General features: G+C 67.3%; 56 protein-coding genes (1 of these 56 cut by a window edge). 28 read left to right on the plus strand and 28 right to left on the minus strand.

Annotation, left to right across the window (positions count from 1 at the left end; genetic code table 11):
* From CXY91_RS21600 to olsB, 3 genes are all read left to right on the plus strand, one after another.
* Positions 1-294: magnesium chelatase subunit ChlI family protein (locus CXY91_RS21600; protein WP_465246884.1), on the plus strand; the 294-nt coding region annotated here is incomplete at its 5' end.
* A gap of 109 nt (positions 295-403) precedes the next feature.
* Positions 404-2,500: a response regulator gene (locus CXY91_RS21605; RefSeq protein WP_100963248.1), complete on the plus strand. Its 2,097-nt coding sequence runs from the start codon at positions 404-406 to the stop codon at positions 2,498-2,500.
* A gap of 125 nt (positions 2,501-2,625) precedes the next feature.
* The gene (gene olsB, locus CXY91_RS21610) at positions 2,626-3,582 is read left to right on the plus strand and encodes a l-ornithine N(alpha)-acyltransferase (protein WP_100963249.1); all 957 of its coding nucleotides are present in this window, start codon (positions 2,626-2,628) and stop codon (positions 3,580-3,582) included.
* A gap of 6 nt (positions 3,583-3,588) precedes the next feature.
* On the opposite strand, the gene CXY91_RS21615 is transcribed toward olsB, so the two are convergent.
* The 3 genes from CXY91_RS21615 to CXY91_RS21625 are packed head-to-tail and all read right to left on the minus strand — an operon-like array spanning position 3,589 to position 6,280.
* The gene (locus tag CXY91_RS21615; protein WP_100963251.1) at positions 3,589-4,455 is read right to left on the minus strand and encodes an SDR family oxidoreductase; all 867 of its coding nucleotides are present in this window, start codon (positions 4,453-4,455) and stop codon (positions 3,589-3,591) included.
* Complete coding sequence (queG, locus tag CXY91_RS21620; protein ID WP_100963253.1) at positions 4,452-5,690, minus strand: tRNA epoxyqueuosine(34) reductase QueG; 1,239 nt, start codon at positions 5,688-5,690, stop codon at positions 4,452-4,454. The genes CXY91_RS21615 and queG overlap by 4 nt, the downstream gene beginning before the upstream one ends.
* The gene (locus tag CXY91_RS21625; protein ID WP_091833413.1) at positions 5,588-6,280 is read right to left on the minus strand and encodes a glutathione S-transferase family protein; all 693 of its coding nucleotides are present in this window, start codon (positions 6,278-6,280) and stop codon (positions 5,588-5,590) included. The genes queG and CXY91_RS21625 overlap by 103 nt, the downstream gene beginning before the upstream one ends.
* 238 nt (positions 6,281-6,518) lie before the next feature.
* On the opposite strand from CXY91_RS21625, the gene CXY91_RS21630 reads away from it, so the two are divergent.
* Complete coding sequence (locus CXY91_RS21630; protein ID WP_100963255.1) at positions 6,519-7,316, plus strand: undecaprenyl-diphosphate phosphatase; 798 nt, start codon at positions 6,519-6,521, stop codon at positions 7,314-7,316.
* Between the two features lie 2 nt (positions 7,317-7,318).
* Here CXY91_RS21630 and CXY91_RS21635 read toward each other — a convergent pair whose 3' ends face one another.
* On the minus strand, positions 7,319-8,233 hold the full coding sequence (locus tag CXY91_RS21635; RefSeq protein WP_100963257.1) for a LysR family transcriptional regulator: 915 nt from the start codon (positions 8,231-8,233) through the stop codon (positions 7,319-7,321).
* A gap of 86 nt (positions 8,234-8,319) precedes the next feature.
* Between CXY91_RS21635 and CXY91_RS21640 the strand changes: the two genes are divergently transcribed.
* Together CXY91_RS21640 and CXY91_RS21645 are read left to right on the plus strand one after the other, a co-directional pair.
* Positions 8,320-9,522, plus strand: a complete 1,203-nt coding sequence (locus CXY91_RS21640) for a 4-oxalomesaconate tautomerase (RefSeq protein WP_282569392.1) — start codon at positions 8,320-8,322, stop codon at positions 9,520-9,522.
* Entirely contained in the window at positions 9,455-10,441 is a 987-nt protein-coding gene (locus tag CXY91_RS21645) for a Bug family tripartite tricarboxylate transporter substrate binding protein (protein ID WP_100963259.1), read from the plus strand. The genes CXY91_RS21640 and CXY91_RS21645 overlap by 68 nt, the downstream gene beginning before the upstream one ends.
* Before the next feature lie 3 nt (positions 10,442-10,444).
* On the opposite strand, the gene nth is transcribed toward CXY91_RS21645, so the two are convergent.
* Positions 10,445-11,146, minus strand: a complete 702-nt coding sequence (gene nth, locus CXY91_RS21650; RefSeq protein ID WP_091833426.1) for an endonuclease III — start codon at positions 11,144-11,146, stop codon at positions 10,445-10,447.
* Positions 11,147-11,166: 20 nt separating this feature from the next.
* On the opposite strand from nth, the gene CXY91_RS21655 reads away from it, so the two are divergent.
* Both CXY91_RS21655 and CXY91_RS21660 read left to right on the plus strand, forming a co-directional pair.
* Complete coding sequence (locus CXY91_RS21655; RefSeq protein ID WP_091833429.1) at positions 11,167-11,700, plus strand: DUF2244 domain-containing protein; 534 nt, start codon at positions 11,167-11,169, stop codon at positions 11,698-11,700.
* On the plus strand, positions 11,697-12,200 hold the full coding sequence (locus tag CXY91_RS21660; RefSeq protein ID WP_100963262.1) for a hypothetical protein: 504 nt from the start codon (positions 11,697-11,699) through the stop codon (positions 12,198-12,200). The genes CXY91_RS21655 and CXY91_RS21660 overlap by 4 nt, the downstream gene beginning before the upstream one ends.
* Before the next feature lie 8 nt (positions 12,201-12,208).
* Here CXY91_RS21660 and CXY91_RS21665 read toward each other — a convergent pair whose 3' ends face one another.
* On the minus strand, positions 12,209-12,814 hold the full coding sequence (locus CXY91_RS21665) for a class I SAM-dependent DNA methyltransferase (protein ID WP_100963264.1): 606 nt from the start codon (positions 12,812-12,814) through the stop codon (positions 12,209-12,211).
* Positions 12,815-12,962: 148 nt separating this feature from the next.
* Between CXY91_RS21665 and CXY91_RS21670 the strand changes: the two genes are divergently transcribed.
* Positions 12,963-13,919: a methylated-DNA--[protein]-cysteine S-methyltransferase gene (locus CXY91_RS21670; RefSeq protein WP_091834345.1), complete on the plus strand. Its 957-nt coding sequence runs from the start codon at positions 12,963-12,965 to the stop codon at positions 13,917-13,919.
* Positions 13,920-13,928: 9 nt separating this feature from the next.
* Here the strand turns inward: CXY91_RS21670 and CXY91_RS21675 are convergent, their stop codons facing one another.
* Complete coding sequence (locus CXY91_RS21675; RefSeq protein WP_091833438.1) at positions 13,929-14,834, minus strand: hypothetical protein; 906 nt, start codon at positions 14,832-14,834, stop codon at positions 13,929-13,931.
* A gap of 462 nt (positions 14,835-15,296) precedes the next feature.
* Between CXY91_RS21675 and dnaK the strand changes: the two genes are divergently transcribed.
* Positions 15,297-17,219 carry a molecular chaperone DnaK gene (gene dnaK / locus CXY91_RS21680; RefSeq protein WP_091833442.1) on the plus strand — a complete coding sequence of 641 codons (1,923 nt, stop codon included), beginning with the start codon at positions 15,297-15,299 and terminating at the stop codon, positions 17,217-17,219.
* A gap of 139 nt (positions 17,220-17,358) precedes the next feature.
* The gene (gene dnaJ / locus CXY91_RS21685; RefSeq protein ID WP_100963266.1) at positions 17,359-18,495 is read left to right on the plus strand and encodes a molecular chaperone DnaJ; all 1,137 of its coding nucleotides are present in this window, start codon (positions 17,359-17,361) and stop codon (positions 18,493-18,495) included.
* 59 nt (positions 18,496-18,554) lie between these two features.
* On the opposite strand, the gene CXY91_RS21690 is transcribed toward dnaJ, so the two are convergent.
* Together CXY91_RS21690 and CXY91_RS21695 are read right to left on the minus strand one after the other, a co-directional pair.
* On the minus strand, positions 18,555-18,746 hold the full coding sequence (locus CXY91_RS21690; protein ID WP_091833448.1) for a CsbD family protein: 192 nt from the start codon (positions 18,744-18,746) through the stop codon (positions 18,555-18,557).
* Between the two features lie 89 nt (positions 18,747-18,835).
* Positions 18,836-19,657 (minus strand): helix-turn-helix domain-containing protein, encoded by an 822-nt coding sequence (locus tag CXY91_RS21695; RefSeq protein WP_100963268.1) that lies wholly within the window; start codon positions 19,655-19,657, stop codon positions 18,836-18,838.
* A 134-nt stretch (positions 19,658-19,791) separates the two neighbouring features.
* Here CXY91_RS21695 and CXY91_RS21700 point away from each other — a divergent pair, with 134 nt between their 5' ends.
* The 3 genes from CXY91_RS21700 (at position 19,792) to CXY91_RS21710 (ending at position 24,620) form a co-directional block, all read left to right on the plus strand.
* Complete coding sequence (locus tag CXY91_RS21700; RefSeq protein ID WP_100963270.1) at positions 19,792-20,214, plus strand: hypothetical protein; 423 nt, start codon at positions 19,792-19,794, stop codon at positions 20,212-20,214.
* Between the two features lie 137 nt (positions 20,215-20,351).
* Positions 20,352-22,553, plus strand: coding sequence for an esterase-like activity of phytase family protein (locus CXY91_RS21705; protein ID WP_100963272.1), 2,202 nt, complete (start codon positions 20,352-20,354; stop codon positions 22,551-22,553).
* A gap of 144 nt (positions 22,554-22,697) precedes the next feature.
* Positions 22,698-24,620, plus strand: a complete 1,923-nt coding sequence (locus tag CXY91_RS21710; RefSeq protein WP_100963274.1) for a potassium transporter Kup — start codon at positions 22,698-22,700, stop codon at positions 24,618-24,620.
* Between the two features lie 198 nt (positions 24,621-24,818).
* Here CXY91_RS21710 and CXY91_RS21715 read toward each other — a convergent pair whose 3' ends face one another.
* Complete coding sequence (locus CXY91_RS21715; protein WP_091833464.1) at positions 24,819-26,051, minus strand: argininosuccinate synthase; 1,233 nt, start codon at positions 26,049-26,051, stop codon at positions 24,819-24,821.
* 205 nt (positions 26,052-26,256) lie between these two features.
* On the opposite strand from CXY91_RS21715, the gene CXY91_RS21720 reads away from it, so the two are divergent.
* Positions 26,257-26,865 carry a 2-hydroxychromene-2-carboxylate isomerase gene (locus CXY91_RS21720; RefSeq protein WP_091833467.1) on the plus strand — a complete coding sequence of 203 codons (609 nt, stop codon included), beginning with the start codon at positions 26,257-26,259 and terminating at the stop codon, positions 26,863-26,865.
* Here the strand turns inward: CXY91_RS21720 and CXY91_RS21725 are convergent.
* The 5 genes from CXY91_RS21725 to CXY91_RS21745 all read right to left on the minus strand — a co-directional run bounded on the left by CXY91_RS21725 (position 26,862) and on the right by CXY91_RS21745 (position 32,488).
* Positions 26,862-27,935, minus strand: coding sequence for a M48 family metallopeptidase (locus CXY91_RS21725; protein ID WP_091833470.1), 1,074 nt, complete (start codon positions 27,933-27,935; stop codon positions 26,862-26,864). The two genes, CXY91_RS21720 and CXY91_RS21725, sit on opposite strands and share 4 nt — an antisense overlap.
* Before the next feature lie 34 nt (positions 27,936-27,969).
* The gene (locus CXY91_RS21730; RefSeq protein ID WP_091833473.1) at positions 27,970-28,527 is read right to left on the minus strand and encodes a LemA family protein; all 558 of its coding nucleotides are present in this window, start codon (positions 28,525-28,527) and stop codon (positions 27,970-27,972) included.
* 114 nt (positions 28,528-28,641) lie between these two features.
* Positions 28,642-29,883, minus strand: coding sequence for an MFS transporter (locus CXY91_RS21735; RefSeq protein ID WP_100963276.1), 1,242 nt, complete (start codon positions 29,881-29,883; stop codon positions 28,642-28,644).
* Positions 29,880-30,251 (minus strand): hypothetical protein, encoded by a 372-nt coding sequence (locus CXY91_RS21740; protein ID WP_100963278.1) that lies wholly within the window; start codon positions 30,249-30,251, stop codon positions 29,880-29,882. The genes CXY91_RS21735 and CXY91_RS21740 overlap by 4 nt, the downstream gene beginning before the upstream one ends.
* 2 nt (positions 30,252-30,253) lie before the next feature.
* Positions 30,254-32,488, minus strand: coding sequence for a TonB-dependent receptor (locus CXY91_RS21745; protein ID WP_100963280.1), 2,235 nt, complete (start codon positions 32,486-32,488; stop codon positions 30,254-30,256).
* A gap of 244 nt (positions 32,489-32,732) precedes the next feature.
* On the opposite strand from CXY91_RS21745, the gene CXY91_RS21750 reads away from it, so the two are divergent.
* Positions 32,733-33,743 (plus strand): helix-turn-helix transcriptional regulator, encoded by a 1,011-nt coding sequence (locus CXY91_RS21750; RefSeq protein WP_158673540.1) that lies wholly within the window; start codon positions 32,733-32,735, stop codon positions 33,741-33,743.
* Positions 33,744-33,751: 8 nt separating this feature from the next.
* Here the strand turns inward: CXY91_RS21750 and CXY91_RS21755 are convergent, their stop codons facing one another.
* The gene (locus CXY91_RS21755; protein ID WP_100963284.1) at positions 33,752-35,464 is read right to left on the minus strand and encodes a cytochrome c biogenesis protein DipZ; all 1,713 of its coding nucleotides are present in this window, start codon (positions 35,462-35,464) and stop codon (positions 33,752-33,754) included.
* Positions 35,465-35,492: 28 nt separating this feature from the next.
* Positions 35,493-35,705 (minus strand): hypothetical protein, encoded by a 213-nt coding sequence (locus CXY91_RS21760; RefSeq protein WP_100963286.1) that lies wholly within the window; start codon positions 35,703-35,705, stop codon positions 35,493-35,495.
* Positions 35,706-35,840: 135 nt separating this feature from the next.
* On the opposite strand from CXY91_RS21760, the gene CXY91_RS21765 reads away from it, so the two are divergent.
* Positions 35,841-36,326, plus strand: a complete 486-nt coding sequence (locus CXY91_RS21765; protein WP_100963289.1) for a MarR family winged helix-turn-helix transcriptional regulator — start codon at positions 35,841-35,843, stop codon at positions 36,324-36,326.
* A 12-nt stretch (positions 36,327-36,338) separates the two neighbouring features.
* Here the strand turns inward: CXY91_RS21765 and CXY91_RS21770 are convergent, their stop codons facing one another.
* Positions 36,339-37,346 (minus strand): LLM class flavin-dependent oxidoreductase, encoded by a 1,008-nt coding sequence (locus CXY91_RS21770; RefSeq protein ID WP_100963291.1) that lies wholly within the window; start codon positions 37,344-37,346, stop codon positions 36,339-36,341.
* 395 nt (positions 37,347-37,741) lie between these two features.
* Between CXY91_RS21770 and rpsA the strand changes: the two genes are divergently transcribed.
* Positions 37,742-39,448, plus strand: coding sequence for a 30S ribosomal protein S1 (gene rpsA, locus CXY91_RS21775; protein WP_091833499.1), 1,707 nt, complete (start codon positions 37,742-37,744; stop codon positions 39,446-39,448).
* Between the two features lie 89 nt (positions 39,449-39,537).
* Positions 39,538-40,827 carry an Hsp70 family protein gene (locus tag CXY91_RS21780; RefSeq protein ID WP_100963327.1) on the plus strand — a complete coding sequence of 430 codons (1,290 nt, stop codon included), beginning with the start codon at positions 39,538-39,540 and terminating at the stop codon, positions 40,825-40,827.
* A 7-nt stretch (positions 40,828-40,834) separates the two neighbouring features.
* Here CXY91_RS21780 and CXY91_RS21785 read toward each other — a convergent pair whose 3' ends face one another.
* Positions 40,835-41,209 (minus strand): cupin domain-containing protein, encoded by a 375-nt coding sequence (locus CXY91_RS21785; RefSeq protein WP_100963293.1) that lies wholly within the window; start codon positions 41,207-41,209, stop codon positions 40,835-40,837.
* 164 nt (positions 41,210-41,373) lie between these two features.
* Here CXY91_RS21785 and sppA point away from each other — a divergent pair, with 164 nt between their 5' ends.
* Genes sppA through lhpI form a run of 4 tightly spaced genes read left to right on the plus strand, consistent with a single transcriptional unit; the run spans position 41,374 to position 43,966 of the window.
* Positions 41,374-42,342, plus strand: coding sequence for a signal peptide peptidase SppA (sppA, locus tag CXY91_RS21790; RefSeq protein WP_100963295.1), 969 nt, complete (start codon positions 41,374-41,376; stop codon positions 42,340-42,342).
* 28 nt (positions 42,343-42,370) lie between these two features.
* Complete coding sequence (gene ihfB, locus CXY91_RS21795; RefSeq protein ID WP_091833512.1) at positions 42,371-42,655, plus strand: integration host factor subunit beta; 285 nt, start codon at positions 42,371-42,373, stop codon at positions 42,653-42,655.
* Positions 42,656-42,675: 20 nt separating this feature from the next.
* Positions 42,676-43,011, plus strand: a complete 336-nt coding sequence (locus CXY91_RS21800) for a LapA family protein (protein WP_091833515.1) — start codon at positions 42,676-42,678, stop codon at positions 43,009-43,011.
* A gap of 10 nt (positions 43,012-43,021) precedes the next feature.
* A complete protein-coding gene (gene lhpI, locus CXY91_RS21805; RefSeq protein ID WP_100963297.1) occupies positions 43,022-43,966 on the plus strand; it encodes a bifunctional Delta(1)-pyrroline-2-carboxylate/Delta(1)-piperideine-2-carboxylate reductase in 945 nt (314 codons plus the stop codon).
* A gap of 33 nt (positions 43,967-43,999) precedes the next feature.
* Here the strand turns inward: lhpI and CXY91_RS21810 are convergent, their stop codons facing one another.
* Positions 44,000-44,173: a DUF3309 family protein gene (locus CXY91_RS21810; RefSeq protein ID WP_100963299.1), complete on the minus strand. Its 174-nt coding sequence runs from the start codon at positions 44,171-44,173 to the stop codon at positions 44,000-44,002.
* A gap of 91 nt (positions 44,174-44,264) precedes the next feature.
* Positions 44,265-45,248: a tripartite tricarboxylate transporter substrate binding protein gene (locus CXY91_RS21815; RefSeq protein ID WP_100963301.1), complete on the minus strand. Its 984-nt coding sequence runs from the start codon at positions 45,246-45,248 to the stop codon at positions 44,265-44,267.
* 197 nt (positions 45,249-45,445) lie between these two features.
* Here CXY91_RS21815 and mepA point away from each other — a divergent pair, with 197 nt between their 5' ends.
* Entirely contained in the window at positions 45,446-46,339 is an 894-nt protein-coding gene (gene mepA, locus CXY91_RS21820) for a penicillin-insensitive murein endopeptidase (RefSeq protein ID WP_100963303.1), read from the plus strand.
* A 119-nt stretch (positions 46,340-46,458) separates the two neighbouring features.
* Here the strand turns inward: mepA and CXY91_RS30620 are convergent, their stop codons facing one another.
* From CXY91_RS30620 to CXY91_RS31170, 3 genes are all read right to left on the minus strand, one after another.
* Entirely contained in the window at positions 46,459-47,604 is a 1,146-nt protein-coding gene (locus CXY91_RS30620; RefSeq protein WP_199777530.1) for an extensin-like domain-containing protein, read from the minus strand.
* Between the two features lie 118 nt (positions 47,605-47,722).
* Positions 47,723-47,971, minus strand: a complete 249-nt coding sequence (locus tag CXY91_RS31030; RefSeq protein ID WP_248307591.1) for a DUF2306 domain-containing protein — start codon at positions 47,969-47,971, stop codon at positions 47,723-47,725.
* Between the two features lie 5 nt (positions 47,972-47,976).
* Positions 47,977-48,111: a DUF2306 domain-containing protein gene (locus CXY91_RS31170; protein WP_282569393.1), complete on the minus strand. Its 135-nt coding sequence runs from the start codon at positions 48,109-48,111 to the stop codon at positions 47,977-47,979.
* A 218-nt stretch (positions 48,112-48,329) separates the two neighbouring features.
* On the opposite strand from CXY91_RS31170, the gene CXY91_RS21835 reads away from it, so the two are divergent.
* Positions 48,330-49,037: a glutathione S-transferase N-terminal domain-containing protein gene (locus tag CXY91_RS21835; protein ID WP_100963305.1), complete on the plus strand. Its 708-nt coding sequence runs from the start codon at positions 48,330-48,332 to the stop codon at positions 49,035-49,037.
* A gap of 123 nt (positions 49,038-49,160) precedes the next feature.
* Here CXY91_RS21835 and CXY91_RS21840 read toward each other — a convergent pair whose 3' ends face one another.
* Genes CXY91_RS21840 through CXY91_RS21855 form a run of 4 tightly spaced genes read right to left on the minus strand, consistent with a single transcriptional unit; the run spans position 49,161 to position 52,638 of the window.
* Positions 49,161-49,943: an ABC transporter ATP-binding protein gene (locus tag CXY91_RS21840; RefSeq protein ID WP_248307592.1), complete on the minus strand. Its 783-nt coding sequence runs from the start codon at positions 49,941-49,943 to the stop codon at positions 49,161-49,163.
* The gene (locus CXY91_RS21845; protein WP_091833541.1) at positions 49,940-50,932 is read right to left on the minus strand and encodes an ABC transporter substrate-binding protein; all 993 of its coding nucleotides are present in this window, start codon (positions 50,930-50,932) and stop codon (positions 49,940-49,942) included. The genes CXY91_RS21840 and CXY91_RS21845 overlap by 4 nt, the downstream gene beginning before the upstream one ends.
* Positions 50,933-50,986: 54 nt before the next feature.
* Positions 50,987-51,793 carry an ABC transporter permease gene (locus CXY91_RS21850; RefSeq protein WP_100963307.1) on the minus strand — a complete coding sequence of 269 codons (807 nt, stop codon included), beginning with the start codon at positions 51,791-51,793 and terminating at the stop codon, positions 50,987-50,989.
* A complete protein-coding gene (locus CXY91_RS21855) occupies positions 51,790-52,638 on the minus strand; it encodes an IclR family transcriptional regulator (protein WP_100963309.1) in 849 nt (282 codons plus the stop codon). Before CXY91_RS21855 ends, CXY91_RS21850 begins: the two co-directional genes overlap by 4 nt.
* A 122-nt stretch (positions 52,639-52,760) precedes the next feature.
* On the opposite strand from CXY91_RS21855, the gene CXY91_RS21860 reads away from it, so the two are divergent.
* The 3 genes from CXY91_RS21860 to CXY91_RS21870 all read left to right on the plus strand — a co-directional run.
* Entirely contained in the window at positions 52,761-53,459 is a 699-nt protein-coding gene (locus tag CXY91_RS21860) for a hypothetical protein (RefSeq protein WP_100963311.1), read from the plus strand.
* The gene (locus CXY91_RS21865) at positions 53,459-54,238 is read left to right on the plus strand and encodes an SDR family NAD(P)-dependent oxidoreductase (protein ID WP_100963313.1); all 780 of its coding nucleotides are present in this window, start codon (positions 53,459-53,461) and stop codon (positions 54,236-54,238) included. Before CXY91_RS21860 ends, CXY91_RS21865 begins: the two co-directional genes overlap by 1 nt.
* Positions 54,239-54,369: 131 nt before the next feature.
* On the plus strand, positions 54,370-54,564 hold the beginning of the coding sequence (locus tag CXY91_RS21870) for an amidase (RefSeq protein WP_091833556.1). It continues 1,050 nt past the right edge of the window; the window shows 195 of its 1,245 coding nt (coding positions 1-195); it begins with the start codon at positions 54,370-54,372; its stop codon lies beyond the right edge, outside the window.

Below are 54,564 nucleotides of genomic sequence, written 5' to 3' on the forward strand. Positions count from 1 at the left end.
GCCCGGGCCCGCCAGTCGGCTCGCTACGCTGCGCTCGGGCTGGCGGGCGGTATGACCAATGCCCGCTGCCCGGCCGCGCTGCTGGACGAGGCGGCACGACCGGATGCGGCCGGGCTCGCGCTGCTGCGCAGCGCCGCCGATGCGATGCGGCTTACGGCGCGCGGCTACCACCGCGTGCTCAGGGTCGCGCGGACGCTCGCCGATCTCGACGGGGATAGCGGGGTCGGGCGCATCCATCTCGCCGAGGCGCTGTCCTATCGCTCGCGCATCGACCAGGCGGCACAGGCTGCCTGATCAGGGATTGCCGCCTGCTGAAAGGTTAATGAAGCCGTTCAAACCAACCGGGCATCCTCGCGGATAGGGCGAACCCTTTCTCAAGAGGGGCCGTGATAGATGGTCGGGCATGATCGAGCTGCCGTCTCTCCTCATTCTGTTGACCGGCGCCGCCATTGCCTTGGCGATCGCCTGTGCCATCGTTGCGATCCGGCTGCTGCGGGAGCGCCGCCAGGTGACCCGGCAGGCGAGGGCGCTGACGGCCGATGTCGAGAAGCTGAGCGACCGGCTCTGGGTGCTTGCCGACAGCGAGGAACGCTATCGCAGCCTGATCGAGGCGCAAGGCGATCTGATCGTGCGCCGCAGCGAGGGCCGGATCATCTACGCCAACGCCGCCTATGCGGCGCTGATCGGCAAGAGCGAAACCGAGGCCGTCGGCAGCGTCGAACAGCCGCGCGTGCGCAGCGCCCGGCCGGCGCAGATGCTGCCGGGCGGAGCCCGCGTCGTCGACGAATGCATCGAGACGCAAGAGGGCGAACGCTGGCTCTCCTGGGTCGAGACGGTCGTCCCGGTCGCAGCCGGCCAGACCGTGCTGCAGCGGGTCGGCCGCGAGATCAGCGGGCGTATCGCAGCTGAAACGGCGCTCGAGGAAGCGCGCAGCCGGGCCGAGGAGGCGAGCGCCGCCAAGTCGCGCTTCCTGGCGACCGTGAGCCATGAATTCCGCACTCCGCTCAACGGCATCCTCGGGATGGCCGACCTGCTCGGCGATACCAGGCTCGACCCGGAGCAGGCGACCTATGTCAAGGCGCTCAGAAGCTCGGGCGAGGCGCTGCTCGGGCTCGTCGACGACATCCTCGACTTCGCCAAGGTCGAGGCCGGCAAGCTCGAACTTGCCGACGCGCCGTTCGATCCAGCAGCGCTGATCGAGGACGTCACCGAGCTGATGGCGCCGCGCGCCCAGGCCAAGGGCATCGAGATCTCCACTTTGCTCGGGCCCGCCCTGTCGGGACAACTCGTCGGCGACGCGGAGCGCCTGCGCCAGATTCTGCTCAATCTCGTCGGCAATGCCGTGAAGTTCACGCAAGCGGGCGGCGTCGGCATCGAGGCGGATGCTGTCGCCGGTCAGTTCGTCGTCGCCATCGCCGATACGGGGCCGGGGATTCCGGCCGAGCGCCTCGCGACGATCTTCGAGGAGTTCGAGCAGGGCGGCATGACCGGCCATCGCGACCAGGCCGGTACCGGTCTCGGCCTCGCCATTGCCCGCCGGCTCGCCCGCGCCATGGGCGGTGAGATCGAAGCCGGGAATCGCGCGGAGGGCGGCGCATTGTTCCGTCTGGTTCTGCCGTTACGAGCCGGCACAGCCCAAATCGCGTCTCCGGCCTCCCCGAACTGGCAGGTGCGACGCATCCTGGTCGCATCCTCGGCGCCGTTCAGCGCGGCCCATATCGCCGCCTGCCTCGAACGAACGGGCGCGCAGGTTCTGCGGGCCGGCGATCATGCACGGGCCCTCGCGGCGCTTGCCGGCGATTCGGCCCTGTCCGCGGTGCTGATCGACCGCAATCTTCCGGGCGGCGAGGTCGAGGCGGTGGCGGCCGCGGCGCGACGCGCCGGCGTAGCCGATATCGTGATTATCTTGGCGCCGGCCGAGCGCCGCAGCTTCGGCTCCCCCTATGCCGCCGGCTTCAGCGGCTTCCTCGTCAAGCCGGTCCGGGCGCGCTCGCTGCAGGCGCGGCTCGACCCGGTCGAGCGGCTGCAGCACGCAGTCGCGACGGCGCCGGCCGGCGACGCCTCGGCGGAGCAGCCTGTCGCAGGCTTGCGGGTCCTCGTCGCCGAGGACAATGAGATCAACGCGCTTCTGTTGACTCGCACGCTGGAGCGGCTTGGCTGCCTTACGGTCTGGGCGCGTGATGGCGGCGAGGCTGTCCGCCTGGCCGAAGAGGCCCGCGCCGGCCGGTCGCTAGGGTTCGATCTCGCCTTGCTCGATGTCCGCATGCCGGTGCTGGACGGGCTCGCCGTCGCCCGGAACATCCGTGCGGCCGAGAAGGCGCAGGGCCTCGCCCGGCTGCCGATCGTCGCCGTCAGCGCCAACACGGCGGAGGATGACAGGCGCGAGGCGCTCGCCGCCGGCATGGATGATTGTCTGGCTAAGCCCCTGTCACGCGATCAGCTGCGTGGCTGGATCGAGCGGCTTTCGCAGCTGCGAACGGGCGAGATGCTGTCGGCCTGAGCCTCGGTTTGCTCCCCAGGCGGTTGGCTTCGTCATCACAGTGACGTAGTTTTGTCGCGATCCCGTAAGACGGTCGGCGCAGAGCTATCATGCGCCGATCCTAGATCGCAGGGGCCAGACCGTCTATGACGCACGACGTTTTTCAGGGTGCCCGTCAGCCGGCAAAGCAGAAGCTGGCCGGCCAGGCCCTGTTGCAGCGTTTCTCCCCCTCGAGCCTGCTGGCTGCCGGCAAGCAGCTCGGCGGCTTCGCCTTCCCCGGCGCTGACGCCCTGTCCGGCACGCTCGGCCGCTCCGGCGCGCTCGAGGTCCGGTTGGCGCGTGGCCCGCGCGAGATCTGGCGGGCGCAGCGCCTGCGCTACCGTGTGTTCTATCAGGAGATGTCGGCCAAGCCCGATGTCGTCTCGCGCATGTTCCGCCGCGACGCCGATCGATTCGACGCAGTCTGCGATCATCTTCTCGTCATTGACCATGCCGCGCGTGGTCGCTTCGGCGGGATCAAGCCCAAGGTCGTCGGCACCTACCGGCTGATGCGCGAGCAGGCCGTGGCCAGGCTCGGCGGTTTCTACACCCAGTCCGAATTCGACATCGCGCCACTGCTGGCGCGCCATCCCGAGATGCGCTTCCTAGAGCTCGGCCGCTCCTGCGTGCTGAAGCCCTATCGCACCAAGAAGACGGTCGAGCTGCTCTGGCATGGCATCTGGGCCTATTGCCGCCATCACCGCATCGACGCGATGTTCGGCTGCGCCAGCCTGGACGGCACCGACCCCGACATGCTGGCGCTGCCGCTGAGCTTCATCCACCATCACGCCACCGCCCAGGGCGACTGGCGCGTCGTGGCCCAGCCCGGTCGGCATGTGGCGATGGATCGCCTCCCGGCCGGCATGATCGACGCCAAGCTCGCGCTGAAATGCTTGCCGCCGCTGGTTAAGGGCTATCTGCGCCTCGGTGCCCGCTTCGGCGCGGGTGCTGTAGTCGACAAGCAGTTCGGCACCACCGACGTGCTGGTCATCCTGCCGGTCGCTGCGATCGACCGGCGCTATATCGAGTATCTCGACGGTGACGCCGGGCGCTACGCTGCGTGAGCGCGATCACTCGCCGGATGCGGCGAGGTCGCGCAGCGCCTGCCGGTACTCCGGATAGCGGAAGGCATAGCCGAGTTCGCGCTTCACCAGCGCGTTCGAGACGCGCTTGTTCTCGCCATAGAAGCTCGCGGCCATCGGCGACAGCTTCGCGGGGTCGAATGGGGTTTCCGGCGGCAGGGCGAGCCCGGCGACCTCGGCAGCGAAGCTGACGACATCCTGCGGCGGTGCCGGCTCGTCATCGGTGACGTTGTAGATCGCTCCGGCGCGCGGCGCCTCGATCGATGCCATCAGTATGCCGGCAATGTCGTCGACATGGATGCGGTTGAAGACCTGACCGGGCTTGACCAGGCGGTTGGCGGTGCCGGCCCGCAATTTGGTGATCGGGCTGCGGCCCGGGCCGTAAATGCCCGAAAGGCGGAAGATCTGCACCGGCTTGCCGCTGCGCTCGCCGAAGGTGAGCCAGTCCTGCTCGATCTCCAGCCGCTGGCGTGAGCGCCGGCTGGTGGGTCGGCATTCGGCTGTCTCGTCGATCCAGGCGCCGCCATGGTCGCCATAGACCCCGATGGTCGAGAGATAGCCGATCCAGCGCAGCTTCTCGGCCGCGGCCAGCTTGTCGGCGAGCGCGCCGAGCACCGGATCGCCGCTCTCGTCGGGCTGGGCCGAGACCAGCACCGCGTCTGCATCCGCAACGAGCTTTGCCAGGGGTGTCGAGACCGCAAAACCGCCGAAGACCAGAGTGTGCAGGCCTTGCCTGCTGAGTTCGCCGGCCTTTTCGGCCGAGCGCACCGTTCCGGTGACCTCCCAGCCCTTCGCCAAAGCGGCGCGCGCGAAGAACCCGGCGGAATAGCCGAGGCCGAAGATGACGAGCTTCATGCGGGTTCCAGTTGGTTCGGAAAAGGCTGAGCCCATTCGGCCCTGACCTCGGGGTCGGTTTCCCGCGCGAGGCGGGCCGGCGCGAGTTCCGCGGCGCGGCTGGGCACGAGCTGCCAAAGCGCCCAGGCCGCCATCGCCCTCACCAAAGACGAGGGATCGTCGAGCAGGGCTTCGGCATTTGCGGCCAGTGCCGGATCGCCGCTGTTGCCGATCGCAATCAGGACATTGCGGATGAACCGGTCGCGGCCGGTGCGCTTGACCGGCGTGCCGGCGAAGAGCGCGCGGAAGGCGGCGTCATCGACCCCGGCGAGATCGGCCAGCGGCAACGCGTCGAGCTCGCCCTTCAGCGCCAGACGCGTCTCATGCGAGGCGTCCGCGAACTTGTTCCATGGGCAGACGGCGAGGCAGTCGTCGCAGCCGAAGACGCGGTTGCCGATGCCTTCGCGGAATTCTGCGTCGATATGGCCCTGATGCTCGATGGTGAGATAGGCGATGCACCGGCGCGAATCGAGCTGATAGGGCGCCGGGAAGGCCTTGGTCGGGCAGATGTCGAGGCAGCGCGTGCAGGAGCCGCAACGGTCGCGCTCCGGCTCGTCCGGAGGCAAGTCCGCGCTCGTGTAGATCGCGCCCAGGAAGAGCCAGGCGCCGTGCTGGCGCGAGACCAGCACCGTCTGCTTGCCCTGCCAGCCGAGGCCCGCTGCCTGGGCCAGCGGCTTTTCCATTACTGGGGCGGTGTCGACGAAGACCTTGACCTCGGCGTCGCCACGCGCCGCCAGCACGCCGGCGATGCTCTTCAGCTTGCCCTTGATCACATCGTGATAGTCGCGCCGGCGGGCGTAGAGCGAGATGGCGCCGCGGTCGCGCTGCGCCAGGACGGCGAGCGGGTCGCCTTCGCCGGCATAGCTCATGCCGAGCATGACGATCGAACGCGCCGCCGGCCACAGGGTCGCCGGATCGGCGCGCTCCGCTGTGCGCTCGGTCAGCCAGGTCATGTCGCCGTGATGGCCGGCCTCCAGCCAGCCGGCGAGGCGGGCGGGCGCTTCGGGAATGGCGTCGACCGAGGCGACGCGCAGCACCGAGAACCCCTCCGCCTTGGCGCGCGCGGCGATCGCGGCCTTGAGCTTGTCGGGGCTCAGAAGTCCAGGTCGTCGTAATGGGCCGAGGGCGCCATGCCGGGAATCCGGTCGCTCAGCAGCGGCCGGAAGCTCGGTCTGGACTTGATCCTCGCATACCATGCGCGGGCGGCCTCATCCTCGTCCCAGGGCACGTCGCCGAGGTAGTCGACGCAGGAGAGATGCGCCGCCGCGGCAAGATCGGCATAGCTCAGATTGTCGCCGGCGAGCCAGTTCCGTTTCGCCGTCAGCCAGGCGATGTAGCGCAGATGATAGCGCACATTGCCGCGCGCCGCGCGGATCGCGCTCATTTCCGGCGGGCCGCCGCCCTCGTCCCGGCTCATGAAGCGCTTCATCACCTTCTCCAGCACGAGCGGAGCGGTGATTTCCTCGTTGAACTTGATGTTGAACCAGTCGAGCAGCCGGCGCACCTCGATCCGCCCGCCGGGGCCTTCCGGCAGCAGGCGCCGTTCGGCCAGCGCGAGCCCGCGGGTCTCGTCGAGATATTCGGCGATCGGTCCGGGGCCGGGCACGACGAGCCCGCTATCCTCGCGCAGCACCGGCGTCGTCCCGGCGGGATTGAGCTCGAGGAACTCGCGCCGCCGTTCCCAGACGCGCTCTTCGACCAACGTGGCGTCGAGGCCGAACTCGCCGAGTGCGAGCCGGATGAAGCGCGAATGCGGGCAAAGCGCATAATGGTGAAGCGTGGCCATCGATTGCTGGAACTGAGGACGGTTCGGGTGAGGTAGGCCGGCGCTGATGCAGCGCAATAGAGCGCCCCCGTATAGGCCTGCCGGCTAAGCCTAACAACCCGGGACGGGGTGAAGTGGCGGATTGCGCAGAAATCCTTCCCGGTCTGGTAACCAATTTGCAAAGACCCTGCGCCATAGCTTTAACGCGTTCGGCTCAGCTTTGTTGCGCCGCACCAGCAAGGCTCGGAAGGACCCTCCCATGCATGACCTTCTTGTCGCCGCCGTGCTCGGCGTGGTCGAGGGGCTGACCGAATTCCTGCCGGTGTCCTCGACCGGCCACCTGCTGCTGCTCGGGCATTTTCTAGGCTTTGAATCCAAGGGCAAATCCTTCGAGATCCTGGTCCAGCTCGGCGCGATCCTCGCGATCCTGCTGGTCTATTTCCGCCGCCTGCTCGATATCGCCCTGCGCTTGCGCACCGATCCGTCTGCGCGTCGCTTCGTCATCGGCGTGCTCATCGCCTTCCTGCCGGCTGCGGTGATCGGCGCGCTGGCGCACGGCTTCATCAAGGGCGTGCTGTTCAACCCCTTTCTGGTCTGCTGCACGCTGATCGCCGGCGGCCTCGTCCTCCTCGTCGTCGACGAGCTGGAGCTCGAGGTGAAACATCACGACGCCACCAATTTCCCGCTGCCGATGTATCTCAAGATCGGCTTCATCCAGTGTCTTGCGATGGTGCCCGGTGTCTCTCGCTCCGGATCGACCATCGTTGGCGCGATGCTGCTCGGCGCCGACAAGCGGGCTGCGGCCGAGTTCTCCTTCTTCCTGGCGATGCCGACGATGGCCGGCGCCTTCGCCTATGACCTGCTGAAGAATTACAAGGAGCTGACGACCAACGATCTCACATTGATCACGATCGGCTTCGTCACTGCCTTCATCTCGGCACTGATCGTCGTCCGCAGCTTCCTCGATTTCGTCTCGAAGCGCGGCTTCACGCCTTTCGCCTGGTGGCGGATCATCGTCGGCTCGGCCGGCCTCGCCGGGCTCTGGGTCTTCGGCTGAGCTCAGCCTGAAGCGGGCAAGGGCCCGCGCCAGGTTCCGAGCAGCATCTCCAGGAAGCGTTCCGCCGCTGGCGCCAGCTTGACCCCGCGGCGCCGGACCACGCCGATCGTGCGCGAGACTTCCGGGTCGCGGATCGGCCGCGTTACGATGATCGGGTGGTTCTCGCCCGGCGTCGCCAGCTTCGGCAGCACGGATATGCCGAGGCCCGCCTCGACCAGCCCGAGTGAGGTCGACAGATGCGTCACCTCGAACGACCAGTCGAGCCTGACGCCGACCTTGACCAGCGCGGCATCGAGGATGGCACGGTTGCCGCTGCTGCGGCTGACGGTGACCAGCGGATGGCCTTCGAGATCGGCCCAGCCCAGGGATGATTTCTGCGCCAGCGCATGGTCGTGCCGGCAGGCGAGCACGAAGGGATCGTCGATCAACGGCTCGAAACTGAGCTCGCCATCGGAGCCGCCAATCAGGTTGATGCCGAACTCGACCTCGCCGCGCGCCACCGCTTCCAGGCCGTCATTGGCCGAGAGGTCGAGGATTCGGAAGCGGATGTTCGGGTACTGCGCCTGGAAGCGCGCGATCACCGAGGGCAGGAAGTAGAAGGCGGCCGTGGGTACGCAGGCGAGCGCGATCAGTCCTGCGCGGCGGCTGCCGAGATCCCGCATCGCGAAGATCGAGCTGTCGAACTCGTCGAGCATGCGCCGGACCAGCGGCAGCATCTCGCGCCCGACCATAGTCAGCGCGACCCGCCGCGTCGTCCGCTCCAGCAGCGCCGCCCCGACCGCGCTTTCAAGGCGCTGGATGCGCCGGCTCAGCGCCGGCTGTGACATGTTGAGCGCCTCGGCGGCGCGGTGGAAGCCGCCGAGCTCGACGACCGAGATGAAGGCGCGCAGATCGAGGGCTTCAAAATTGATACTCATGACGTATCAATAGCGTCGATCTCTGCATTTCACAGCAGTTATCTGATTTGAGAAGAGAGGGCATCGCCAATCGCCGGGTGACGCCCTTGTCCGCTCCCTTCCAGCTCCCGCATCCTCAGGCCCTGCGCATCCCCTGCGTGCTGATGCGCGGCGGCACCTCGCGCGGCCCGTTTTTCCTGGAGCGCGATCTGCCGACCGATCCGGCGGCGCGCGATCGCGTCCTGCTCGCGGCGATGGGCTCGCCGCATATGCTGCAGCTCGACGGGCTCGGTGGCGGCAATTCGCTGACCAGCAAGGTCGCGATCGTCAGCCGTTCCAGTCGGCCGGATGCCGATGTCGACTATCTCTTCGCCCAGGTCGCGGTCGAGCGCGCTCATGTCGATCTCAGCCCGAACTGCGGCAACATGCTCTCCGCCGTCGGCCCCTTCGCGATCGAGGCCGGGCTGGTACCGGCGCTCGACGGCGAGACGATCGTGCGCATTCACAACCGCAACACCGGCGCGCTGATCGAGGCAGCCGTGCAGACGCCTGGCGGTGTCGTCGCCTATGATGGAGCGACCGCGATCGACGGCGTCGCCGGCACGGCCGCCCCGATCAAGCTCGGCTTCCTCGAAGCTGTCGGCTCGAAAACCGGCGCATTGCTGCCGACCGGCCGCGCTCGCGAGGAGATCGAGGGCGTCCCGGTGACGCTGGTCGACTATGCCACGCCGATGCTGCTGCTGCGGGCACGCGATCTCGGCCTTGCCGGCGATGAGACGCCAGCCGAGCTCGATGCGAATGCCGCCCTGCTGGCGCGCCTGGAGGGGCTGCGCCGCGAGGCCGGCCGCCGCATGGGTCTCGGGGATGTCGCCGGGCGCGTCATTCCCAAGGTCGGGGTGCTTTCGCCGGCGCGTCGCGGCGGCAGCCTGACCTCACGCTATTTCACGCCGGATCGCTGCCACCGCAGCCATGCCGTCACCGGAGCGCTCTGCGTCGCCGCGGCAAGCCGTATCGCCGGCAGCGTCGCCGCCGAGATGCTGTCCCCCGGGATCGGCTCGCTGATCGCGGTCGAGCATCCGAGCGGCGCCATCCAGGTCGACCTTGCGCTCGATGCCGCCGGTCAGGTGGCCCGCGCCAGCCTGGTCCGCACGGCGCGCCGCATCTTCGAAGGAAACGTCATCGTCCCCGCCAGTGCGATCCTCGCGCTTGCAGAGAGGGCGGAAACGGGAGGAGAACTGACCCATGACGATCACGCGCCGCCATCTCTGCAGCCTGATCACGGCCGCTCTGGCCAGCACCTGCCTGCCTGACTTCGCCCGCGCCCAGGCTGCCTTCCCGGACAAGCCGATGAAGCTCCTGGTGCCTTACGCCGCCGGCGGCGGCACGGACGCGATCGCGCGTCTCGTCGCGCAGGGCGTCGGCGAGCGGCTCGGCCAGTCGCTGGTGGTCGAGAACAACGGCTCGGCCGGTGGCAATCTCGCGACAGCACAGGCGGCTGCGGCTTCGCCGGACGGCTATACCGTGCTGATGGCCAATCAGGGCCCGATGGTGGTCAACCCGCATCTCTTCAAGAACGTCCGGGTCGATCCGCTGACTGCATTCGACCCGCTGACGCTGATCTCGGCGGCGCCGCTCGTCGTGGTCGTCGCGCCGAATTCGCCACACAAGACGCTGGCCGAGCTCGTCGGCCAGGGCCAGAAGAACCCCGGCAAGCTGACCTATGGCTCGGCCGGCAACGGCTCGGCCAGCCATCTGGCGACGATCCTGCTGGCGCAGACCGCGCAGTTCGAGGCGGTGCATGTGCCTTATCGCGGCGCCGGCCCGGCGCTGACCGATCTGCTCGCCGGCAACAGCGACTTCATGATCACCACCGTGCCGTCCGTGCTCGGCCTGATCGAAGGCGGCAAGGTCAGGGCGTTGGCGGTGACCGGCAAGGCGCGCGCCAAGCTCTTCCCCGAGGTTCCCTCGGTCGCCGAGAGCGGCTGGCCGGACTATGAGGCGACGGCCTGGTACGGCTTTGTCGTGCCCAAGGGCACGCCCAAGGACGTCGCGGCCAAGCTGCGCCAGGCGACGGTCGAGACCATCAACAGCCCGATCATCCGCGAGCGTCTGCAGAACGAGGGTGCCGAGCCGATCGGCAACAAGCCGGAGGAGTTCGCGGCGATGATGGAAGCGGAGTCGCGGCGCTGGGCCGGCATCATCAAGCAGGCCCGCCTCGCCATCAACTGAGGCTCAGGCGATCCGCTTGTCGGCGGAATCGCAGAGATCGGCGACGACGCAGCTCTCGCAGGCCGGCCGCAGAGCCTTGCAGGTGTAGCGTCCGTGCAGGATCAGCCAGTGATGCGCGTGCCGGCCGAACTCGGCCGGCACCGCCTTTTCCAGGCCGAGTTCGACCTGCAGCACATTCTTGCCGGGCGCGATGCGCAGGCGGTTCGCGACGCGGAAGACATGGGTGTCGACGGCGTGGGTGATCTCGCCAAAAGCGATGTTGAGCACCACGTTCGCGGTCTTGCGGCCGACGCCGGGCAGGCTCTCCAGCGCCTCGCGCGCGATCGGCACCTCGCTGCCGAACTCCAAGATCAGCTTTTCCGAGAGTGCGATGACGTTCTTCGCCTTGTTGCGGTAGAGCCCGATCGTCTTGATCAGCTCGCGCACCTGGTCTTCGCCGAGGGCTAGCATCTTTTCAGGCGTGTCAGCGAGCTCGAACAGCCGCTTCGTCGCCTTGTTGACGCCGGCATCGGTCGCCTGTGCCGAGAGCACCACGGCGACCAGCAACGTGAAGGCGTTGACGTAGTCGAGCTCGCCCTTCGGCTCGGGCCTTTGCTGCCGGAAGCGGCTGAAGATCTCGTAGACCTCGGCAGCGCTGCGCGGCTTCGGATTCGTGATCCGCTTCGGTGGAGGGCTGCGGCGTTTCGCACTGTTCGGCACGGGCATCGCGGCGTTATAGTTGGCACATGACCTTGGGCAAGCCCGAATCCGACCTTGCAGTCGAAGCGGCCGAAAAGCCGGTCTTCGACGCGACGATCACGCCGCATCGCTCGCTCGGCCAGAACGGATTCCGGACCGTGATGACGCTGGTCTGCCTGACCAGCGTCGCGGCCTCCATTCCTTTCATGGTGCTCGGTGCCTGGCCGGTCGCAGGCTTCTTCGGCCTCGACGTCCTCGCGCTGTTCATCGCCTTCAAGGTCAACTTCAATGCGGCCCGCGCCTTCGAGCGCATCGTCGTGACGCCGCTCGAGGTGCTGTTGCGCAAGGTCTCGCATCACGGCCGCGAGAGGATCTGGCGCTCCAATCCGGCCTGGACCAAGCTCGAGCGCGCGGACGACGAGGATTACGGCCTGCTCGAGCTTTCGCTGGTCGCGCGAGGGCAGCGCACCGTGGTCGCTTCCGCACTTTCGCCGCAGGAGCGCGAAGGCTTCGCACAGGCGCTCGGAGCGGCGCTCGCCAAGGCCAAGCGCGGCCCGGATTTCGAACCCGCCCGAGCATGACCGCAACGATCATCCCGCTGATCGCATGGGCGGCGATCATCGTCGTCGTCATCGCGGCGGTGCGGGCCAATCGCGCTCGGCGCGGCCCCCTGCGTGCTGAGAACGGTGGCGAGGAGGCTGTCCGTGCTTATGCACTGATCCTGCGCGACAAGCTCGATCGCGCCCTGTTCGGCCCGGTGCTGGCAGGGCAGGTCTGGGATCGCGTGATGGTTCGCCCAGTCGGCGAGGGGCTGATCCACGAATTCCACCGCGATTACTGCGGTCACGGCCTGATCCGCACGCGAGACGGCGTCAAGCTCTGCGACATCCTGGACGGTCATCATCCCGGCGAGGCCATCGCCGAGTGGCGTTCGCGCGAGGACTTCGTCGCCTTCTTCGCCGAGCAGTCGGACTATAGTTGCAGCGGCTGGGACGAGGCTTCGCCGGTTTTCTTCACCGACGACGAATGGCACCGCAACAACCAGCGCCTGACGCGGGAGAAGCTGCAGCGCTTCGCTTGAGGGGGGCCTCAGGTTGTCCGTTGCGCCAGCCAGACCGTATGGCCGCCGCAGTTCGGGTCCTCGACGATATGCTCGACGACGGCAAAACCGGTCGCGTCGAGCAGCGCGCGATACTCGGACGGATCGAGGCTGCCATGGTAGAGCGGTTCGCCCTCGAAGCTGCCGATCGCCTCGCCATGGCCGGGCCCGCTGGTGAAGAGCAGCGCAGCTCCATCCGCCGCATGCGCACGGAAGAGCGGGAACATTCGCCGTTGATCGTCGGGCTTCAGATGGAAGAAGCTGTCCCAGGCGATGAGCCCGTCGAAGCGCCGGCCAAGTGCGAGCTCGCGCATATCGCCGACCTGCCAGTCCTGCTGCGGGAAGCGTTTCCGGCAGAGCGCGATCAGCGGCGCCGCCGAATCGATGCCGGTGACCGCACAGCCCCGTTCGATCAGATGCCTGGCGATCGGCTCGCCCATGCCGCAGCCGATGTCGAGGACCGAAGGAGTCGCCGGCAGCCGTGACAGGAAGCGGTCGAGCCAGTGCGCCTCCATCAGCTTCCGGCCGCGTTGCTGGTCATAGGCAGCGGCGTGGCGCAGGTAGAGCGAGACGACGGCGTCGGCGGAATCGGTCATCTTTGGATGTCTACGCGGCCTTTGAGGCGAAGACGAGCTTGTCAGCTTTCGGGTGGGAGACGCATGCTGACAGCATTAGCGTCGCGAGCATGAGATTTGAGATCGCGAGGACAGAAAGATGAACGCCCATTCCAGTCTCAGGACGGCGATGAAACCGATAGTCGTCTCCAATGCCGTGCTCGCCCGCGCCACCGAAGCCATCCCCTCGGAAGCCGATTTTCCGGCGGTTGTGCCCGGCTCGGATTACGACACCGTGCGCCGCATCCTGGCCTACATCACCAATAACTGGCGCCAGCAGCCGACGATCGAGGCGATCGCCGACGCGGCCGGTGCGACCCCGACCGACGTGCATCACCTGTTCCGGCGCTGGTGCGGGCTGACGCCGAAGGCGTTCCTGCAGGCGATCACGCTCGACAACGCCAAGGGTCTGCTGGCCGCCTCCGCCAGCATCCTCGACACCAGCTTCGAGGTCGGACTCTCCGGTCCCGGCCGCCTGCACGACCTCTTCGTCACCCATGAGGCGATGTCGCCGGGCGAGTGGAAGACCGGCGGCGAGGGATTGCGCATGTCCTATGGCTTCCACCAGTCGCCCTTCGGCGAAGCGCTGGTCGTGGTGACCGAGCGCGGGCTCGCCGGTCTCGGCTGGGTCTCGAACAGCCTCGACGGCGGCAAGGTGATCGGCGGCCGGGCTGAGGCGCTGGCCGACATGATGCGGCGCTGGCCGCATGCGGACTACCACTTCGATCCGCAGAGCACGGCGCCCTATGCGACGCGCATCTTCGAGCCGGGCAGCTGGTCGCCGCAGACGCCGCTGCGCGTCGTGCTGATCGGCACCGATTTCGAGGTCCGTGTCTGGGAGACGCTGCTGCGCATCCCGGTCGGCTGCGCCACCACCTATGGCGACGTCGCCGGCCATATCGGCAAGCCTTCGGCGGCTCGCGCGGTCGGTGCGGCGGTGGGCAAGAACCCGATCTCCTTCGTCGTCCCCTGCCACCGCGTCATCGGCAAGTCCGGCGCGCTCACCGGCTACCATTGGGGGCTGACGCGCAAGCGCGCCATCCTCGGCTGGGAAGCCGGGCAGGTCGCAGGCGGCGAGGCCGCCTGAGTCCAGAACTTACTGGATGGTCGGAGCAGGCGCTGCCGCAGGCGGGGGCGTCCGCCTTGCCGTGGCCGGGCGCGGCTTCGACGTCTCGGGCTTCGGCTCGGGCAGGCCGAGGCGGGCGCGGATCGAGGCGGCGCGTGCCTCGGTGATGCGGGCGCCGCAGAAGCCGTGCGAGCCCTCGCGCTGGAAGTCGCGGCAGATCTGCTCGCGCTCCGACGAGAAGCCTGCCTGCTCGCGGGCGATCGTGCGCTGCTCGGTCAGGTTGGCCTTGGCCGAGAGCGCTCGGTAGCCTTCCCGTACCGCGGTCTCCGCCTTGCTGCGCTCTGCTTCGGTCTCCTTGGCGCGGGCCGGCAGGGTGCGCACGTCCGGCCCCCAGACGCCGCGCGGATCGATGCGGCAGGCGGCGGCCTCGATCACGCAGGGCTGCTCCGGCTCGATCACGAGGAAGGCGCCTTCGAGCACGTCGAAGACGATCGGACAGGCCGCGGCTTCCAGCTTGTAGCGCGGCAACCCGGCCGGCTTGCCGAGCGAGGTCACCGGCACGGGCGTATCGCCGAAGGAGATGGCGCAGGGTTCGACGAGGTTACTGGACTGGAATCCTTCGGCGCGCAGCTTCAGGCCGTAGCCGCTGCCGGTCTTCTCCAGCGTTGCTTCGCCGAAGCCGCCATTGCGTCGCAAGCTCTTGCCGAGAAGCGAGTCTTCTCCGGGGATCTTGATGGCCGGCATGGTGCGCGGGCGCGGCGCCGACGACTGGCCGCCGACGGAGGCCGGCGCCGATTGCTGGGCGCCGGGCTGGTTGAAGGGCTGCGCACCGGGAAGCTGCATCGGCTGAGCCAGGGCTGCGCCTGCAAGGCCGAGCCAGGCCAGTGCTGCACCGGCAGCGAGGCGATGGGCAGTCGGGCGGCGGAGCGTCGTCACGGCTGTTTCCTGGTGGCGAAGGTCCATTCTGAATGGAATGGCTACGCCTGTTGCGCAAGAGCATGCGCGCAACACTTACCCGGAATGGTCAGCCCTGCGAATTCTGTGAGGGATACTGCACAAAGCCGATTCTTAATCCGGCTCCGCGCCTTGCAAGCAGGCCGTCACCCTCCCTATATACGCCGCGAAGCGGTGGTTTTTAGGGGCCATCGGGGCCGGATTGCGCCAGGCGCCAGCACTCACATGCGAACGCTGCAACGCAGGGCCGGTCGATCTTTGTTGTAACCGGCGGGTGAGGCCGGGCCGGGGCTTGAAGTCCCGTTCCGTCGCTTCAGCCGCCAGACGTGGGTATCCCGGGTTCGTTCGCCGCGGAAGGTGGGGGCGATCCGGGGCCATGGGCCGGGGAGCGGCGTCTTACGCGCGCTCTTCCGGCGATCTGCTAAATCGAAAGGGATCCCATCCATGGGTAAAGTCATCGGTATCGACCTCGGAACCACCAACTCCTGCGTTGCAGTGATGGAAGGGTCGACGCCCAAGGTCATCGAGAATTCCGAGGGCGCCCGCACCACGCCTTCGATCGTCGCCATCACGGATGACGGCGAGCGTCTGGTCGGCCAGCCGGCCAAGCGCCAGGCGGTCACCAATCCGGAGCGGACCTTCTTCGCCATCAAGCGCCTGATCGGGCGCACTTTCGACGATCCGATGACCAAGAAGGACATCGATCTCGTTCCCTACAAGATCAAGAAGGCCCCGTCGGGTGACGCCTGGGTCGAGGCCGACGGCAAGGATTACTCGCCCTCGCAGATCTCCGCCTTCACGCTGACCAAGATGAAGGAGACCGCGGAGGCCTATCTCGGCCAGCCGGTGACGCAGGCCGTCATCACCGTTCCCGCCTATTTCAACGACGCCCAGCGTCAGGCCACCAAGGATGCCGGCCGTATCGCCGGCCTCGAGGTGCTGCGCATCATCAACGAGCCGACTGCGGCCGCGCTCGCCTATGGCCTCGACAAGAAGTCGGCCGGCACCATCGCGGTCTATGACCTCGGCGGCGGCACGTTCGACGTCTCGGTCCTCGAGATCGGCGACGGCGTGTTCGAGGTGAAGTCGACCAATGGCGACACCTTCCTCGGCGGCGAGGACTTCGACATGCGCCTGGTCGAATACCTGGCGGACGAGTTCAAGCGCGAGCAGGGCATTGACCTGAAGAAGGACAAGCTCGCCCTGCAGCGCCTGAAGGAGGCGGCGGAAAAGGCGAAGATCGAGCTCTCCACGACCGCGCAGACCGAGATCAACCTGCCCTACATCACGGCGGATGCCTCGGGTCCGAAGCACCTCGCCATCAAGCTCTCGCGCGCCAAGTTCGAGAGCCTGGTCGACGATCTGATCCAGCGCACCATCGAGCCCTGCCGCAAGGCGCTCAAGGATGCCGGCCTGTCCGCGGGCCAGATCGACGAGGTCGTCCTGGTCGGCGGCATGACCCGCATGCCGAAGGTCCAGGAGGTCGTGAAGCAGTTCTTCGGCAAGGAGCCGCACAAGGGCGTCAACCCCGACGAGGTCGTCGCCATCGGCGCCGCGATCCAGGCCGGCGTCCTGCAGGGCGACGTCAAGGACGTCCTGCTGCTTGACGTGACCCCGCTCTCGCTCGGCATCGAGACACTGGGCGGCGTGTTCACGCGCCTGATCGACCGCAACACCACGATCCCGACCAAGAAGAGCCAGGTCTTCTCCACCGCCGAGGACAACCAGGGCGCGGTGACGATCCGGGTCTTCCAGGGCGAGCGCGAGATGGCGGCCGACAACAAGATGCTCGGCCAGTTCGACCTGATGGGCATCCCGCCGGCCCCGCGCGGCATGCCGCAGATCGAGGTGACCTTCGACATCGACGCCAATGGCATCGTCTCGGTGACGGCGAAGGACAAGGCCACCAACAAGGAGCAGCAGATCCGCATCCAGGCGTCCGGCGGCCTCTCCGAGGCCGAGATCCAGAAGATGGTCAAGGATGCCGAGGCCAACGCCGCCGATGACAAGAAGCGTCGCGAGGTGGTCGAAGCCAAGAACCAGGGCGAGAGCCTCGTGCACTCGACCGAGAAGTCGCTGAAGGACTATGGCGACAAGGTTTCGGCGGCCGACAAGGGCGCGATCGAGACGGCGCTCGAAGCCCTCAGGACTGCGCTGACCGGTGAGGATGTCGAGGCGATCCAGGCCCGCACCAACGAGCTGATGCAGGCGTCGATGAAGCTCGGCGAGGCGATGTATGCCGCCAGCCAGGCCGAAGCGAACGCTCCCGAGGGCGCCGCTGCCGAGGAGCCGAAGAAGGACGACGTCATCGACGCCGACTTCAAGGACGTCAGCGACGACAAGGGCGACAAGAAGAAGAGCGCCTGATCGCGCTACTTGGTCATCCATCGACCGTGACGGGATGGCCGGGCTTGACCCGGCCATTCCGTTGAGGCGATGGCGTCGGCAGGACATGACTCGCCGGCCTGCGCAAGGAGCGCGGGGCGGCGCAGGGGCAGCTGGTTGAATGTCGAAGCGCGACTATTACGAAATCCTCGGGGTCTCCCGGACCGTGACGGAGGTCGAGCTCAAGAGCTCCTTCCGCAAGCTCGCCATGCAGCATCACCCGGACAAGAACCCGGGCGACAAGCAGGCCGAGTTGAAGTTCAAGGAGATCAACGAGGCCTATCAGATCCTCTCCGACGGCCAGAAGCGCGCCGCCTATGACCGCTATGGCCATCAGGCCTTCGAGAACGGCGGCGGCGGCGGTGGCGGCCCTGCCGACATGTCGGACTTTATGTCCGATATCTTCGAATCTTTCTTCGGCGAGGGCCGCGGCCGCGGCGGCCCGCGCGGCGCCAATTCCCGCGAACGCGGCGCCGACCTGCGCTATAATCTCGAGATCGGCCTCGAAGAGGCCTATTCCGGCAAGAACGAGACCATCCGCGTCCCGACTTCGGTGACCTGCGAGGTCTGCTCCGGCACCGGCGCCAAGGCCGGCTCGAAGTCGCGCCAGTGCCCGACCTGCGGCGGCCATGGCCGCGTCCGCGCCAGCCAGGGCTTCTTCTCGGTCGAGCGGACATGCCCGACCTGCAACGGCCGCGGCGAGATCATCGACGATCCCTGCACCGGCTGCCAGGGCGCCGGCCGCGTCACCCGCGAACGCACGCTCTCGGTCAACATCCCGGCCGGTGTCGAGGACGGTACCCGCATCCGCCTTGCGGGCGAGGGTGAGGCTGGCTTGCGCGGCGGACCGGCTGGTGATCTCTACATCTTCCTATCGATCAAGCCGCACGCCATCTTCCAGCGCGACGGCGCCGACCTGTTCTGCCGGGTGCCGATCGGCCTGACTTCGGCCGCGCTCGGCGGCGAGATCGAGGTGCCGACGCTGAATGGTGAAAAGGCCCGGGTGAAAATCCCCGAGGGGACTCAGACCGGCAAGCAGTTCCGGCTCAAGGCCAAGGGCATGAGCGTTCTGCGCTCGCGCGAGATGGGCGATCTCTACATCCAGGTTCTCGTCGAGACGCCGCAGAAGCTCACTGCCCGCCAGCGCGAATTGCTGATGGAGTTCGAGCGCGAGAGCTCGGGCGCAACCCATCCCGAGACAGCCGGCTTCTTCGGCCGGGTCAAGGATTTCCTCGGCGGCCTCGGCGGCTCTGCCTGAGACGAAAAAACGGGCGCCTTGCGGCGCCCGTTCTTCTGTGGTCGGAGCCGGCCTGATGGTCAGGCCTTGTCGATCACCTTCTTGACGGCGTCCTTGGTCTTGCCGACCGCCTGCTGGGCTTCGCCCTTGCGCTCCTGCGCGATACCCTCGGCCTGAAGCTCGGGCTTGTTCAGCGCCTTGCCGGCCGCCTGCTTGATGTTGCCGGCGGCCTCGTTGGCCATGCCCTTGATCTTGTCGGCGGTGCTGCCCATGGACGTGTTCCTTTCCGAATGAGTCGAGCCCGGCGCCTCGGCGCCGGTTCGGATGGGAGAACGTCACGGCCGGGCTTTGGTTCCCGCGCTCAAGCGGACGTGATGGTCTCTGCGATCGCCCGCAGCGCCCCGCCCGTTGCCTCGTCGGCCGGGAAGAAGGTCTCCAGCGCCAGCTCCGACAAGGTCACGTCGGCCGGCGTGCCGAACACCGTCGTGGTCGAGATCAGCGACAGCTCGGTCTCGCCGAGCCGCAGGTGCAGCGGCAGCACAATCTGCGGCTCGGCCTCGTCCTGCGCCTTGCCTTTGATGACTGGCACGGCCGGGACGGGATAGCTCAGCAATTCGGTCAGGAGTTCGGCCAGCAGCGGGTCGGCCGTGGCGCGGATCTGTTGGCGCAGCCTTGCGATCAGATGGCCGCGCCATTCCGTCAGGTTGACGATCGCCGGGGCGAGCCCGCGCGGATGCAGGCTGAGCCGCAGCACGTTGACCGGCGGGCGCAGCAGGTCGGCGTCTTCGACGACCGCGAGCATCGGCGCGATCATCTTGTTCGCCGCGAGCAGGGTCCAGTGCCGGTCGATGGCCACGGCCGGGTAGGGCTCGTGCCCCTTGAGCAGCAGGTCGATCGCGCTGCGCGCCGCCTGCAGGCTCGGATCCTCCAGCGAGCGTTCGAGATAGACCGGTGCATAGCCGGCCGAGAGCAGGAGCGCGTTGCGCTCGCGCAGCGGCACGCCGAGATGCTCGGCGAGCAGCAGGACCATGTCTCGGCTCGGGACCGAGCGGCCGCTCTCGACGAAGCTGAGATGCTTCTGCGAGATCTCGGCTTCGAGCGCGAGGTCGAGCTGGCTGAGACGGCGCAGCTGGCGCCAGTCGCGGATGAGATGCCCGATCGTGGGCTGCTGGTGCTTGTTCATGGTGGGCAAGGTAGCCGTAGCGGCGCCGCCATCCAATTACCTCTGGCTTAATCGACCGGCCGCCGGGCTTTCGTCAGCATGGCCTCCATCAGCAACCGCCCCGGATGAGACGGGGCCTGAACCGGAGAACGACCATGGCCTTCATCCAGTCCTCGCGTTTCCTGCGCAACGCCCTTGCCCTCGATGCCGCCGCCTGCGCCGCGACCGGCCTGCTGCTCAGCGTCGGCGCCGGTTCGCTCTCCGGCCTCCTCGGCTTTCCGGCGGAGTTTCTTCGCGGCGCCGGCCTGGTGTTGCTGCCTTGTGCTGCCCTGCTTGCGTTCTTCGCCAGCCGGCTTCGCCTGCCGCGCCTCGCAGTCTATGCCGTGATCGGCATCAACGTGCTCTGGATCGCCGACAGCGTGCTGATCCTCGTCGCCGGCTGGTTCGCGCCGACCACGCTCGGCATCGCCTTCGTCCTGGCCCAGGCCGCGGCGGTCGCGGTCGTCACCGAGCTCGAGGTGATCGGCCTGAAGAAGTCGGTCACGGAAACCGTTGGAACCGAAGCCGCTTTGCACTGACCAAACGGCCCGTTAGCCGAAGCCGCCGTGGCTCGCGCCGCGGCGGCCGTTGCTTGCGACGCCTTGTCACGAAACCGTCGTCTGTGCTCACTAGCCGGAAGGCCTGCCTCCCCACCCTGCGGAACAGGACCGTCCCAATGCGCAAACCCCTTGTCCTTGCGGCCCTCGCGACGCTCCTCTCTGGCGCAACGGCACTTGCCGAGCCGACCTTCAACCGTATCGCCACCTTCCAGGTGCCGCTGAACCTCCCGGCCGATCGCGACGCGAAGAAGAAGACGGTTGCGGAGATCATTTCGGCCAACGAGGCCGGCACCCTGCTCGCCTATACCGACGCCGAGCAGAAGGCGGTCGGTCTGATCGACATCACCACGGCCGATGCGCCCAAGCCCGCCGGCTTCATCCCGGTCGGCGGCGAGCCGACCTCGGTCGTCATCCTCGGCGAGCGCGCCTTCGCCGTCGTCGTCAGCTCCGGCGACAACTTCAAGGAGCCGGCCGGCCATCTCGCCACCATCGACCTGAGAACGAAGCAGGTCACAGCCAAATGCGAGCTAGGCGGCCAGCCCGATTCGATCGCCCTGACCAAGGACAAGGGCAAGCTCGCCATCGTCATCGAGAACGAGCGCGACGAGAAGCTGAACAAGGGCGACCTGCCGCAGCTTCCCGCCGGCAATCTCACTTTGATCGGCATCACGGGCGGCGAGGCCGATTGCGCCTCCAGGCAGATCGTCGACCTCACCGGCATCGCCGCGGTCGAGCCGACCGATCCTGAGCCGGAATTCGTCGACGTCAACCAGGACGGCCTTGCCGTGGTGACGCTGCAGGAGAACAACCACATCGCCGTGGTCGACACCAGGATCGGGAAGCTCGTTACGCATTTCCCGGCCGGCACCGTCGATCTCAAGAACATCGACAAGACCCGAGACGGTGAGATCAAGCCGGTCGAAGAGCTGAAGGGCTTGCGCCGCGAGCCCGATGCGGTGCGCTGGCTCGACACCGACCGCTTCGTCACCGCCAATGAGGGCGACTGGAAAGGCGGCTCGCGCGGCTTCACGATTTTTCGCAAGGACGGCACGGTCGAGTTCGATGCCGGCAACATGGTCGACCACATCGCCATCCGCCTCGGCCATTATCCGGAGCGCCGCTCAGCCGCTAAGGGCAGCGAGCCGGAGGGTATCGAGGTCGGCACCTATGATGGCGAGCGCCTGTTCTTCGTCGGGCTGGAACGCGCCTCACTCGTGCTCGTCTTCAAGGACGAGGGGCCGGGCAAGGCTCCGCGCTATCTGCAGGCCCTGCCGGGCGGCATCGCGCCGGAAGGGCTGCTGGCGATCCCGCAGCGCAATCTCTTCGTTGCCGCCTCCGAGGCCGATCTCGGCGAGAAGGACGGGCCGCGTTCGGCCGTGACAATCTATCAGCGCAGCGAGGCGCCAACCGCCTACCCGACGATCGTCTCGGCCGATGTCGATGGCGTGCCACGCGGCTGGGGCGCGCTCTCGGGCCTCGCCGCCCATCCCGAGCTGCCGGGCCGTCTCTTCAGCGTCGCCGACAACGCCTATACGCCCTCGCGCATCCTCGACATCGACGCGACGAAGAAACCGGCGACGATCACCGGCGCCGTCACCGTGACGAAGGACGGCAAGCCGGCCTCCTATGATCTCGAGGGGATCGCGACGCGCGCCGGCGGCGGCTTCTGGCTGGTCTCGGAAGGCGCGCCGGAGCGCAAGGAGAAGCCAACCCAGAACCTGCTGCTGCGCGCTTCGGCCAGGGGCGAGATCGAGGAGGAGATCGCCCTGCCGGAGGACTTTGCCGCCAAGGCGGTCAACCAGGGCTATGAGGGCGTCGCCGTCAGCGGCGCGGGCCAGGACGAAACGGTCTGGATCGCGGTCCAGCGCGAGTGGAAGGACGACCCCAAGGGCAAGGTCAAGATTCTGACCTACAAGCCCTTCAGCAAGAGCTGGGGTATTCTCTACTACCCGCTGACCGCTCCGGCCGCCGGCGCCTGGATGGGCCTCTCCGAACTGACCTATCTCGGCGACGAGACCTTCGCGGTGATCGAGCGCGACAACCAGTTCGGCGCCAAGGCCGTGAAGACGCTGGCGACCTTCTCGGTCAAGGGGCTGAAGCCGGCGCCGTTCGGCTCCTCCGACATCCCGACGGTCGGGAAGACGCTGCTGCGCGACCTGACGCCGGACCTGATGAAGCTCGGCGGCTATGGGCTCGACAAGGTCGAGGGCATGGCGGTCGACAAGGCTGGCGATCTCTTCGTCGTCACCGACAATGACGGCGTCGACGATTCCTCCGGCGAGACCCAGTTCTTCGCCTTCGGCAGGCTCGCGAAGTAAGACGCTACGAGAGGAGGCCGGCGAGTTCTTCTTGCCGGCCGGCCGAAATCTTCGGGGTATTTCTGCTCCGCAGTGTAATTCCGCCGCTCCAGCCTTGCTGTCGCTGCCGCTGCGTGCCCTACTTCTGCGAAAGGGGGGCAGCGAATGACCCAGGGGGTTCTGTCACAGAGCAGCGCGCCCTCGCATGGCGAGCAGCATGGCTCCGTTCCTGCCCTCACGCTCGGCGCCCTCGGAGTCGTCTACGGCGACATCGGCACCAGCCCGCTCTATGCGCTGAAGGAGGCCGCCCGCGCCGCGAGCGCCGGCGGGACCTTGCAGCCGGGAGCGGTCGTCGGCTGTGTCTCGATGATCCTGTGGGCGTTGATCCTGATCATCTCGCTCAAATACTCGCTGCTGATCATGCGTGCCGACAATCGCGGCGAAGGCGGCATCATGGCGATGCTGGCGCTGCTCAAGGCACGTCACGCCAAGCCGGGCACGGCCCGGGCCTATGTGCTGGTAGTCGGCCTCGTCGGCGCCGCACTGCTCTATGGCGATGGGGCGATCACGCCGGCGATCTCGGTGCTCAGCGCGATCGAGGGCCTGAAGGTCGATGCGCCGTTTCTGGCGCCGGCGATCGTGCCGCTGACCGCGGCGATCCTGATCGGCGTGTTCCTGGTGCAAAGCAAGGGCACGGGCTTCATCGGCAAGCTGTTCGGGCCGATCATGCTGCTCTGGTTCATCGCCCTCGCGCTGCTCGGCATTCGGGGCATCCTGATGGCGCCGGGGATCCTCTCCGCCATCAACCCGTTCAACGCGCTCTACTTCATCACCCACACCGCGCCGCTCGTCGGCTTCGCCGTTCTCGGCGCAACTTTCCTGGCCGTGACCGGCGGTGAGGCGATGTATGCGGACATGGGCCATTTCGGCCCGCTGCCGATCCGCATCGCCTGGCTGACGGTGGTGCTCCCGGCGCTGATGCTCAACTATTTCGGCCAGGGCGGGCTGCTGCTGAGCCATCCCGAGGCGCTCGAAAACCCGTTCTACCAGCTCGCCCCGGACTGGGCGCATTATCCGATGGTGGTCTTCGCCACGGCCGCTGCCGTCATCGCCTCGCAGGCGGTTATCACCGGCGCCTTCTCGCTGACCCGCCAGGCCGTGCAGCTCGGCCTCTTCCCGGCGATCCGCATCAAGCACACGGCGGATGACCAGAAGGGGCAGATCTACATCCCGATCGTCAACTGGCTGATCTGCCTGGCGACCCTGACCTCGGTCTTCATGTTCCGCTCATCCGATGCGCTGGCCGGCGCCTACGGCATCGCCGTTTCCCTGCTGATGGCGATCACCACCGGGCTCGCGGCATTGATCGCGCTGAAATGGGGCTACAACCCGATCCTCGTCGTGGCGGTCAACGGCTTCTTCCTGCTGATCGATCTCGCTTTCTTCTCGGCGAACCTGCCGAAGCTGCACGAGGGCGGCTGGTACCCGCTGCTGCTGGCCATGGTGCTGACGATGATCATGCTTACCTGGAGACGCGGCCTTGTCCTGGTGGAGGCGGCGCGCGCCCGCCAGCGCGAGCCGGAGAAGGCGTTCCTGGACATGTTGGCGACGAACCCGCCGCTGCGCCTGCCCGGGACGGCCGCGTTCCTGGCCTCGGCCGCGCGGGGGCTGCCGCTCTCGCTCACGCATTTCGTCCGCCACAACCATGCCCTGCACGAGCGCATCCTGCTGGTGACGGGTAAGCTGCAGGAAATTCCGCGCGTCTCCGACGAGAACCGGATCGAGCTGATCGAGCTCGCACCCAGCGTCACCCGTGTGATCCTGCATTTCGGCTTCATGGAAACGCCCCACATCCCGAGCGGATTGCGCTGCGGTGTCGAGCGCGGCCTGCTGCGGGGTGTCGATCTCGCTGAGATGTCGTATTACATCGGCCGCGAGACGGTCATTCCGCGCGAGGAAATCGCGGGCATGGCGATGTGGCGCGAGGCGCTCTTCGCCTTCATGCAGCGCAACGCCGAGCGTTCCGCCGCGCATTTCCATATCCCGGCCAAGCAGGTGGTCGAGGTCGGGGTCGAGATCGAGATCTGATCTTCGCGATCAGGTTACCGCGTCATTCCAAGGCAGGTCTCAGGGCTGAGCCTGGAATCTCTGATCACCGCCGTGGAAGGGCCATCTCGTCATCGCGAGCGTAGCGAAGCGATCCAGAGGGCGTAGAGTACTGCCGCCCTGGATTGCTTCCTCGCTACGCTCCTCGCAATGACGGCGAGGTGTCGAAGAGCCGGTCTCTCAGAGCCCCAGCTTGCGCTTGCGCTGGCCGAGCGTGCGCAGGCGAAGCGCGTTGAGCTTGATGAAGCCGGCCGCGTCGCGGTGGTCGTAGGCGACGGCGCCCTCTTCGAAGGTGACGAGGTCCTGATCGTACAGCGAATACGGGCTGGAGCGGCCGATGACGTGGACGCCGCCCTTGTAGAGCTTGAGCCGCACCTGGCCGGCGACGAACTCCTGGCTCTTGTCGATCAGCGCCTGCAGCATCTCGCGCTCCGGCGAGAACCAGAAGCCGTTATAGATCAGCTCGGCATATTGCGGCATGAGCTGGTCCTTCAGATGCGCGGCGCCGCGATCGAGCGTGATCGACTCGATGGCGCGATGCGCGACGGCCAGGATCGTGCCGCCGGGTGTCTCGTACATGCCGCGGCTCTTCATGCCGACGAAGCGGTTCTCGACCAGGTCGAGCCGGCCGATGCCGTTGTCGCGGCCGAGTTCGTTGAGCTTGGCCAGCAGCTTGGCCGGCGAGAGCTGGACGCCGTCGATCGCCACCGCATCGCCCTTGGCGAAGTCGATGCTGATGATCGTCGGCTTGTCCGGCGCCTCCTCGGGCGAGATCGTGCGCGAATAGACATAGTCCGGCACTTCCTGCGCCGGGTCCTCCAGCACCTTCCCCTCGGAAGAGGCATGCAGCAGGTTGGCGTCGACCGAGAACGGCGCTTCGCCGCGCTTGTCCTTGGCGATCGGGATCTGGTGCTGCTCGGCGAAGGCGATCAGCTGCTCGCGCGAGCGCAGATCCCATTCGCGCCAGGGCGCGATCACCTGGACGTCGGGCTTCAGCGCATAGGCGGTCAGCTCGAAACGGACCTGGTCGTTGCCCTTGCCGGTGGCGCCATGGGAAATCGCGTCGGCGCCGACGCGGTCGGCGATCTCGATGAGCTTCTTGCCGATCAGCGGGCGGGCGATCGAGGTTCCCAGAAGATAGACGCCCTCATAGGCGGCATTGGCCCGGAACATCGGGAAGACATAGTCGCGGACGAACTCTTCCCGCAGGTCCTCGATATGGATGTTCTCGGGCTTGATGCCGAGCAACAGCGCCTTCTGGCGGGCCGGTTCCAGCTCTTCGCCCTGGCCGAGATCGGCGGTGAAGGTCACGACCTCGCAATTATAGGTGGTCTGCAGCCATTTCAGGATGATCGAGGTGTCGAGCCCGCCGGAGTAGGCGAGCACGACCTTGTTCACGCGCTTGTCGGCCATGGACTGGTCTTCCTGCAGTGGCGGCACGGGGGCTTGTGCCTGGAGTAGAGAATGCGACCCGGCCGGCCGCATTTCGGACGTAACCGGGCACTATCGCAGGGTTCGGGGCGACGCAATCGGAACCTTCTGATCGATCTGGCGTCATCTGCTGATGGGTTGCCGCCCGCAATGCGGGCGGAGCGCTGCGTTGCTGGTTGGGGGTCAGATGCCGAATCGTCCTGTTCTGGATTTCTGGTACGAGTTCGCGTCGACTTATTCCTGCCTGAGCGCCCTGCGGATCGAGGAACTGGCGGAGGCAGCCGGAGTGGCGGTGCGCTGGCGCCCATTCCTGCTCGGCCCGATCTTCGCTGCCCAGGGCTGGACCAGCTCCCCGTTCAATCTCTATCCGAACAAGGGTCGCTACATGTGGCGCGACGTGGCGCGCCGTGCCGGCCGCAACGGCCTCGCTATCGTCCGTCCCGAGGTCTTCCCGCAGAACTCTCTCGTTGCCGCGCGGCTGGCGCTGGCCGGGCGCGAGGCCGGTTGGCTGCCGGCCTTCTCCACAGCGCTGTTCCGTGCCCAGTTCTGCGAAGGGCGCAATATCGCCGAGGAAGCGGTTTTGAACGCAGCGCTGCGCGAAGCCGGGGCCGATCCCGCCTCGGCCTTTCCCGCCTCGCGCAGCGAGGAGGTCAAGGGCCGGCTCAAGGCCGAGACCGAGCTCGCCAAATCGCTCGGGATCTTCGGCGCACCGACCTTCGTCACCGGCGATGGTGAACTGTTCTGGGGCGACGACCGGCTCGAGGAAGCGCTGAGCTGGGCGAAGGACGGGCGCTAACCGCCTGCAGGTGGTGGCGCCGGGCGCGACCACGGTCCGTGCGTCGCAGAGGTCTGGGCGATCTCGGGCAAAGGCTGCCTTTCGCTGATCTTCGGCGGGCCGGGCGGCGCTTCCGGCGGCAGGCGCCCGCCGGCTGTCTGTACGAGCGCCTGCACCCGTTTGGTGACGGACGGATGGGTCGAGAACAGGTCGGCGAAATCGTCGGGATCGTTCTCGAAGCACATGTCCATCACGCCCGACGGAACATTGTCGATGTCGGCGCGCCCGGAGATCTTCAGCAGCGCCGAGATCATCGCGTCTGGGTTCTTGGTCAGCTCCACCGCCCCGGCATCGGCGAGGTATTCGCGGGCCCGCGACAACGACAGCCGGATCAGCACGGCGAGCAGCCAGGCGACGGCGATCACCGCAAAGCCGAGGATGATCGCAAAGCCGCTGCCCTTCTTGTCGCCGTCCGAGGAGATGCGGACCCGCCCGAGATTGCGGAACACGACTTCGCCGACGAAGGAGATGATGCCGGCGATCACCACGGCGATCACCATCAGCCGGACGTCGCCATTGCGGATATGGGTCAGCTCATGGGCGATCACCGCTTCGATCTCGGCATCGTTGAGCTGCTCGATCAGCCCGGTGGTCAGCGTCACCGTGAACTGCTTGTCGTTGACGCCGCTGGCGAAGGCGTTGAGCGCGTCGCTCTGGATGATGGCGAGCTTCGGCGTCACCATGCCGCGCGAGATGCAGAGGTTCTCGAGCATCCGGTAGAGCTTGGGCTGGGCCTCCCGCGTCACGCCTTCGGCGCCCGAGACCGCCTCGATCAGTCTGACATTGATCCTGAAGCCGATGAACACCCAGGCGCCGGTCGCAAGCGTGATGAAGGGCAGCCAGGACCAGAAGCGCTGGTTGACGAAGCTCAGCACCGTGCGCCCGCGCGGCACGCCGGCATAGCCGTAGCCGACCAGCATGATGCCCCAGACCGTCAGGTAAACCATCAGGAAGAGCCCGATGATCAGGGCGATCGACCGGGTCCGGTTGTTGCGCTGATGGGTGTAGAGCCCGAAGGCTTCCCCCGGCATCGCCGCAGCTCCGCTGTGAGGCCTGTCGAAGCGCTCAGAACTTCACGGTCGGCGCGACTTCGATCTGCTTGCGCGTCTCTTCGCCGACATCGAAGAATTCGCGTGGGCTGAAGCCCATCTGCGGTGCGAAGAACACGGCCGGGAAGGCCTGGATCGCCGCGTTGAACTCGCTGACCGCATTGTTGAAGAAGCGCCTGGCAGCCGCCAGCTTGTCCTCGACATTGCCGAGGTCCTGCTGCAGCTGCTGGAAGTTCGCGCTCGCCTTCAGGTCGGGATAGGCCTCGCCCAGCGCCAGCAGGCGGCCGACGGCGCCGGTGAGCTGCTGCTCCGCCACGGCCTGATCGTGCGGGCCGGTCGCGGCCTGCGCCTGGTTGCGCGCCTTGATCACCGCGTCGAACGTCTCCTTCTCGTGAGTGGCATAGCCCTTCACGGTCTCGACCAGGTTCGGGATCAGGTCGTGGCGCTGCTTCAGTTGCACATCAATGTCGGCGAAGGCCTGGTTGACGCGCTGGCGCATCGCGACGAGGCCGTTATAGGTCATGATCAGCCAGACCACGACGACGACGATCAGTCCAAGGACGACCCAACCCATGGTGTTCTCCTTCGGCACAGGCGATCTTGCGGCACAGGCGATCTCGCCGGCAACCTTGCATGAAGGACGACGCTAGGGAAGGCGCGGCCCCTTGCTGCGAGCACTTTGCGCCGGTCAGGCCGGCTTTCCGACGCTGCTGCGCGCGATCATCCTCACCGTCGCGATCACCGCGACCGCCGAGATCGCCGTCGCCAGGCAAAACAGCGCGCCATAGCCCAGCGTGTCGGCGAGCTTGCCCGCCAGCATCGAGCCGGCGAGATAGACCAGCAATTGGGCGCAGGCGAGGATGGTGAAGTCGGTGCCCGGCTGGTCCGAGGTCGTCACCGCCATGAACAGCGAATAGAGCGCGACGATCTCCATATAGCGGATCAGCGTCTGGAAGCCGGCGGCGCCGAATAACGGCCAGGCACCGACGACGGCTCCGAGCGCATGGCAGGCGAAGAGCAGGAAGCAGAGCGTGCGCGCCGCACCGAGCAGCGCGAGCACGAAGGCAATGCCCCGGCGCTTGACCAGCCAGGCGGCGATCGCCGAGCCGGCAAGGCCCGCCGTCGTCGCCGATATCCCGGAGAGATAGCCGATCTGGTTGAGCGGCACGCCGGCATCGACGAGGTAGGATCCCTCCATCGCTTTCACCAGCCCCTCGCTTGCCCGGTAGATCAGCGCGATCCAGAGGATCTGACGCGCTTCCGGCCGGCGCAGGAAGGCGCGGATCGAGGGGCGCTTGGCGGCCTCGGCCGGGGTCGGATCGCCCTCGCGCATCATCGCCGCTGCGACGAGCGGCAGCAGCGAGATCGCGGCGATGGTGAGGAGCATGCCGGTCCAGCCGATGTGATGATGCAGGACGAGGCCAAGCGTGCCGCCGATCACCACGCCGAAAGCGATCGAGCCGCCCTGGATGGCGTTGCCGATGGCGCGATCGGCCTCCGGCAGATATTTCGCGGCATAGCCGTCGGTGGCGATATCCTGCGTCGAGATCAGCAGGGAGGCGGTAAAGCCGATCGCGATGATCTTGCCGACATCGAGCGGCCCTACCGCGATCAGCGCGAGGATGCACAGGATCGTGCCGGTCTGGGTGATGAAGACCCAGCCGGCCCGGTGCGCCCGCGCGAACGGCCTGATCCGGTCGATCCACGGCGCCCAGACGAATTTGATGACCAGCGGCAGCAGCAGGATGCTCATATAGCCGATGGCGGTGCGCGAAACGCCGGCTTCGCGCATGATCGGCGGCAGCGCCGCGACGAAGAGATAGGACGGGATCGCCTGCGCGAGATACAAGCCCCCGAGCACGGCAAAGAGCCGGTAGCGCGCGGCATTGCTGGCCGGTGCAGTGCCGATGGCCGCTTCGCTCGCGCTCATGCCGCTCTCCGGTGCTTCAGCAGGAAGGCTCGCGCCGCCGCCTCGTCGGTCTCCAGGCTGATCGGGAAGGGCCAGAGCCGGCGGAAGACGTCCGCCATCGCCTCGGTCGCGCCCGGGCGCACGATGGCGCAGGCGCCGCAGAGCGCGCCGAACTGGGCCCGCGTCCGCTTGAACCAGATCGCCTGTTCGCGCTCGCCGGCCTGCGACAGCTTGCGGCCGCCGCCGAAGATGGTGAGCAGCAGGAAAGGTTCCTCGCGCCGGCCGAGCTCGGCGAGCGCGTCGAGATAGGCGCGCTCGTCATTGTCGGCATAGGGCGGCGCGAAGCGCAGGGTGACGATGCCGTCGGCGTCGCTGTCGAGGCTCACCATGGTCAGAAGGTCTTGCGGAAGCCGAGCGTCACGGTGCGACCCCAGGCATAGTTGGCGAGATTGCGCACCGAGGTCGCGGTCGGGTTCTGGTAGTTGCGGTCGAACAGGTTGTTGACCGCGACATAGGCCTCTCCTTCGAGCACCGGGGCGGTGAAGGCCACGTTCATCGTCGCCGCGCCCTTCAGCCTGTTGCGGGTACCACGCAGGTCGGTCGCGACGTCGCGGTCGGAGAAGGCCTCGCCTTCGAGGCGAAGCTGCATGCCGTTGGTGAAGCGGTAGCTGCCATAGAGCATGCCGCGATAGGGCGAGCCGATGCGGTTGTTCGGCAGGGCGCTGCCGAGCTTGCGGTCGCCATTGGTGTCGTAGCGGCCCTCGCGATAGGCCAGCACGGTGCCGATGGTGAGCTGCTCGGTGACGGCGATGTCGCCGGTCGCCTCGATGCCCCAGATCCGCTCCTTCTGTTGCGAGATCGTGTTGCTCGCCTGGTCGAAGGTCACGCCCTTGCTGGAGGTGCTGACGAAGCCGGTCAGCGAGCCCTTGAAGATGCCCTGGCTGCCGCGGATGCCGAGTTCGTAATTGTTGACGATCTGCGCTTCCGGCGCGATCGAGGCATAGCTGATGCTGCGCCGGTTGGCCGGCAGGCAGTTCGGATTGGTGACCGGGCAGGCATAGGCGGTGGAGATGCCGGCCCGTCTCGTGAAGGCGCCGACATCCGGCAACGCGAAGCCCTGCGAGAAGCCGCCGAAGATTTCGCTGCTCTCGGAAAGCTTGACCGTGGCACCGAGATTGCCGGTCCAGGCCTTGTAGTCGAACTTGCCGCCGGTGACGTTGAGCGCCGGCAGCACGAAGCTCTGATAGCCCTGGGCGTTGTTGGCGGCGACCGCCGCATAGGCGGCCGGGCGGGTATAGTCGCTGACGTCCAGTGAGAAATACTCGTAGCGCAGGCCACCGCGCAGGGTGATCCGCTCGCCGACCGGGATTTGAAGCTGGCCGAAGGCGGCGCTCGTCGTCTGCTTCAGCGGCGTGAACACGTCCTGACCACTGGTCAGCGTTTGCCAGGTCTTCTCCTGGTTGAGGTCGCCGCCCCAGGTCAGCTTGGCGCCGGGCAGGATGCGGTCGAGCGGCGTGTCAATCGTCAGGTTCACGCCGCCGCGCTGCGAATGAAGCGTGGTCTGGTTGTCCGGGCTCGTCGGCGAGGCCGGGTTGAAGGAGTAGTAGACCTGCGAATTATAGGGGTAGGAGAAGGCCGAGTAATTGAAGCGCTTCTTGATGTCGTTGTAGTAGCCGAGCAGGCTGAGCTTGCCGAGGGCGAAGTCGCTGTCGCTGTAGCGCAGTGAGACCGACTTGGTGTCCTCGATGACGTTCTGCCCGGTATAGAGCTTTGTCCGGTCCGGCCGCGCGAAGGGCGCGGCGTAATTGGTCAGGTATTTCGGATCCTGGTCGAAGGCGATCAGCGAGCCTTGCAGTTCGATGCGCTTGCTGGCGTCGAAATCGTAGCCGAGCTTGGCGAGTAGGTTGCCGGCCTTATAACGGTCGCCACCGCCCTGGCCGAGCAGGCCGTCGGAGGGGAGTTCGCGCCCCTTGCCGTCATAGGTGCGGCCGGCGCCGCGGGCGCTGCCGGAGATCAGGTAGTCGATGCCATCAGGGATCTTGCCGGAGACGGTGACCGAGGCTTCGGGTGCCAGCGAGCGGCCGAGCGCCTGGGTGAAGCCGCGCACGGCGGTATTGACCGTCACCCGCGGCTTGCTGCCGTCGGCCGCCTTCTTGGTGATGAAGTTGACGGTGCCGCCGGTCGCACCGGCGCCGTAGAGGCTGGACGCGCCGGCGACCAGCTCGATGCGCTCGACCGTGTTGAGGTCGATCAGCGAAAGGATGCGCGAGACGTCGCGCAGCGGCGTGTTCATCGGCACGCCGTCGATCAGCACCAAGAGGTCGCGGCCGCGATAGTTCTCCGAGGCGCTCGACACCGTCTGCGTCGCCATCGAATAGCCCGGCACCAGCTTGCCGAGTGCGGCCGCGGCGTTCGGGCTGAATTTCAGCTGTTCCTCGATCTGCGCCCGATCGAGCACCTGGATCGATTGCGGCGTCTCGGCCGTGCTGCGCTCGGTGCGCGCCGCAGTCACGGTGATCGTGTCGAGGTCGATCACATTGGATGGGGCCTGGGACGACTGCGCCACCGCCGCCGAGGCGCAAAGCAGAGCCGGCAGGCTGATGGCGAGGGAAGCACGCTTGCTCATGAAGATACCTGTCGTCGTCGGGTCGGATCGGTCTCCCGAGCGAGGGCGTATCGCTCGGGGTCTTACGATCGGAAGTTGTGATGTCGTTTCGATCTTAGTTTAGAACTAGAATAAACTAGCTTTATTCATCAATCTTGGGCGGCGAAATTCTCTTGATGCGTTGAGTTCTTGCGATCTCTAAAGTTATATCGAAGGCATCATCTTGGACGTGCGCGAACGCGCCATGGGACAAAAGCGAACTCCGATGCGCGACGAGGTGGCTGTGGCAGCGCTGCAACGGTCTGCCGGGGCGAAGGCCGCCGAGGGCGAGAGCTTCGCGCCGTTCTGGCTTGTCTCGGGCGAGGCTGCGCCCGAGGAAGTTCAGGCGATGGCGCAGAAGGTCTTCGGACATGTGCCTGATGGCGATGACATCCGCGCCGAGGCCGCCTTGCCTTTCGCCGCTCGCAGCATGCTGACGACGCGGCCCGATATCGGGCTGATGTCCTGCTTCTCGCCGGCGACGCCCTGGGTCTGGCCAGCGCGCCAGGGCGGGCAGGAGCTGCGCTATATTCTCGTCCGCCCGTCGGACGGCCGCTGCGTGATCGACCAAGCGGGGCGCCGCATCTCGCTGCGGGCCCGCGATGCCGCGGTCGTCGATCTCGCAAGGGAGACGCGCTTCACTCTGGTCGAGCTCGGCCGCATCGACCTGATCGCGCTCGATCCGGCGCGTTTGCCGGCGCTGGCGCAACTCGCTCCCGATGAACTGATGCAGGCGATCCCCCGCGGCAATCGCGGTCTGCAGGTGCTGGCGCATTACGGCGCGCTATTGCTGCGCGGCCTGTTCCCGCTCAACTCGGCTCCGCTGCGCGATCTCGCCATCGGTCATGTCCATGACCTGATCGGCGTGATGCTGGCCGATCGCAGCGCCCCGCCGGTGACCGCGACGCCGCGCCGCGGCGGTCGGCTCGCCGCGATCAAGGCCGATATCGAGACCAGGCTGGAGCGGCGCGAACTCTCGATCGACATGATCGCCGGGCTCTACGGCGTGACGCCGCGCGCCATCCAGAAGGCCTTCGGTGCCGAGGGGCGCACCTTCTCCGACTATGTGCTGGAGCGCCGGCTCGAACGCGCCTGGCTCAAGCTGATGTCGGCCGAGGACGCCGCCGTCACCATCAGCAGCGTCGCCTTCGAGGTCGGCTTCGGCGACCTGTCATACTTCAACCGAAGTTTTCGCAAGCGCTTCGGCCGCTCGCCCTCGCAGGTCAGGGCGGGCTGACGCGTGCGTCAGCCGAAGGTGAAGGCGTAGGCGCGGGCACCCGGATCGAGGAATTCGATGCTGAAGTCGCGAGGCTTCACCGGCCCGTCCTGGCGGACCAGCTGGTAGAGCCGCTCGTCGCCGATCGTGCCGTAGCCCTCGGCGTCGATGTCGGCGCCATGGGCACTGCCGGGCGCCGCGCCGTCGATGGTGACGCGGAAGCGGACCGGCGGGCTGCGGGGCACGCGGCCCATCACCAGATGCAGGTCGCGGGCATGGAAGCGGTGATTGATCCGCCCGCCCGCCTGCTGCGAGACCGCGAACTCGCCGGCGACGGTCCAGCTGCCGGAGAGACTCCACTGGTTGAGGCGCGGGGAGGCGGCGGCTTCATAGGTAGCAGGCGCATCGGCCTTGATTCCGCCCGGCGAGGCGAAGCCATTCGTGCGGGCATGGCCGAGATAGGTCTCGGGCGAGCGCAGATTGGCGAAGTCGGGCGCCCCCTGCGCGCCTTCGCCCGAGACCTTGGCGACGCCGGGCCCGACCGCATTGCCGGCCTCGGCGAGCAGCGACTGGATCACCTTTTCGGAGGCGGCGTAGTCGCCCTCGCCGAACTCGTGATGGCGGATGCGGCCCTGCGCGTCGACGAAGTAGCGGGCAGGCCAGGCCTGGTTGCTGAAGGCGCGCCAGACCGCATAGTCGTTATCGATCGCGACCGGATAGCTCACGCCAAGCGCGGCGACCGCCTTGCGCACATTGGCGGGATCCTTCTCGAAGGCGAATTCCGGCGTGTGCACGCCGACCACGACGAGGCCCTGATCCCGGTACTTCTCGGCCCAGGCTCTGACATAAGGCAGCGTGCGCAGGCAGTTGATGCAGGAATAGGTCCAGAAGTTCACCAGCACGACCTTGCCGCGGACACTCTCGGAGGTGATCGGCTCGCGGTCGAGCCATTGCCTGGCGCCGAACAGCGGCTTGGATGCCGGTTGTGCCAGCGCGGTTGTGACGAGGCTCGGAGCGGCTGGCATGGCGATATCAAGGAGGCGTTGCTCGATGGCCGCCGTGGTCGGTGCCGACAGGCGGGTGAGGACGCTGGTGTCGAAGCCGAAGGCGATCGCGAGACTGCTCGCGATCACCGCGACACCGAGGCCGCGTCGCAACGATTCGATCGAGGCGGCGGGCCGCCGCGTCCAGGCCAGCAGCCGCTTGCCGAGCAGCAGCACTGCGGCCAGCGCCGTCGCGGCGCCGGCGGCATAGGCGAAGAGCAGGAGCGCGGTGGTGAGGCTCGGCCCGCCGAGAGCGGCGCCGGCGAGGATCAGACCGAGCACCGGCCCGGCGCAGGGCGTCCAGAGGAGGCCTGTCGCGACACCGAGCAAAGCGGAGGAGGCCGGCCGCAGATCGGTGCGGCCTTCGGTGCCCGCAACACGCGCCAACCTCTCGCCGAGCGCGGTCAGCGGCGCGGCGAGGCGTGTGGCCAGCGCCGGCAACAGCAGAGCGAGCCCGAACAGGGCGACGAAGCCGAGCGCGATATTGCGGCCATGGCTGTTGAGCGCAATCGCCCAGCTGCCCGCGACGGCGGCGAGGCTGGCGACCCCCGCGAATGCCAAGGCCATGCCGAACAGCATCGGCAAGGTGCTGGTCCGGAAAGGCTGGCCGGCGCGCGTCAGCACGAAGGGCAGGACCGGCAGGATGCAGGGGCTCGCGATGGTCAGGACGCCGGCGAGATAGGCGAGGGCGAAGTTCATGGGAAGCGTCTCCTCGACAGGCGGTTCGTCAGGAACGGGCTGCGCCGCGCCGCGGCGGCGGGTTCGATGACAGGACCGGGGCGGAGCCGTAGGCGCGCGGGCCGGTGAAGGCGCTGCAGGCCATGGCGAAGCTCGCCCCCGCCGCCAGCATCGCCGCCAGAAGCAGGCGGCGCGGGGCCGGATTCGTCTCGGGCTGAACCTGCGCGAGTGCCTTGGCGGTGGATGAGCCGGTGCGGGTCATGGCGTGCTCTCTCAGTTTACTTTCGAGCGATTAGATCGCTCGATAAATAAACGAGAACGAAACGTCAATCAATCGCTTGAAAATAAATCGTGCGTCAAATATCTGTGAGCGATCCTTTGCCGGGAGGCGTGCGCGATGAGCGATTCAGGACAGGCGGCTGAGCAGACCGGCGCAGACAGGCTGCCCGGACTCGACGAGTTCCTGTGCTTTGCGGTCTATTCGACCAATCTCGCCTTCAATCGCATCTACAAGCCGCTGCTTGACGAGCTCGGGCTGACCTATCCGCAGTACATTGCGCTTGTCGCCCTCTACGAGTTGCCTGACCAGACCGTCGGCCAGCTCGGCGAAAAGCTTTTCCTCGATTCGAGTACGCTGACGCCGTTGCTGAAGCGGCTGGAGGCGATGGGCGTGGTAACGCGCCAGCGCGACCCGCAGGACGAGCGCCAGGTCCGCATCAACCTGACACCGCAGGGCCGCGCATTGCGCGAGCGGGGCAGGGCGGTCAGGGTCAGCATGCAGCGCGCGACGGGCCTCGCTCCCGAGGAGCAGCGTCATCTGCGCGAGGCCATGGTTCGGCTGCGGGGAAACCTCAACGCAGCCGAACATGAACGCCGCTCCTGAGCGGCGACTCGGTCAGGCCGCGACCGCCGCCAATCCCAGTGTCGGCTGGATTTCGGCCAGGATCTCGTAGGAGCGCTTGCGGGCCGCGTGGTCGAAAATCGCCGAGGCGACGATCAGCTCGTCGGCGTCGGTCTTCTCGATGAAGGCCTGCAGCTGCGCCCGCACGCTCTCGCGCGAGCCGACGAAGGAGCAGGCCAGCATGCGTTGCGCCTGCGCCTTTTCCGGGCCGGACCAGTAATCCTCGATATCGTCGATCGGCTTCGGCAGGAGGCCGCGCCGGCCGCGCAGCATGTCGGCGAAGCGCTGCTGCAACGAGGTGAAGAGGTATTGCGCCTCGGCATCGGTGTCGGCCGCGATGACGTTGCAGCCGACCATGGCATAGGGCCTGTCGAGCTGCGCCGAGGGCTGGAAGCGCTCGCGATAGACGGCGAGCGCGTCCATCAGCGCATCCGGGGAGAAATGCGAGGCGAAGGCATAGGGCAGCCCGAGCACGGCGGCGAGCTGCGAGCCGAACAGGCTGGAGCCGAGGATCCAGAGCGGGACATTGGTGTTGGTGCCCGGCACCGCCTGGATCACCTGGTCCGGCTGCAACGGGCCGAGCAGCGCCTGCAATTCCAGCACGTCCTGCGGGAAGCGCTCGGACGCGTCGGCCTCGCGCCGCATCGCTCGCCAGGTCCGCTGGTCGGTGCCGGGCGCGCGGCCGAGCCCGAGGTCGATGCGGCCGGGATAGAGCGTCTCCAGCGTGCCGAACTGCTCGGCAATCACCAAAGGCGAATGATTTGGCAGCATGATCCCGCCGGCGCCGACGCGGATCGTCTCGGTGCCTTCGGCGACGTAGCCGATCGCGACGGCGGTCGCGGCGCTGGCGATGCCAGTCATGTTGTGGTGCTCGGCCAGCCAGAACCGGGTGTAGCCGAGCTTTTCGGCATGGCGGGCGAGGTCGCGGCTGTTGTGGAGGGCGTCCGCCGCGGTCGCACCTTCGGCGATGAAGGCGAGGTCTAGGATGGAAAGCGGGAACATTGGGCTTTTCCCTTGCATCGCTCCGGCTTGGCGCCGGGCTTCGCCAGCAAAGATCGGGGTCGCCTGGGCGAGTCACAAGGTCGCTCGGCGCATGCGCGACCGGCATTTCGCGCCGCAATCCGCTTGCGGAACGACGCGAAAATCGCTAGGTCAGCCTCGTCCGAAGGGCCGTGATCGATCACAGCCGGGGGCGGTCGAAATGGCCGGCTCCCGTTTTGTGTTAGGAGAACGGGCCTTTTGATGCGGATCGGCCCCTGCGGCCAGGCGCCGCCGTCCCAAGGGATGGCACGCTCCGGACACCGGAGCACCGTGCGGATCGATCCGGCGTGCAGCACCAACCCAACGGCGCCATGCCGGACATCCGCGGGATACGCGGCCGGCGTTCAGGAGCACATATGTCAGCTGTCGAAAGCTATAGCGCGGGCCGCGAGGATTTCGCCGCCCTGCTCGAGGAATCGTTCACCCGGAACGAGGCCCTCGAAGGGACCGTCATCAAGGGCAAGGTCGTTGCCATTGAGAAGGACATGGCGATCATCGATGTCGGTCTGAAGACCGAAGGTCGCGTCGCCCTCAAGGAATTCACCGGCCCGGGCCGGGACGAGGAGCTCAAGGTCGGCGACGAGGTCGAGGTCTATCTCGACCGGATCGAGAACGCGCTCGGCGAAGCCGTCATCTCGCGCGACAAGGCTCGCCGCGAGGAGAGCTGGGTCAAGCTCGAGAAGGCGTTCGAGGCCCGCGAGAAGGTCATGGGCAACATCTTCAACACGGTCAAGGGTGGCTACACCGTCGATCTCGACGGCGCCGTCGCCTTCCTGCCGCGTTCGCAGGTGGACATCCGCCCGATCCGCGACGTCGGCCCGCTGATGGGCCAGCCGCAGCCATTCGAGATCCTCAAGATGGATCGTCGCCGCGGCAACATCGTCGTCTCGCGCCGCACCGTGCTCGAAGAGACCCGCGCCGAGGCTCGTTCCGAGCTCGTCGCCTCGCTCGAAGAGGGCCAGGTCATCGACGGCGTCGTCAAGAACATCACCGAGTACGGCGCGTTCGTCGATCTCGGCGGCATTGACGGCCTGCTGCACGTGACCGACATGGCCTGGCGCCGCGTCAACCATCCGTCCGAGGTCGTGACCATCGGCCAGACGGTCAAGGTCAAGATCATCAAGATCAACCAGGAGACGCACCGCATCTCGCTGGGCATCAAGCAGCTGCTGGCCGATCCGTGGGATGGCATCGCCGCCCGCTACCCGGTCGGCACCCGCCTGAAGGGTCGCGTCACCAACATCACGGACTACGGCGCGTTCGTCGAGGTGGAGCCGGGCATCGAAGGCCTGATCCACGTCTCCGAGATGTCCTGGACCAAGAAGAACGTCCACCCCGGCAAGATCGTCTCGACCTCGCAGGAAGTCGACGTCGCGATCCTCGAGGTCGATCAGGTCAAGCGCCGCATCTCGCTCGGCCTCAAGCAGACCCTGCGCAACCCGTGGGAAGTCTTCGCGGAGCAGCATCCGGCTGGTTCGGTCGTCGAGGGCGAGGTCAAGAACAAGACCGAGTTCGGTCTGTTCCTCGGCCTCGAGGGCGACATCGACGGCATGATCCATCTGTCGGACCTGGACTGGAACCGTCCGGGCGAGCAGGTGATCGAGGAGTACAAGAAGGGCGACATGCTCCAGGCGGTCGTCCTCGATGTCGACGTCGAGAAGGAGCGCATCTCGCTCGGCCTGAAGCAGCTTGGCGGCGATCCCTTCGTGGATGCCGGCGAGTTCAAGAAGGGCCAGGTCGTGACCTGTGAGATCATCGACGTCAAGGACGGTGGTCTCGACGTCAAGATCTCCGGCACGGACATGACGACCTTCATCAAGCGCGCCGAAATCGCGCGTGATCGTGCCGAGCAGCGCCCCGAGCGCTTCGCGGCCGGCGAGAAGGTCGACGCCCGCGTTATCCTCTTCGACAAGAAGGCCCGCAAGATCCAGGTCTCGATCAAGGCCCTGGAAGTGGCCGAGGAGCGCGAGGCGATGGCCACCTACGGCTCGGCCGACTCGGGTGCTTCGCTCGGCGACATCCTCGGCGCCGCCCTCAAGAAGGCGACGACCGACAAGAAGTGATCATCAGGCCGCGTCTTGCGGCCTGACCAATCCATCGGCCCGCGCGGAGAAATCCGCGCGGGCTTTTGTTTCGGCTGAAGGAGGCGAGCATGAACGACGCAGCGATCGGGATCGATTTCGGCACCACGAACAGCGTGGTCGCGCTCGCACGTCCCGACGGCTCGGTGACGACCCGCAGCTTCGCCACCCGCCAGGGCGCCGTCGACGCCTATCGTTCGGCCCTGATGTTCTGGCGCGAGGGCCGCCCGCCCCACGCCCATGTCACCCATGTCAGTGGCCCCGATGCACTCGACATGGCGCTCGGCATGACCACCGAGCACCGCTTCCTGCAATCGCTGAAGACGCATCTGTCGAGCCGCGCCTTCCAGGAGACGCGTCTGTTCGGCAAGCTCTTCCGGCTGGAGGACCTGATCGCAGTCTTCCTGAGCGACCTCTCCGCCGGGCTGGATGATCTCGGCGAGCGGAGCGTCCTCTCCGGCCGCCCGGTCGTCTTCGCCGGCGACCGGCCCGATGAGGAACTCGCCCTGACGCGTCTGGCTGCCGCCTATGGCAAGGCCGGCATGACCAAGGTCGACTTCGCCTATGAGCCGCTCGGCGCCGCCTATTGGTACGCGCGCGACCTCACGACGCCGCAGACCATGCTGGTCGCCGACTTCGGCGGCGGCACCAGCGACTTCTCGGTGATGCGCTTCGAGCCTGGCGACAGCGGCACCTTGCAGGCCGTTCCGCTATCCCATGCCGGTGTCGGCGTCGCCGGCGACACTTTCGACTACCGCATCATCGAGCATGCGGTCTCGCCTCTGCTCGGCAAGGGCTCGGACTATCTTTCCTTCGGCAAGCGCCTGCCGATCCCGGCGCATTACCACGCCGCCTTCGCGCAATGGCACCGGCTCTCGCTGATGAAGAGCAGGGAGACGATGACCGAGCTCAAGGCGCTGATCCGCGACGCGGTCGAGCCCGGCAGGCTCGAGGACCTGATGACGGTGATCGAATACGATCTCGGCTACGAGCTCTACCGTGCCGTCTCGGCGACCAAGATCGCGCTCTCCTCGCAGAAGGAGGCGCAGCTCAGCTTCGATCAGATGGGCGTGCGCATCGACCGGACTGTGACGCGGACCATGTTCGATCGCTGGATCGCCGAGGATGTCGCGGCGATCGAAGGCGCGCTCGACGAGGCGCTGGCCACCGCCGGGGTCGACGGCGACAAGATCGAGGCGGTGTTCATGACCGGCGGCACCTCCTATGTGCCGGCGGTGCGCGCCTTGTTCGACCGCCGCTTCAGCCCGCAGCGCATCCATATCGGCGACGCCTTCCGCTCGGTCGCGAGCGGCCTTGCCCTGCTCGCGCTCGACCGGCAGCGGGCCCTCGCCGCGGCCTAGAGGCCGTTCAGACCCAGAGATCGTTCTGCGCCGTCCGGGCGCCACCCTCATGGCCCGTGTTGAGCGTGCCGCGCGGCTCGATCAGCAGCATGCAGACCTCCTTTTCGGCGAAAGGCTTGTGCTCCTTGCCCTTGGGCACGACGAACATCTCGCCCGGGCCGACGGTGACCGAACCGTCGCGGAAGTCGATCCGCAGCGAGCCGTCGATCACGAGGAAGGCTTCGTCGGTCTCGGGATGGTCGTGCCAGATGAAGTCGCCTTCGATCCTGACGATCTTGATTTGATAGTCGTTGAGCTCGGCCATGACCCGCGGCTGCCATTGCTCGTGAATGTGGCCGAGCTTCTCGGCGAAGTTGATGGCGCGATAGGTGTTTTCAGACATTTCGACTTGGCTCCGATCAAGTTATTGGCATGGTCGGTGTCTGCCGTCGTCATGTCTTGAACGATCGTGCAGCGCCCGCCGCGACTGTCGGCGCGACAACTGCCGCCTTGCCCGCCCCGTACCGCGAGGCTACATCACAGGCCCAGTCAACCGGAGCCGCCGACATGTCGTCCGATGCCGATCTGCTCGCCGATCGTCGCAGCCTGCGGCGCAAGCTCTCGCTCTGGCGGTTGCTCGCGCTCGCCGGCGTCGTCGTGATGGTCGTCGCCGCCGCGCTCGTCTGGAGCGGGCGCCTGCCGGGCAGCACCGCCCAGGCGCACATCGCCCGCGTCACCATTTCCGGCTTCATCTCCGGCGATCGCCGCACGCTCGACCTGATCAAGTCGCTGGAGGATAGCCGCGCCAGCGCCGTGCTGCTCAGCATCGACAGCCCCGGCGGCACTGTGACCGGCTCCGAAGCCGTCTACGATGCGGTCCGCCGCCTTGCCGCCAAGAAGCCCGTGATCGCGGTGGTCGATGGCATGGCCGCCTCCGGCGGCTACATCGTCGCGCTCGGCAGCGAGCGCATCGTCGCACGCCAGACCTCGATGGTCGGCTCGATCGGCGTGATCGCGCAGATCCCCAATGTCGCCCAGCTTCTCGACACCATCGGCGTCAAGTTCGAGATCACGCGGTCGAGCCCGCTCAAGGCGGCGCCAAGCGGCCTCGAGCCGACGTCGCCGGAGGCGGCCGCCGAGACCGCCCGCGTGATCGCCGACAATTACGACTGGTTCAAGCGGCTGGTCGGCGAGCGCCGCAAGCTCGCCGACCCCGAGATCGCCGCAGTGTCCGACGGCCGCGTCCATTCCGGGCGCCAGGCGATCAGGCTCAAGCTCATCGATGAGGTCGGCAGCGAGCAGGAAGCGATCGCCTGGCTCGAGCGCGAGAAGGGCGTCGGCAAGGATCTGCCCGTGCGCGACTGGCGCCGCCGCAGTGAATCCTCCTCCTACGGGCTCTGGAGCGCAAGCGAGGCGATAGCGCGCGCCGCGGGCCTGGAGGAGCTGGCGGCCCTGCTCGCGCGTGCTGCCGAAACTCCGGTTGGACTGCGGCTTGACGCGCCCTTGGCGCTCTGGCAGCCTGCCGTCGAAAAGTGACGATGTTACAAGCGGTTATATTGCACCCATGATAAAATCAGAACTCGTCCAGCGCATCGCCGAGCGCAACACCCATCTCTATCAGCGCGATATCGAGAACATCGTCGGCTCGATCCTCGACGAAGTCGTCAAGGCGCTCGCGCGCGGCGACCGGGTCGAGCTGCGCGGCTTCGGGGCGTTCTCGACCAAAGAACGTGCCGCCCGGGTCGGACGCAACCCGCGCACCGGCGATTCCGTCAAGGTCGACCAGAAGTTCGTGCCGGTCTTCAAGACCGGCAAGGAGCTGCGCATGCGGCTGAACGGCAAAGCCTGAGACAGGCGGGGGAGAGCGGGATGAAGGCTTTCTTCAAGGCGCTGGTGCTCGTTCCGGTGGCGCTGATCGTGGTGCTGTTCTCGGTGGCGAACCGCGCCCCGGTCCGAGTCTCGCTCGATCCGATCAGCCGCGACGCGCCGGCGCTCGCCCTCGACCTGCCGCTCTTTGCGGTGGTCCTCGCCGCCATTGCCGTCGGCATCCTGATCGGTGGCTTCGCCTCCTGGCTGGCGCAGGGCAAGCATCGCAAGGCCGCGAGGGTCAATCGCCGGGAGGCCGACAAGCTGCGTGGCGAGGCGCAGTCGCTGCGCGCCGCCGTGCCGGATTCGGCGCTGCCGGCACTGACCAGCCGCGTCTGAAACCTCCGTCATGCGCTTCTTCTCCGCTGCCGAGATCGACGGCCTGCTGAATTTTCCCGCTTTGGTCGATGCGCTCGCCGAGGCCTTCCGCGGCGGCATCGTCACGCCGGTACGTCATCACCATGAGATCGAGCGCCCGGATGCGGCAGCGACCCTCCTGCTGATGCCGGCCTGGACGGCGCCGCAGGCGAGCCCTGCCTTCCTCGGTACCAAGGTCGTCACGGTGTTTCCCGGCAATGCCGCAGTGAGCCTGCCGAGCGTGATGGGCAGCTATCTCCTGATGGATGGCGCGACCGGAGCGCCGCTCGCAGCGCTGGATGGCGCGCGCCTGACGCTCTGGCGCACCGCAGCGGCTTCGGCGCTCGCCTCGCGCGTGCTGGAGCGCCCGGATTGCAAGCGCATGCTGATGGTCGGGGCCGGTGCGCTTTCGAGCTTCCTGGTCAAGGCACATCGCAGCGTGCGCCATTTCGAGGATATCGCGATCTGGGCGCGCCGGCCGGACGCCGCCGCCGAGGTCGTGGCCGAGCTTGCACGGGACGGCATCGAGGCGCGCGTCGCGGACAATCTGGAAGCCGAGGCGCGCCAGGCCGATCTGATTTCCTGCGCCACCCTGTCCCGCGAGCCCTTGATCCATGGCCGCTGGCTGAAGCGAACCGCCCATCTTGATCTGGTCGGCGCCTTCAACCTGTCGATGCGTGAGGCCGACGATGAGGCGCTGCAGCGCGCCCATGTCTTCGTCGATACGGAAGCGGCGCTCCACGAGGGCGGTGACGTTGCCGTCGCGATCAAGGCGGGCGCCTATACGGCGGAGCAGGTCTCAGGCACGCTGGCCGGCCTCTGCCGCGGCGAATACGACGCCGCCGCCGAGCGCGACGACGTCACCCTGTTCAAGTCGGTCGGCACCGCGCTCGAGGACCTTGCCGCCGCCATGCTGGTCTGGAAGCTGGCGAACTGAAGCGCGGCCTCGAAGGCCGTGCTTGTCGCCCCGTTACACTCTGACGGCCGGGCCGCCGAGCGCTCCAAGCAGCCACAGCACGATCACGATCGTCAGTACGAGGCCGACCACGCCGCCGAGGCCGGCTCCGCCATAGCTGCGATGGCCGTAATACCCGCCGCCGCCGAGCAGGATGATGAGCAGGATGATGATGAGCAGTGTGGACATGGTTCGCGCCCCTTCTTCCGTCCGCCCGCCTCGTCAGTTGTCGGCGAGCGAGCGCTGGAAGAACGTCGGGCGCGAACCGTAGGTTCCAGTCCTACTCCGCCTTGATGCCGACTTCACGGATCAGGCTGACCCATTTCGTCTGCTCGGCGCGGACGAAGGCCGCGAGCTCGGCCGGCGTGTTGCCGACCGGCTGGGCTGCGAGCTGGTCCATCTTGCCGCGCACCACGGGGTCGGCGATCGCGGCCTTGGTCTCGGCCTGCATCCGGTCGATGATCGTCTGCGGCGTCTTCGCCGGCGCGAACAGGGCGAACCAGGACGAGACGTCGAAGCCCGGTACGAGATCGTTGATCGGCGCGAATTCGGAAGCGGTCGGCGCGCGCTGTGCGGTGGTGACGCCGAAGCCGCGCACCGTGCCGGCGCGGACCTGGGGCAGGGCGGCGGTGATGTTGTCGAACATCAGGTCGACGCGCCCGCCGATCAGGTCCTGCATCGCCTGCGCCGAGCCGCGATAGGGCACATGCACCATCTTGATGCCGGTCAGCTTCTGGAAGAGTTCGCCGGCAAGGTGGATCGAGGTGCCGACACCGGAGGAGGCATAGGTCAGCTTGCCCGGATTGGCCTTGCCATAGGCGATCAGCTCGGCGGTGTCCTTGACCTTCAGCGTCGGGCTGACGACGAGCAGGTTGGGCACCAGCGCGATCATGGTGATCGGGGCGAAATCGGTCAGCGGGTCGTAGTTGACCTTGGTGTAGAGCGCCGGATTGGCGACGAGGCCGACCGAGACGATCAGCAGCGTGTCGCCGTTCGGCTCGGAGCGCGCCACCGCCTCGACGCCGATATTGCCGCCGGCGCCGGCGCGGTTCTCGACCACGAAGGTCGCCCCGAGTGTCTGGCCGACCTTGTCGGCGACCAGCCGTCCGAGGATATCGGTGGCGCCGCCGGGCGTGAACGGCACGACCAGCTTGGGCGTACGTCCCTGCGGCCAGGCGCCCTGCGCGCGGCCGGCGGCCGGCAAGGCGAGCGCGGCGCCGAGGCCGCCCAGCAAGGCGCGGCGGTCGAGAGAAAAGCGGCTCATCGTCGGATGTCTCCTCCAGGAATGGTCACCGGTGGGCTTGCCGCCCGTTCTTCGGCAGTGAAGACGCTGCCGGCTCGCAAGCGCCCTGTCCAGCCCATTGAGCGGGCAGTAGCTTGACCTTGGCGTAAGCGGCCTGCGATTCTGCCACCATGCAAACGCCTCGTCGCTTCGCCCCCCTGATTCTCTTGCCCTTGCTCATGACAGTGGCAGCTGCGCGCGCCCAGTCCACCGGCGAGGCGGAGGCGAAGACCCGCGCTGCCAATATCGCGGCGTACCCGGATGCAGCCCGTGCCTTGTTCGGCCAGAAGACCACTCCGGCCGCCCTGAGGGCGCGTGCGATCGGCTCCTATGCCCGCGGCTGCCTGGCGGGGGCAACCGCGCTGCCGGTCGACGGCGAGAACTGGCAGGTCATGCGCCTCGCCCGCAACCGCAACTGGGGCCATCCCGAGCTGATCTCCTTCCTCGAGCGCTTCGCCAGCGAGGTGCCGAAGATCACCGGCTGGCCCGGCCTCCTGGTCGGCGACATCTCGCAGCCGCGCGGCGGGCCGATGCTGACCGGCCACGCCTCGCACCAGATCGGGCTCGATGCCGACATCTGGCTGACGCCGATGCCGAGGAAACGGCTCGACAGCGACGACCGCGAGAACATGTCCGCGGTCAACATGGCCCGCTCCGACTGGCGCGACATCAATCCGAAGAACTGGACGCCGGCGCACACCCGGCTGATCAAGGCGGCGGCGAGCGAGCCAAAGGTCGAGCGCATCTTCGTCAATCCCGCGCTCAAGGTCGCGCTCTGCCGCGAGGCCGGCTCGGACAAGACCTGGCTGAACAAGGTCCGGCCGATCTGGGGGCACAACTACCATTTTCATATCCGCCTGAGCTGCCCGCCCGGCATGGAGGGCTGCCAGGGGCAGGAGCCGCCCAATTTCGGCGACGGCTGCGGCGAAGAGCTCGATGGCTGGGTCGAGAAACAGCATCAGGCGATCTTCAACCCGCCCAAGCCGAAACCGGGGCCGAAGCCAAAGCCCAAGCCGCCCATGTCGCTCGACGCACTCCCGGCCGAGTGCCGGCAGGTGCTGCTGGCGCGGTGAAGGGGCTCGTCATGCTCGGGCTTGGCCCGAGCATCCCAGGCCGGAGAGGGCTGCTGATGGCGCTTCCTCGTCACGAGATTCTCGGGTCTGCGCTTCGCTTCGCCCGAGAATGACGCGTGCTACCGCCGCAACGATCCAGTCTGCTGCCCCTGCGGCCGATAGGCGAAGGGGTCGTTGCGCGGGTTGATCGGCGGCTCTTCGCCCGGCTGGGCGCTGTCGACGATGCCGTTGCCTTCCTCGTCGCCCACGATCAGCTCCTCGGTCGGCGGCGTCGAGCCCGGCAGCTGCAGTGGCCCGCGCATCTCGCTCGGCGCCGGCTGCGGCTGGTAGCGCTGGCTCATCTGCGGCGCCTCCTCGATATAGCGCCGCTGGCCGTCGAGCCCGCCATGCTGCTGATGTGCGACCGGATAGCCGCCGCTGACCGCGCCGGGCGGACGCAAGCCGCCGCTCGGCTGGCGCAGCAGGCCGCCTGAACCGCTCGCCACCATCGGCGGCGGCAGGCTCTGACGCGTATCCTGCTGCTGCTGCTGCTGTTGCAGCGCCATCCGGTCCGGCCGCGCCGGGTCCGGCGGCGGCAGGTTGTAGTTGGGCTCGTATTTGATCACCGGCTTGCAGATGTGCCGGCCCTTGGAATGGCGCGCCAGGTCGATGTGGAAATGGTCGTAGTGGAAGGCGTCTGCGCCGGGGCCGAGCACGGTCGAGAAATGCTCGCAGGCGCCGACGAAGATCTCGCGCAGGAAGGCCTGCTCCTCCGGCGCGCCGCGCCAGCCATCCTTGACGGTGACGACGCGGTTGTCGTTCAGGCGGAAGGAAAACACGTCGACGGCATTGCCGAAGGCATGCTCGGAGGTGCGGCTCGTGCCGGTGCCGTTGTTCATCGCACGGCAGGAATAGGAGCCGGCGCGGATCTCGATCACCTGCGCGCCGAGCACGTTCATCGCTGCCGGCTGCACCACCTCGGTGAACCATTTGTCCGTCGTTGCAACCACCGGGCAGGCCAGGGTCGCATTGCTGGTTAGTGCCACGCTGCCCTTGGCGAAGGCTGCGACCTTGAGCGGCTTCTCCATGCCGCAGGTGCCGGGCCCGTCGATCGCCTTGCCGCGCAGGCTGACATAGGCCGAGAGCTGCACCTGGCCCGAGGCGAGGCACTGGGCTTCGGCCTGGTCACGCCAGGGCGCGCGCTGCGGCTTCTGGAACTTGCCGCAGCCGGCAAGGCCGGCGCCGATGACGCCGAGCGCGAGGAGAGTGAGGTGAACGCGACGCATGACAGATCAAATGCGAGGCGTTGGGTGAACGGTTTGTTGACCGGCTGCGTCCTGGAAGTCACGGGCGGATTAACTTTGCCGATGGCGTTAAGCGGCAGTTAAAGCGCCATGACGGGCGTTAACGGATGGCAGCCGCGGTCTGGCCGAAGGCGACTTTGTTCATCAGGCGGCCCGGCATCAGGGTGAAGGCGCCAGCCACAACGAGCCCGGCGAAGAGCCAGAGCATCGTGGCGCGATGGCCGGCGATGTCGCCGCGCCGGCGCAGGATGATGGCGCGGGGCAGGCTCGCGATCGTCAGGATGCTGAGCAGATGGATCGCGCTGAAGTGCCCGTTGCTGGTGATGAAGGCTGAGCTGATCGCCGTCACCGCCATCAGCCGACGAGGCGATGGCGCGCCGTGCCCTTGCGCATGACGAGGACGGTGAGGCCTGACGTCAGCGAGATCAGCGCCGCCAAGGCATGCAGCTGCATGACGGCCGGTGCGGCGAGCAAGGGAGCGAGCGTCATCGCGACATCCTCGCGGGGGACAACGGTGCCGAGCATCGCAGCGAGATGTGAATCCTGCGTAAGCCAGTTGGCGTTTCCGCAAGGTCCGCGCGGTTGCGCCGATGAGAGTCGCACGCCAACTTACGCCGCAACGTCATGGCCTCGCGCCATCGGCGTCCCGCCGACAGGGCGCGCCAGGCAAGGCCGGCGCCTCGCCCGCCATCCGAGGAAGTTTCTCGATGTCCGATCTCTCCGCTTTCGCGATCACGCAACGCTGGCCGGCCCAGCATCCCGACCGGCTGCAGCTCTACTCGTTGCCGACGCCCAATGGCGTGAAGGTCTCGATCATGCTGGAGGAGACCGGCATCCCCTATGAGCCGCACTTGATCGACATCGGCAAGAACGAGACCTGGACGCCGGAATTCCTCTCGCTCAACCCGAACGGCAAGATTCCGGCGATCATCGATCCAAACGGCCCCGGCGGAAAGCCTTTCGGCCTGTTCGAGTCTGGCGCGATCCTGGTCTATCTCGCGGACAAGGCCGGCAAGTTCCTGCCCACCGACCCGGCCCGCCGCTACGAAACCCTGCAATGGGTCTTCTTCCAGATGGCGGCGATCGGCCCGATGTTCGGCCAGCTCGGCTTCTTCCATAAGTTCGCCGGCCGTGAATACGAGGACAAGCGCCCGCGCGACCGCTACGCCGCTGAGAGCAAGCGCCTGCTCGGCGTCTTGGAAACGCGGTTGGCCGGGGGCGACTGGCTGATGGGCGACGAGTACACGATCGCCGACATCGCAGCGCTCGGCTGGGTCCGCAATCTCGTCGGCTTCTATGGCGCCGGCGAGTTGGTCGAATACGACAAGCTCAAGCTGGTGCCGAAATGGCTGGAACGCGGCCTCGCGCGTCCGGCCGTGCAGCGCGGGCTGGAGATCCCGAAGCGTCCGGGCTGAGGGGGAACGCGCGTCATGCTCGGGCTTGCCCCGAGCATCTCAGGCCGGGAGGGGGCTCCGATAGAGCCTTCTCGTCACGAGATTCTCGGGTCTGCGCTGCGCTTCGCCCGAGAATGACGCCCTTCAATACTTGATCACCCCGAACCGCCGGAACGCGTCGTGGATGCGGTCGGCATAGGTGTTGAAGCTCGGATAGTCGCCGAGATGGGCCGGTCGCGGCCGCGGCAACTCGATCCTGATCTCGTCGACGACCCGGCCAGGCGTCGGCGACATCACCAGCACCCGGTCGGAGAGGCCGATCGCCTCTTCGATCGAATGAGTGATGAAGACGACCGTCTTGGCCGTCTCCAGCCAGAGCATTTCGAGATCGTGCCGGATCTGCGTGCGCGTGATCGCGTCGAGCGCGCCGAAGGGCTCGTCCATCATCAGCACGGAGGGGTTGTGGATCAGCGCGCGGGCGATCGAGACGCGCTGGCGCATGCCGCCGGAGAGCTGCTTGGGATAGCGGTCGGCGGCATGGCTGATGCCGAGCTTGGCGAAGAGCTCGAGCGCCCGTTCCTTGGCCGGCGCCAGCGGCAGGCCGCGAATCTCCACCTGCAGCATGACGTTTTCGAGTGCCGTCCGGAATTCCAGCAGCAGGTGGTCCTGGAAGACGATGCCGATATCGGTGAGCGGCTCCGTCAGCGGCTTGCCGTTGACCAGAAGCTCGCCGCCACTGGTCGGGATCAGCCCGGCCGCCATCAGCATGAAGGTGCTCTTGCCGCAGCCGGAGGGGCCGATCAGGCTGACGAACTCGCCGCTCCTGATGTCGAGTGTCAGACCGTCGACGGCGGTGAAGCCGCCGAAGGTCTTGACGATGCCGCGCCCCTGGATCGAGGCGGCGGAGGTGGCGGCCGTGGCGCTCACGAGCAGGCCGGCGCCGAGGCCGGCAGCAGCTCGGTCGTGTAGTAGTCGCTGATCGGCTTGTCCTTGGGCAGGCCGAGATACTGCGTCAGCAGGTCGAAGCTCACGCTCCAGTTCTTCTCCGGCACCTTGCCGAGCGAGGTCGCGCCGGGGGCGCAGAGCAGCTTGTTGACCACGTCGAACTGCGCCAGCACCTGCGCCTTCTTGACCGAGGGGAACTGTGCGACCACCGCGTCGGCGGCGGCATCCGGATTCTTGCGGGCCGCGTCCCAACCCTGCAGGCTCGCCTCGATGAATTTCTTGTAGAGCTCGGCATCGGCCTTGATCTTGTCGTCGCGGGCGATGATCGACAAGCCCACGGTCGGCACGCCGACATCGCGATAGAAGATGTCGCGGACCTTGAAGCCGCGCTCGCGGATCTGGACCGAGTGGAAGTCTGCGCCGCCAAGGATGGCGTCGACCTTCTTTTCCAGCAGCGCGCCGACGAAGGCACCGGGGTCGATGTTGATGACGTCGACCTTGCCCTTGTCGATGCCGTTGCTGGCAAGGATGGCGTCGAGCAGCGTCGTCTGCGCCGTGCCGGGCTGGACCGCGAGCTTCTTGCCGACGAGGTCCTTGGGCGAGGCGATGCCGCTGTCCTCGAGCGCGATGATGGCGAAGCCGTTGGTCTGGAGCACGGGCGCGACGATCTTCACCGGCGCGCCCTTGGTCCGCAATTGCATGGCGGCCGGTGCATCTGCGAAGCCGACATCGGTCTGGCCCGTCGCGACCATCTGCGCGGTGGTGCCCGAGCCCTTGCCCTCCTCGATCGTCAGATTGATCCCGGCCTTCTCATAGAGGCCCATTTGCTTGGCCATCATGAAGCCCGCATTGGGCGCCGCGGCGAGGAAGTTCAGCGTGATCTTCATCGGCTTGCCGCCGGCTTGGGCGAGCGCGCCGCTCGTGCCTAGTGCCAGCATGGCGGCGGCAGTGAGCAATGTCCGTCTCAGCATGGTCGTTCTCCCTGTGGTTCCGGTTGGCCCGGATTGATGGTCGATGTCGTAGGCTCAGCTCTTGCGCTGCCAGGGCATCAGCAGCATTTCGAGCCAGTCGACGAGGTAGCTGAACAGGATGCCGACGGCCGACAGCGCCACCAGGCAGGCGAAAATCAGCGGCATGTCGAGGAAGCTCGTGCCGCGCAGCAGGAGATAGCCGAGGCCGGCATTGGCGCCGACGAACTCGCCGACGATTGCGCCCGTCGCCGCGAACACGGCCGAGACCTTGAGACCGGAAAAGATATAGGCCAGCGCCGCCGGCACCCGGACATAGCGGAAGGTCTGCCAGGCGGAGGCGCCCATCGAACGGGTCAGATAGAGCACGCGTTCGTCCAGCGCCCGGAAGCCCGTCATGCTCGCGACCAGCGTCGGGAAGAAGCAGAGCAGGAAGGTCAGCAGCACCTTCGGGAACAGGCCGAAGCCGAACCAGACGACGAAGAGTGGCGCAATCGCGATCTTCGGCACGAGCTGGAAGAAGACGATCACCGGATAGACCGCCTTCTCCAGCAGCTTCACCGAGACGATGACATAGCCGAGTGGGATCGAGATCACCGCCGCCATGAGGAAGCCGAGCACGATCTCGTTGGCCGTCACCAGCGTGTGGCGGAAGATGTCGGCGCGGTCGATCCAGAGCCGCTCGAAAAAGGCGCTCGGCACTGGCAGGATGTATTCGGGGATGCCGGCCATCGGCACCAGGAGCTGCCAGGCGACCAGCAGCACGGCGAAGCTCGCCAGCGGCCAGGCGATCGCCGAGGCCCAGGCGGCGACCTTGCTGGGGGCCAGTTGCTTGGCCGGGCTGGTTGCGCTGTCGCTGCTCATGCTGATGTCTCTGTCGGCGCCAACCGTATGGCTGCCTCTGTCGAAACCGCGGGGAGGCCGCCGATCTGTCGCCGCCGGAGCGGCCAGATCACTGCCATCTCCCGCGCTGCCGTGGCGAGCGCCGCTGCGATCTCGCTGCGACGCGCCTCCTGCATGCGTGGCAAGGGGCCGGCGACGCTGAGCGTGCCGGCGACCGCAGCGCCGGCATCGGGCCCGGCGCGGAACGTCGTCGCCATCGCGACGGTGCCGATCTCCCCCTCCTCGACCGCCAGCGCATAGCCGCGGCTGCGGGTCTCGCCGAGATGCTGCCTCAAGGCATCGACATCGCCGAGCGCGTTCGGGCCGGTGCGCCCCTCGCCGCCGAAGCCGCGCGCACAGACGATGCGCAATGCCTCCGCTTCCGGCAGGGAAGCGAGCCAGGCCTTGCCGGTCGCGGTGGCGTGCAGGACGATGCCCATCCCCATCGGCGGCTCGTAGCGCAGGCCGGCGGTCGCGCCCTGCGCGCGGGCGATCCAGGTCAGGCTCTCGCCCTCGACCACGGCGAGGCGGCAATATTCGCGGGTGGCGCGGGCGAGCCCGTCGAGCACGATCTGGCCGGCATCGGGCAGGCCGCGCAGGTCGAGATTGCGGAAGGCGAGCTGCGACAGTTTCAGGGTCAACCCATAGGCGCCCGATTGGGGGTCCTGCGTGACGAATCCGCGCTCGGCGAGGGTGGCGAGCAATCGGTGCGTGGCGCTGACTGGCAGGTCGAGCCGCTCGGCAAGCACGGTCAGGTCGGCGCCGTCGGCTTCGTCGGCCAGCGCCTCCAGCAGCTTGAATGCACGCTCGACCGCCGCGATCGTCACCCGTTCCCGCCCATCTCTCGAATAGAATTGGAAATCATTTCCAATTTGGATTTCATTTTCGTATAGAGACGAGGCGAGGCCGAGTCAACGCGCCCCGCAGGACGAGCCCGGTGGAGGGGACGATGAGCCTGGCAGGTGAGGGAGCGGTCGCGATCTGGCACGACATCGCGCCGGAGGGCAGGGCGGAGTTCTATGCCTGGCATGGCGAGGAGCATATGCCGGAGCGGGTCGGCATCCCCGGCTTCCTGCGCGGGCGCCGCTATGTCGCGATCGACGCCGATCTCGAGTTCTTCAATCTGTACGAGGCGCAGACCGTCGAGGTGCTGAAGGGGCAGGACTATACGACCAGGGTCAACGCGCCGACGCCGTGGACCTTCTCGGCGGTGAAGCATTTCCGCTCGGTGGCGCGCGCGATCTGCCGGGTGTCCCACACCAGCGGTCCGGCCCAGGGCGGGCTGATCGCGACCTTGCGCTATGACGTGCCTGACAACATCGCCTCGGCTCACAAGGCGGCCCTGCTGCGCGGGCTGGTGCCGGATCTGCTCGCGACGCGTGGGGTGGCAGGTGTCCATCTGCTGACCGCGGACGCCCAGGCGAGCGGCGTTGCCACCGCCGAGCAGAAGGCTCGCGGCGTCGCCAATGCCGTGCCGCGCTCGGTGCTGCTGCTCGAGGGTTGGGGCGACGAGGCCGAATTCATCGCGCTGGCGCGCGAGTCGCTGTCGGCTGAGGAGTTGCAGGCGCTCGGCGGCGAGGGGCCGTTCTCGCTCGGCCTCTACCGCCATCAGATCACCCGGGCAAAGACCGCCTGGAGCGCCGGCTGATGAGCGCGCGCTACGATCTTTCCGGGCGTCATGCGGTCGTCACCGGCGGTGCCGGCGGGCTCGGCCGCGGCATCGCTCGCGCGCTGATCGAGGCCGGCGCCAGCGTCACCCTCTGGGACCAGGATGCGGACAGCCTGTCACAGGCCGTCTCCGAACTGGGGCGCCGGGCGAGCCTGCGTCAGCTCGACATTCGCGACGTCAACGCGGTCGAGGCAGCGGCTGATGCTGCGGTTTTCGCCCATGGCCGCATCGACATCTTGGTCAACAACGCGGGCGTGCTCGGAGAAGTCAAACCGATCTGGGAGACGACGCCAGACAACTTCCAGCGCGTGCTGCAGGTCAATCTGTTCGGTGCCTATCTGGTGACGCGGGCCATCGTCGGCCGGATGCTGCGACAGGAGCCCCGGCGCGCGCCGGATGGCCATCCGCTGCGCGGTCATGTCGTCAACATCGCCTCGATCCAGGGCAAGGAGGGCATGGCGATGGCCGCCGCCTATTCCGCCTCGAAGGCGGGTTTGATCGCGCTCACCAAGAGCGTCGCCAAGGAGACGGCGAAGGAGGGCATCATCGTCACGGCGGTGACGCCGGCGGCCGCCGAGACCGCCATGGCGAAGGAGATTTCGGCCGAGCGGCGCGCCGACATCATGTCGCGCATCCCGATGGGGCGCTTCGTCGAGGTGGCGGAGGTGGCGCGGCTGGTGCTCTGGCTCTCCAGCGACGACTGCTCCTTCTCGACCGGCGGCATCTTCGATCTCTCTGGCGGCCGCGCGACCTACTGAGCCGCGCCTTTCGGCGGCGCACCGGCTGCATACCCCGTCTGCGGGGGGCGTTCCCGGCTTCCATTCGGCGCTTGGCCTGTGCCAGCATGGCCGCATCGGCGGCCCCGCCGCGGGATTCCAGGAACAGATCCATGCTTTCGGTTCGCGATATCGCTCGCCGCGTCGCCAGTGGCGCCATTTCCGCCCAGGCTGCCCTTGCCGACAGCGAGCGGCGAATCGACGAGCGCGACGGCGACCTGCGCGCCTTTGCAGCCCGCCCCGAAAGCCTGAAGGTCGGCGAGGGGCCGCTGGCCGGCATCGCCGTCGGCGTCAAGGACATCATCGAC

Source organism: Allobosea sp. FBZP-16 (assembly GCF_002831785.1).
Taxonomy (GTDB): Bacteria; Pseudomonadota; Alphaproteobacteria; order Rhizobiales; family Beijerinckiaceae; genus Allobosea; species Allobosea lupini.

Coding starts and splice junctions, on each gene's coding strand:
- CXY91_RS21645 (WP_100963259.1), top strand. CDS start 9,455: ATGACGATCACGCGCCGCCATCTCTGCAGCCTGATCACGGCCGCTCTG.
- CXY91_RS21710 (WP_100963274.1), top strand. CDS start 22,698: ATGACCCAGGGGGTTCTGTCACAGAGCAGCGCGCCCTCGCATGGCGAG.
- CXY91_RS21695 (WP_100963268.1), bottom strand. CDS start 19,657: ATGAACAAGCACCAGCAGCCCACGATCGGGCATCTCATCCGCGACTGG.
- CXY91_RS30620 (WP_199777530.1), bottom strand. CDS start 47,604: ATGCGTCGCGTTCACCTCACTCTCCTCGCGCTCGGCGTCATCGGCGCC.
- CXY91_RS21785 (WP_100963293.1), bottom strand. CDS start 41,209: ATGTCTGAAAACACCTATCGCGCCATCAACTTCGCCGAGAAGCTCGGC.
- CXY91_RS21845 (WP_091833541.1), bottom strand. CDS start 50,932: ATGCTGAGACGGACATTGCTCACTGCCGCCGCCATGCTGGCACTAGGC.
- ihfB (WP_091833512.1), top strand. CDS start 42,371: ATGATAAAATCAGAACTCGTCCAGCGCATCGCCGAGCGCAACACCCAT.
- CXY91_RS21660 (WP_100963262.1), top strand. CDS start 11,697: ATGACCGCAACGATCATCCCGCTGATCGCATGGGCGGCGATCATCGTC.
- CXY91_RS21690 (WP_091833448.1), bottom strand. CDS start 18,746: ATGGGCAGCACCGCCGACAAGATCAAGGGCATGGCCAACGAGGCCGCC.
- CXY91_RS21625 (WP_091833413.1), bottom strand. CDS start 6,280: ATGGCCACGCTTCACCATTATGCGCTTTGCCCGCATTCGCGCTTCATC.
- CXY91_RS21670 (WP_091834345.1), top strand. CDS start 12,963: ATGAAACCGATAGTCGTCTCCAATGCCGTGCTCGCCCGCGCCACCGAA.
- CXY91_RS21705 (WP_100963272.1), top strand. CDS start 20,352: ATGCGCAAACCCCTTGTCCTTGCGGCCCTCGCGACGCTCCTCTCTGGC.
- queG (WP_100963253.1), bottom strand. CDS start 5,690: ATGGTATGCGAGGATCAAGTCCAGACCGAGCTTCCGGCCGCTGCTGAG.
- CXY91_RS21665 (WP_100963264.1), bottom strand. CDS start 12,814: ATGACCGATTCCGCCGACGCCGTCGTCTCGCTCTACCTGCGCCACGCC.
- CXY91_RS21860 (WP_100963311.1), top strand. CDS start 52,761: ATGAGCCTGGCAGGTGAGGGAGCGGTCGCGATCTGGCACGACATCGCG.
- CXY91_RS21700 (WP_100963270.1), top strand. CDS start 19,792: ATGGCCTTCATCCAGTCCTCGCGTTTCCTGCGCAACGCCCTTGCCCTC.
- CXY91_RS21850 (WP_100963307.1), bottom strand. CDS start 51,793: ATGAGCAGCGACAGCGCAACCAGCCCGGCCAAGCAACTGGCCCCCAGC.
- lhpI (WP_100963297.1), top strand. CDS start 43,022: ATGCGCTTCTTCTCCGCTGCCGAGATCGACGGCCTGCTGAATTTTCCC.
- CXY91_RS21605 (WP_100963248.1), top strand. CDS start 404: ATGATCGAGCTGCCGTCTCTCCTCATTCTGTTGACCGGCGCCGCCATT.
- rpsA (WP_091833499.1), top strand. CDS start 37,742: ATGTCAGCTGTCGAAAGCTATAGCGCGGGCCGCGAGGATTTCGCCGCC.
- CXY91_RS21615 (WP_100963251.1), bottom strand. CDS start 4,455: ATGAAGCTCGTCATCTTCGGCCTCGGCTATTCCGCCGGGTTCTTCGCG.
- CXY91_RS21810 (WP_100963299.1), bottom strand. CDS start 44,173: ATGTCCACACTGCTCATCATCATCCTGCTCATCATCCTGCTCGGCGGC.
- CXY91_RS21715 (WP_091833464.1), bottom strand. CDS start 26,051: ATGGCCGACAAGCGCGTGAACAAGGTCGTGCTCGCCTACTCCGGCGGG.
- CXY91_RS21635 (WP_100963257.1), bottom strand. CDS start 8,233: ATGAGTATCAATTTTGAAGCCCTCGATCTGCGCGCCTTCATCTCGGTC.
- CXY91_RS21735 (WP_100963276.1), bottom strand. CDS start 29,883: ATGAGCGCGAGCGAAGCGGCCATCGGCACTGCACCGGCCAGCAATGCC.
- CXY91_RS21725 (WP_091833470.1), bottom strand. CDS start 27,935: ATGCCGGGGGAAGCCTTCGGGCTCTACACCCATCAGCGCAACAACCGG.
- CXY91_RS31170 (WP_282569393.1), bottom strand. CDS start 48,111: ATGACGCTCGCTCCCTTGCTCGCCGCACCGGCCGTCATGCAGCTGCAT.
- CXY91_RS21745 (WP_100963280.1), bottom strand. CDS start 32,488: ATGAGCAAGCGTGCTTCCCTCGCCATCAGCCTGCCGGCTCTGCTTTGC.
- CXY91_RS21800 (WP_091833515.1), top strand. CDS start 42,676: ATGAAGGCTTTCTTCAAGGCGCTGGTGCTCGTTCCGGTGGCGCTGATC.
- CXY91_RS21780 (WP_100963327.1), top strand. CDS start 39,538: ATGAACGACGCAGCGATCGGGATCGATTTCGGCACCACGAACAGCGTG.
- CXY91_RS21740 (WP_100963278.1), bottom strand. CDS start 30,251: ATGGTGAGCCTCGACAGCGACGCCGACGGCATCGTCACCCTGCGCTTC.
- CXY91_RS21630 (WP_100963255.1), top strand. CDS start 6,519: ATGCATGACCTTCTTGTCGCCGCCGTGCTCGGCGTGGTCGAGGGGCTG.
- CXY91_RS21655 (WP_091833429.1), top strand. CDS start 11,167: ATGACCTTGGGCAAGCCCGAATCCGACCTTGCAGTCGAAGCGGCCGAA.
- CXY91_RS21760 (WP_100963286.1), bottom strand. CDS start 35,705: ATGACCCGCACCGGCTCATCCACCGCCAAGGCACTCGCGCAGGTTCAG.
- dnaJ (WP_100963266.1), top strand. CDS start 17,359: ATGTCGAAGCGCGACTATTACGAAATCCTCGGGGTCTCCCGGACCGTG.
- CXY91_RS21730 (WP_091833473.1), bottom strand. CDS start 28,527: ATGGGTTGGGTCGTCCTTGGACTGATCGTCGTCGTCGTGGTCTGGCTG.
- CXY91_RS21770 (WP_100963291.1), bottom strand. CDS start 37,346: ATGTTCCCGCTTTCCATCCTAGACCTCGCCTTCATCGCCGAAGGTGCG.
- CXY91_RS21865 (WP_100963313.1), top strand. CDS start 53,459: ATGAGCGCGCGCTACGATCTTTCCGGGCGTCATGCGGTCGTCACCGGC.
- nth (WP_091833426.1), bottom strand. CDS start 11,146: ATGCCCGTGCCGAACAGTGCGAAACGCCGCAGCCCTCCACCGAAGCGG.
- sppA (WP_100963295.1), top strand. CDS start 41,374: ATGTCGTCCGATGCCGATCTGCTCGCCGATCGTCGCAGCCTGCGGCGC.
- CXY91_RS21815 (WP_100963301.1), bottom strand. CDS start 45,248: ATGAGCCGCTTTTCTCTCGACCGCCGCGCCTTGCTGGGCGGCCTCGGC.
- olsB (WP_100963249.1), top strand. CDS start 2,626: ATGACGCACGACGTTTTTCAGGGTGCCCGTCAGCCGGCAAAGCAGAAG.
- CXY91_RS21755 (WP_100963284.1), bottom strand. CDS start 35,464: ATGAACTTCGCCCTCGCCTATCTCGCCGGCGTCCTGACCATCGCGAGC.
- CXY91_RS21750 (WP_158673540.1), top strand. CDS start 32,733: ATGCGCGACGAGGTGGCTGTGGCAGCGCTGCAACGGTCTGCCGGGGCG.
- CXY91_RS21720 (WP_091833467.1), top strand. CDS start 26,257: ATGCCGAATCGTCCTGTTCTGGATTTCTGGTACGAGTTCGCGTCGACT.
- CXY91_RS21765 (WP_100963289.1), top strand. CDS start 35,841: ATGAGCGATTCAGGACAGGCGGCTGAGCAGACCGGCGCAGACAGGCTG.
- mepA (WP_100963303.1), top strand. CDS start 45,446: ATGACAGTGGCAGCTGCGCGCGCCCAGTCCACCGGCGAGGCGGAGGCG.
- CXY91_RS21835 (WP_100963305.1), top strand. CDS start 48,330: ATGTCCGATCTCTCCGCTTTCGCGATCACGCAACGCTGGCCGGCCCAG.
- dnaK (WP_091833442.1), top strand. CDS start 15,297: ATGGGTAAAGTCATCGGTATCGACCTCGGAACCACCAACTCCTGCGTT.